Raw genomic sequence first — 56,204 nt, 5'->3', positions numbered from 1 at the left:
CCCTCGCCCGCTTCGCCGAGGCGGCGCGCCTGCGCCCCGACGACGCCGCGCCGCTCCTCGCGCTGGCGCGGGCGCAGGCCTTCCGGGCCGAGGCGGCCCCGCGGTCGGCGCGCGAGGCGTGGGGCGAGGTGGCGCGCGCCGCCGAGCGGGCGCTGCGGCTCGCCGCGCCCGGCTTCGGCGAGGTGGTGGACGGCGGCGGGGAGCCCCGCGCCGCGGCCGCCAAGGTGGACGCGCGCGGCGCCGAGGCGCTCTACTGGCTCGCCCTCGGCGCCATGGGCGGCGCCCGGGCGCGGGGGATGGCGGCCGTGCTGGCGGTGAAGGACGAGGCGCGCGCGCTCATGGAGCGCGCGGCGGAGCTCGACGAGCGGGTGGACGGCGGCGGCCCGCGGCGCGCGCTCGGCGCCTGGCTCGCCACGCTGCCCTCGGCCGCCGGGGGCGGGGCCGCCGCGGCGCGCGCCCAGCTCGAGCGCGCCCGCGGGCTCGGCCCGGACGACCAGCGGACCAAGGTGGTGGAGGCGGAGACGCTGGCCGTGCTGCTCCAGGACCGGGCCCGCTTCGAGGCGCTGCTCGGCGAGGTGGTCGCCTTCGACCCGGCCCGGGCGCCGGCGCTGGCGGCGGAGAACCAGCTCGCCCGCCGGCGCGCCGAGGAGCTCCTGGCGCGCAAGGAGCGGCTGTTTTGACGACGAGGGCCCTCGCCGCCGCGCTGCTCGCGCTCCTCGCCGCCTGCGCGCGCGTGCCGCCGCCGACGCTGGCGCGCGATCCCTCCGCGCTGCTGGACCAGGTGCGGGTGGCGCAGGCGCGGGTGCAGCGCGTGCGCGGGGCCGCCGCCCTCCGGATCGCATCGCCCTCGTTCTCCGGCACCGTGACCGAGTTCATCGCGGCCGAGAAGCCGGACCGGGTCCACCTCGAGACGCTCGACTTCTTCGGCACGCCGGTGGCGGTGCTGGTGGCCGGGGGCGGGCGGTTCGCCTTCTACGACGCGCGCGCCAAGGTCTTCTACCGGGGCGAGGCCACCCCGCGGAACATCTCGCGCCTGCTCCCCTTCGAGCTGCCGGTCGAGGAGCTCGTCACCATCCTCTGCGGCTCGGCCCCGCTCCTGCCGGGCGCGCCGCTCGAGGTGGGGCAGGACGACGGGTTCCTCCTGCTCACGCTCGGGCTGGGCGACGTCGGCCAGCGGGTGGCGGTCGGGGAAGAGGCATCGGTCGGCTGGTCGCGCGTCCGCAAGGCCGGCCCCCCGGGCGCCCGCCCGGAGGACCTGAACCCCGGCTACGACCTCGAGTTCCGCGCCTTCGCCGACCGCGGCGGGGCGCGCTTCCCCCGCGAGGTGAAGCTCGACGCCCCCGCCAGCGGCGCGCGGCTGCAGCTCTCCTGGCACGACGACGTCGAGGTGAACGGGGCGCTCGAGCGCGAGCTCTTCCAGCTCGCCCCCCCGCCGGGCGTCCGCGTCGAGGAGCTCCCCGCCTCCGGCGCCGGGCCGGCGGCCGTGCCCCCGCCCGGCCGCCGGGAATGAGCCGCGCGGGTGAGGGGTTTCCCGACGTGAAGCGCTTCTCCTTGGACGCCGGCGTCCGACGGCGTATCTCTCGCCCGTGAACCTCGAGCTCTTCTCCCTCGTCAAGTCGAGCGTGGCCATGTGGCTCATCGTGGCCTGCTCGGTGGCCGCGGTCGCCGTCGCGGTCGAGCGCACGCTCGCGCTGTGGCGCTTCGGCGAGCAGGCGCGCACCCTCGCCGACGCCGTCACGCGCGCGCTCTTCCGGGGCGACCTGGAGGACGCGCGGGCGCAGTGCGAGCGCTCCGGCTCGCCCGCCGCCGACGTGTTCCTGGCGGGCCTCGTGGCGAGCGCGCCCGCGGCCGGCCTGGCCGGCCGTCCCCCGCGCGCGCAGAGCGCGGAGCAGCTGGCGGCCGCGGTCGAGCGGCAGCGGCAGCAGCTCAACCTCCGCCTCCGCGCCCGCCTGTGGATCCTCGGCACCATCGGCGCCACCGCCCCCTTCATCGGCCTCTTCGGCACCGTGGTCGGCATCATGCAGGCCTTCCACCAGATGGGCCTCTCGGGGCAGGGCGGCTTCAGCGTGGTGGCGGCCGGGATCTCCGAGGCGCTCGTCACCACCGCCGGCGGCATCGCGGTCGCGATCGAGGCGGTCATCCTCTACAACTTCCTCAACACCCACGTGCAGCGGCTGGCGCTGCAGTTCAGGCTGCTCGCCGAGGAGTACCTGGAGATCGTGAAGGAGACCCTCCCTCCTCCCGCCGCCCCGGCGCGCGCCGCGCGCGAGGAGAGCGCGTAGATGGCGGTGGGCGGGCCCAGCGGCGGCGGCGACGAGGACGTCGAGGGTGGCGGCGGCATCTTCGCCGACATCAACATCACGCCGCTCACCGACATCTTCCTGGTGCTGCTCATCATCTTCATGGTGACCACCACCGCCATCGCCGAGCAGGGCGGGCAGAACGGCGGCCTCAAGGTGAGCCTGCCCCGCGCCGGCAAGAGCGCCCCGTCCGCCGAGATGCACGATCTGGCGGTCGCGGTCCTGGAGGACGGGCGGACGGTCGTCGGCGGCAAGGTGGTCGACGAGGAGGAGCTGTCCCGGCTGCTCGAGCGGGCCCACGGCGATAACCCCGACACCCTGGTGCTCGTGCAGGCGGATCAGGGCGTGGCGCACGGCAAGGTGGTGGCGGTGATGGATCTCGCCCGGCGGCACGGGCTGTCGCGCCTCGCCATCGCCACCCGCGAGGATCCGGCCGCGCGCTGAGTGAGGGCGCGCTGAGGGGTGCGCGTCTGTGCCGCAGGGTCGCGGGTTCAGTCCCGCGCTCGCGCGTCGCCGGGGCATGGCCGCCCCCTGTCCTCGACCGGGGTGTACGGCCTCATTAGGATCCCGCGAAGCGGGGTCCTCGGAGGCGACATGCAGCCCAAGAAACGCCTCGGCGAGATGCTGATCGAGGCCGGCGCCATCGACGCCACCCAGCTCCAGTCGGCGCTCGGCCACCAGCGCAAGTGGGGCGGGAAGCTCGGCCAGGCGCTCGTCGACCTGAAGCTCGCGACCGAGGCGCAGATCGTGACCGCGCTCTCGCGCAAGTTCGGCTACGAGGTGGCGAACGTCGGCGCGCTGGCGCCGTCCCTGCTGCTCGAGAAGGCGCTCGCGCTGGTGCCGCGCGAGGTGGCGCTCCGGCAGACGCTCATCCCCATCGCCTCGGACACCGGCTCCATCACGGTGGCGATGGCCGACCCGTCCAACATCACGGTGGTCGACGAGATCGCGTTCCGCACCGGCCGGCGGGTGAAGGTGGCGCTGGCGGGCGATCGCGAGATCGCGGCGGCGGTCCGCCGCCTCTACTTCGCCGACGAGGGCCCGCGCACCGCCCCCCTCCCGCTGGACGTGCCGCCGCCGCTCCCCGGGCGGCCGGGCGCGAGCGCCGCGTTCGCCCCGCCTCCGCCGGACGAGCCCGACCCGCTCGGCGAGCCCATCCTGGCCACCGACCTCGCGCCCGAGGAGGAGGAGGGCCCGTTCGAGGGGCCGGTGGCGCCCCGCCCCGAGTCGCCGGCCAGCGCCGGGCTGGCCGAGGCGGTCGCCCGCGCCGCCGGAGGCGAGGAGATGGGGATCCGCCCGGCGAAGCTCCTGGCGGCGCTGGTGAAGGTGCTGATCCGCCGCGGGCTCGTCACGCCGGCCGAGCTGGTCGAGGAGCTGGAGCGCGCCGGGAAGTAGCGGCGCGCACGGCCGCGAGCCGGGCGCGCGCCGTCAGTGGAGCGCCCCGGGCGTCACCAGCGCGAACGGGGCGATCTCCGCGTCGAACCAGGTCCCGTCGTCCCGCTTCATGCGGTAGGTGCCGTGCATCGAGCCGTGCGGCGTGCGGAGGATGCAGAAGCTCGAGTAGTCGAAGTGCGCCCCCGCCTCGAGCCGCGGCTGCTGGCCCACCACGCCCTCGCCCACCACCTCCTCGTGCTCCCCCTGCGCGTCGGTGATGATCCAGTGGCGCGAGACGAGCTGGGCGGGCTCGTCGCCCTCGTTGGCGATGCGGACGGCGTAGCTGAAGAGCCAGCGGCCGGGGGCGGAGCGCTCCGGCCGGAACTCGCTCTGGACGTGCACGCGGATGCCGGACGTGAGGGCGGTCGACACGCCCGTCGTTATAACGTGCGGCGCAGGGCGCGCATCCGGGCGCGCCCCGGAGGCGGCTCGGATGGAGGAGCGGCTGCAGGAGATCCTGGGCGAGGTGCGGCGCGCCGGGGGGCGGGTGGTGGCGCTCACCGGCGCCGGCATCTCGGCCGAGAGCGGCATCCCCACCTTCCGCGGCGCGGAGGGGTACTGGGTCGTCGGCTCGCGGAACTACATGCCGCAGGAGATGGCGACCCACGCCATGTTCCAGCGGCGGCCCGACGAGGTGTGGCGCTGGTACCTCTACCGGTTCGGCGTCTGCCACCTGGCGCAGCCCAACGCCGGCCACCGGGCGCTGGTGGCGCTCGACCGCGCGCTCGGCGATCGCTTCCACCTCGTGACGCAGAACATCGACGGGCTGCACCTGCGGGCCGGCGCGACCCCGCAGCGCACGAGCTGCATCCACGGCGAGGCGGCCTGGGTGCGCTGCGCCGACGGCTGCGGCGCCGGCAGGCTGCCGCTCCCCGACCTCGGCCCGCGCGACGCGCGGACGCCGTTCAGCGCCGAGGATCGGCGCGCGCTCACCTGTCCCGGCTGCGGCGGCTGGCTCCGGCCGCACGTGCTCTGGTTCGACGAGTGCTACGACGAGGAGAACTACCGGATGGACACGGCGCTGCGCGCCGCCGGCCGCGCCGACCTCCTGCTGGTGGTCGGGACGAGCGGCGCCACGAACCTCCCCATGCAGATCGGCGAGCTGGCCTGGCGCCGCGGCATCGCGCTGGTGGACGTGAACCCGGAGGAGAACCCGTTCTCGGAGCTCTGCGCCCGCGCGCCGCGCGGCTTCTTCGCCCGCGGCGCCGCCTGCGCGCGGCTGCCGGAGATCGTCGCCGCGCTGACGGGCGCTCCGTAGACGGGGGTGCTGCTGCGAGGTGGCCGTTCACGGCGCCGGTCATCCGTAAGGCGGGGCTCGTCCTCCGCCGGCGCACCGCTGCGGACGTCAGGTGGTGAGGACGAGCTTCGTCACCTCGGCCGGCGCGCCGAGCCGCATGGGCGGGCCCCAGTAGCCGGTGCCGCAGGAGACGTAGATCTGGGTGGCCTTGCCGTCGCGCTCGAGCCGGTAGAGCCCCTTGTAGAAGGGGTAGACGGCCGCCACCACCAGGTTCCAGGGGAAGAGCTGCCCGCCGTGGGTGTGGCCGGAGAGCTGCAGGCCCACCCCGGCCGCGGCCGCCTCGGCCACCCCGCGCGGCTGGTGGGCGAGCAGCACCAGGGCGCGCTCCGGGTCGCGATCCTCGAGCGCCTGCTCCAGCGCCGGCCAGCGGCCGTCGTAACCGGGCGCGGCGCTCCAGTCGTTCACGCCGGCGAGGTCGAACGAGGCGCCGCCCGGGCCGCGATCCCCCAGCGTGAGGCGGGCGTTCTCGAGCGGCGTGACGCCGTAGCGGCGGAGCTCGGCCAGCCAGGCGCGCGCGCCGGAGTAGTACTCGTGGTTGCCGGTGACGAAGTAGACGCCGTGCCGGGCGCGGAGGCGCGCCAGGTGCTCGGTCGCGGCGCGCAGCTCGGCCACGCTCCCGTCGACGAGGTCGCCGGTGATGACCACCGCGTCCGGGCGGAGCGCGTTCGTCATGTCCACCACCCGCTTCACGTGCTTCTCGCGGATGGTGGGGCCGACGTGGAGGTCGGAGATCTGGGCCAGCGTGAAGCCGGAGAGCGCCCGCGGCAGCCGCTCGAGCGGCACCGCCAGCTCGACCACGCGCGGCTCGCCGGTGGCGCTCCGCACCGCGCCCGCCGCAGCGGCCCCGGCGGCCAGCACCGCGCCGCCGGCGAGCGTGCGCGCCACGAAGAGGCGCCGGCCCGGGTCGGTCGGCGCGAGCTCCGGCCCGGACGCCGCCGCCAGGCCGCGCAGCCCCGACCAGAGGAGCCGCGCGAGATCGGTGGCGACGAGCGCGACGAAGAGCAGGAAGGCGGCGCCCAGCCAGGTGAAGAGCACCGTCAGGCTGCCGCGGGTGGCCCGGAACGAGAGGCGCCGCGCCAGCGCCATGCCGAGCGGCACCGCCACCGCCGCGAGCGCGAAGACGACGAGCAACGCGCGGCGGCCGGGCAGGCCCGTGTCGCGCACCAGCCGCGCCCACAGGTAGTAGTGCATGCCGCCCAGCACGGCGAACAGGACGGCGAAGAAGAGGAGGAAGGTCGGGGTGCGGGTCAAGGTGGGCTCGCCAGCGGATCTACCGCGGGCGGAGGGGCGGCGCCACGACATGGGCGGCGCGAGGCCCTCTCCGGCGAGCGCGGACGGGGTTGCAAGGCCCCTCTCCCCGGCCCTCTCCCCGCTGCGCGGGGAGAGGGGGTCGGACCTCACCAGCGGCCGCGGTCGCGCCAGCGCTCCAGGTCGGCCCAGCGGCGGTCGAGCTCGGCGCAGCGGGCGCCGTACCAGGCCTCGAAGCGGTCGCGCTGCCAGTCGTCCCCGCGCCAGGTGGCGTAGAAGCGGTCGCGCGCGTGGTCGAGGCGGGCCTGCGCCTCGCGCAGCTCGCGGAACCGGCCGCCCTCGAAGCGCGCCACGCGCCAGGGGCGGGCGGGGGCGGGGGCGGGCGGGACGTAGGCGGGCGCGGGGGCCGGCCAGGCGCGGTCGCGCCGGTCGTGGTCGCGCCAGCCGTCGTCGTGATCGGCGCGGGCGGGGCCGGCCACCGCGGCCAGGGCGACGGCGGCGGCGAGGGTGAGGGCGGTGCGGTTCATGGCTTCCTCCGTTCGGTTCCTTCGCTGGGAAGGACGGCGGAGGAGGCCGCGCATTCAACGCCCCTCGGGCGGGGCCTCGCGGGGGAGCCGGTCGATCTTGCCAGCCAGGATGAAGTCGTTCTCGGAGAGCCCGCCGATGGCGTGGGTGGAGGTGGTCACGTCGAGCAGGTTCCAGTCGTGGAGGGCGAAGTCGGGGTGGTGGCCCTCCTGCTCGGCCAGCGCCGCCAGGGCGTTCACGAACCTCATGGCGCCCGCGAAGTCGCGGAAGCGGAAGTGGCGGTGGAGCTTCTCGCCCTGGAGATCCCACCCGTCGAGCGTCGCCAGGAGCTCCTCCGCCCGGGCGCGCGCGAGCTTCGGCACTCCCCCCTCGCACGGCACGCAGCGCTTCTTCGTCCAGTCCATGCTCGCTTCGGTAACGGCCCGGCCGTTCCCGCGCTAGACTCGCCGGATGGACCGCCTCTTCCTGGCGCTCGGCGCGCTCTCGGCGCTGGTCTCGGTGGCCGCGGGCGCGTTCGGGGCGCACGCGCTCAAGGCGCGGCTCGAGCCCGACCTGCTCGCCATCTTCGAGACCGGGGCGCGCTACGAGATGTACCACGCGCTCGGGCTGGTCGCGGTCGCCTGGGCGGCGCAGCGCTGGCCCGGCCCGGCCACCAGCGGCGCGGGCTGGCTCTTCGTGGCCGGCACGCTCCTCTTCTCGGGCAGCCTCTACGCGCTGGCGCTCTCCGGCGTTCGCGCGCTCGGCGCGGTGACGCCCGTGGGCGGCCTGTGCTTCCTCCTGGGCTGGGCGCTCCTCGCCTACGCCGCCGTCCGCGGCACCTAGGCGCGCATGCCCAAGGCCGAGCAGGATCGCTTCCCCCGCCAGATCAAGTACCTCGCCTGGAACGAGGGGTGCGAGCGCTTCTCGTACTACGGGATGACCTCGGTGCTCACCATCTACATGGTGCAGCGCCTGTTCCTGTCCGACGGCGAGGCGGAGTCGCGCTACCACCTCTTCGTCTTCGCCGTGTACCTGACGCCGCTCCTCGGGGCGTGGCTCGCCGATCGCTTCGTCGGCCGGTTCCGCGTCATCCTGTGGCTGTCGCTCGGCTACGTGCTCGGCCACGGGGTCATCGCCGCCTTCGAGAGCCGGGAGGGGCTCTACACCGGCATGGCGCTCATCGCGCTCGGGGCGGGCGGCATCAAGCCCTGCGCGGCGGCCTTCGTCGGGGACCAGTTCACCGACGAGAAGCGCCACCTGCTGAAGAAGGTCTACGACCTCTACTACTGGATGATCAACCTCGGGTCGACCGCCTCGACCCTGCTCATCCCGGTGCTGCTCGACCGCATGGGTCCGCGCGTGGCGTTCGCCATCCCGGGCCTGCTCATGGCGGGCGCGCTCGCCATCTTCTGGGCCGGGCGGCGCTCCTACGTGGAGGCGCCGCCCACCGGCCCCAACCCGCACGGCTTCTTCCGCGTGGTGGCGCACGCGATCCGGCGGCTCGGGACCGGGCGCCCGGGCGAGCCGTGGCTCGACGCGGCGCGCGACCGCTTCCCCGCCGAGGCGGTGGACGGCGCCCGGGCGGTGTTCCGGATCGTGGCGGTGTTCGCCCCCACCGCCGTGTTCTGGGCGCTCTTCTTCCAGTACGGGTCGTCGTGGGTGCTGCAGGCGGAGCGGATGGACCGGCGGCTCTTCGGCGTGCAGGTGCTCTCCTCGCAGGTGCCGACGCTCGACCCGGTCCTGGTGCTGGCGCTCATCCCGGTCTTCGCCGGGCTGGTCTACCCGCGGCTGGAGCGGCGCGGGGTGCGCGTCCACGCGCTCGGCAAGATGACGGTGGGGATGTTCGTGACGGTGCTGTCGTTCGCCTGCGCCGGGGGCGTGCAGGTGGCGCTCGACCTGGGCGCCCAGCCCGGCATCGCCTGGCAGGTGCCGCAGTACGTCTTCCTCGCCACCGGCGAGGTGCTGGTGTCGGTGACCGCGCTCGAGTTCGCCTACACCCAGGCGCCCGCCTCGATGAAGAGCGCCATCATGAGCCTCTGGTACGTCACCATCGCGGCGGGCTCCCTGCTCACCGCCTGGGTGGCGAGCCTCAACCGCTTCCACGGCGCCGGCTACTACTTCTTCTTCGCGGCGCTCATGCTGGCCGCGGCCTTCGCGTTCAAGGCGGTGGCGCGCCGCTACCGCCCGGTCGCGACGGTCGTCGCCGTCTCCCCCGCCGAGGTCCCATGAGCGCCGGCCCCGACCGCTACCCGCCGCAGATCAAGTTCATCGTCGGCAACGAGGGGTGCGAGCGCTTCTCGTTCTACGGGATGCGCTCGATCCTGACCGTCTACATGGCGCAGTGGCTCGCCCTGCCGGAGCACGAGGCCGAGGCGAACTACCACCTGTTCGTGATGGCCTGCTACCTCACGCCGCTCGCCGGCGGCTGGCTGGCCGACCGGCTGTGGGGGCGGTACCGGGTCATCCTGTGGCTGTCGCTCGGGTACGTGGCGGGCCACGCCACCATCGCCGCCTTCGAGACGCGCTGGGGGCTCCTGGCCGGGCTCACCCTCATCGCGCTCGGCTCGGGCGGCATCAAGCCGTGCGTGTCGGCCTTCGTCGGCGACCAGTTCCACCCGGAGCAGAAGAAGCTGCTCGAGCGCGTGTACGGGCTCTTCTACTGGATGGTGAACCTGGGCTCGTTCGGCTCGACCTTGCTCATCCCGGTGCTGCTCGCGAGCTTCGGCCCGCGCGTCGCGTTCGCGGTGCCGGGCCTCCTCATGGTGGCCGCGCTGGCCCTGTTCGTCGTGGGGCGGCGCCGGTACGTCCAGGTGCCCCCCACCGGCCCGAACCCGCACGCGTTCACGAAGGTGGTGGCGAGCGCGCTGCGCCGGCGCGCGAAGGCGCCGGCGGCGGGGAGCTGGCTCGACGCCGCCCGCGCCGACCACCCAGCCGAGGCGGTGGAGGGCGCGCAGGCGGTGTTCCGCATCATGGGCGTGTTCGCGGCGGTGACCGCGTTCTGGGCGCTCTTCGACCAGCACGGCGCGTCCTGGGTGCTGCAGGCGCGCCGCATGGACCTGGTGGTGTTCGGGCACGCGTTCCAGGCCTCGCAGCTGGCGGCGCTGAACCCGCTCATGGTGCTGCTCCTCATCCCGCTGCTGCAGCGGGTGGTCTTCCCGCTCCTCGAGCGCGCCGGCGTCCGCGTCACGCCGCTCGGGAAGATGACGCTCGGGATGTTCCTCACCGTGCTGTCGTTCGCCGCCGCCGCGCTGGTCGAGGTGGCGCTCGCCGGCGGCGCGCGGCCGAGCGCGCTCTGGCAGGTGCCCCAGTACGTGTTCCTCACCAGCGGCGAGGTGCTCGTGTCGGTGACCGGCCTCGAGTTCAGCTACACGCAGGCGCCGCGCACGATGAAGAGCACCATCATGAGCATCTGGATGGTGACGGTGGCGCTCGGGAACTTCCTCACCGCCGCCGTGTCCGCCGTGAACCGCTTCCAGGGGCCGAGCTACTTCTGGTTCTTCACCGCGCTCATGCTGGCGGGGGCGGTCGGGTTCGCGGTGGTGGCGCGGAGGTACCGGGCGGTGGGGGTGGCGGTCGAGCCGAGCCCGTAGGGCGGGGGCTCGACCCCCGCCGCCAGCCCGCCGGCCGGGCTCCCCGAAGGGCTCAGGCGGAGCAGCTACCTGGCGTCGTTCGCCTGCCCACCGATCGACTTCGGCTTCGCAGCCTCGTCCGCCTTCGCGCCGGCCGCCTTCGCCTTCGCCTTGGTCTTCGCCGCGTTCTCCTTCGCGGGCTTGCGGTGTTTCTTGACCGGCGTGGTGGCCTTCGCGGCAGCCTGGTCCCCCGCCTCCTTCGAGGTCGCCCCGACCTGCTCCGCCTTCGGCGCAGTCTTCTCTGCGGCCGCACCGGCATCCTTCGCCTGCTCGCTGGCGTCGCCCGCGGCGGGGGCCTCGCCGCGGAGGCCGGCGACGTACGCCGCCACCGCATCGGCGTCGTCGATCCTGACCGGCTTCATCGTCCCCGAGCCTTCGGTGATGGCGCTCTTCACCTGCGCCGCGGGGAGGCCGGCGATGGGCTTCTTCACCATCTTCGATCCCGCGCCCTCCGGGCCGTGGCACATCTTGCACTTCGCGTTGTAGGTCGCAGCACCGTCCGCCGAGGCGACGGTGGAGACCGCAACGGCGAGCCATGCGATGAGAGTTCTCACGTCGATGGTCCTTTCCTGGTGGGGCTTCGGTCCGACGGCCGCCATGGACACGTATTCAATGGGCGCGAAGATCTACCGCGCCTTGCCACGTCCCGCTCGTGAAGTGCCCGGCCGACCGTAGCTTCGCCGTGGCCGAGGCCGAGCGTGCTACCCCGGCGCGCCGGCCCTGCGGAACCAGGTGCGGACGAGCCCCTCGCCCTCGGCGGCGCTGTAGCTCTCGAAGCCCTTGGCGCGCGCCAGGTCGAGGAGCGGCGCCGGCACGAACGGCGTGACGAGCTCGTAGGCCTCGCCGGGCGCGAGGGCGGCCAGGTCGGCCATCACGCGCTGCATGGGGTGCTCCCCGGCCTGGATGGCCGCGCGCGCGTCGTGGGTGCGCGCCGGGGTGGCGCCCGCGAGCCACGCCGGCGGGGATGCGGCCGGCGCGTCGCCGGCGGCGGCGACGGCGAGGGGCGGGAGCCCCGCCGCGGCGCGGAGCCGGTCGATGAGGGTGGCGAGCGGGACGCCGCTCACGCTCGCCACCTGGCGCAGCGTCGCGACCTTCGCCACGGTGCGGCGGAGCACCGGGTTCCGGAGCGCCTGGAAATGCGGCGAGATCTCGAGCAGCGCGACCTCGAGCCCCGGCCAGCGCTCCAGGAGCGCGCCCAGCTTCGAGTCCGGGGTGATGTCGGCGGCGGCGCAGCCCTCAGCCATCGGCCTGCTCCTCCTTCCACGACAGGAGCCGCTGCTCGCCCGTGAGCGCGCGCTTCTCGGTGAGGTCCTGCGTCACCTCCAGGCACCCGAGGTAGGCGCCGGCCGCGTCGCGCAGGGCCACGTACTCGATGTGGACGAAGCGGCCGCGCTTCTCGATCCAGAAGGCGGCGCGGTCGTGCCGCCCGGAGCGGAGCCCGGCGAGGATGCGATCGACCGTGTCCACGCTCGAGGGCGGGTGGCAGTACTGCACCTTGCGCCCCAGCACCGCCCGGCTCCGGGCAAAGACCCGCTCCTTGCCGTGCGTGAAGTAGCGGACCCGGTCGTCGGCGTCCACGAAGGTGGCATCGAGGGGCAGGGCGTCGAGGAGGGCGGTGAGCTCCCTGGGCGAGAAGCTGCCGGTGGCGAAGCGCAGCCGGTGGCCGGCGGCGGACGGCTCCGGCTCGGTCGGCGCCGGCGGGGCCGAGGCGGGCCGCCAGCCCTCGCCGGGCTCGACCAGGCAGTAGCCGTACTCGTCGCTCTGCCGCGCGATCTCCCACCACTCCAGCTCCTGGAGCGTGTCGAGCGACATGGGGAGCAGGATCTGCTCCTCGCGCTCGGCCATGTCGCGGATCGCCTGAGCGGCGGGCGCGGCGGCGAGGTCGAAGACCGCGCGCGCCTCCTCGGCGGTGGTGCCGGCCGGCGCGGCGGCGAGCGCCTCGAGCGCGCCGCGCAGCAGCGCGCGCGCCTCGTCGTGCTTCGCCCACATCACCTTGGGCGGCCCGGTGACCCCGTGCTTCTCGAGGTAAGGGAAGAGGAGGTGCTCCTTGCGCAGGTAGTGCTTCTCCACGTCGGTGAGCGCGTTCAGGTGCTCGCGGGCCGCGAGCAGCACCTCGGCGGCCGGCTCCGCGCCGCCGAGCGCGTCGAGCGCGGCCCTCACCCGCGCCAGGGCGTCGAGCTCGCGCCGGAGCGCGGCGTTCTCCTGCCGGAAGGTGTGGGCCGGGTGCCCCGGGGGCGCGGTCGGCGCGGCCACGAGGTCGATGGCGCCCTCCAGCGCGGCGCCGTGCAGGTGGCAGAGGCGCGTCACCTCCTCGGGCGGGAGGCCCTCCGCCATCAGCTCCTGCTCGACCTCCACCACCAGGCCGTAGGGGACGAGGCCCATGAGGCGCACGAGCTGGCGCTGCACCTGCTGCGGCGCGGCGCCCTCGTGCAGCTGCAGGATGAGGTGCTTCAGCAGGTCCTTGCGAGGCCGGCTCGCGTGGTCGAGGAGCTCGCTCACGGCCGCACCCGCAGGTCGGCGGAGGTCGGCGCGATGACGTCGGTAGGCATGCCCCAGCGCTGTTGCGAAGGGCTTGCCAGCCGATGACCGCTGGGATTCCGGTGTCTTGCGCGCCGGACCGGCGCCGGCTCACCCGGATTTCGGTGCGCCGCCACCCATTAGGCGTTGCGAGCGGACCCGCCCGACCGGGCGAGCGCTCGGGGCCGGGAGCTCCGCCCGCCCGGCTCCGAGGGGCTACGCGTGGCCGTTCTTCGCCCGCGCCACCTCGACGCAGAGCGCCTGGTTGAGGGCGGCGATCGCCTTCCGGTAGTGGGCGCGGTCGATCACGAACTGCATGTTGATCTGCCGGAGCGACTGCGAGAACGCGTTCACGTTGATGCCGTTGTCGGCCAGCACCTGCGCCGCCCGCGCCAGCACGCCGGGGATGGCGATGTTCGAGCCGATGACGCACACCACCGCCGACGGCAGGATGGTCACCTTCTCGTAGGAGTTCTCGAGCTCCTCGATGAACGACGGGCGCGCCGACTTCTCCCAGATGACGTGGGTGATGGAGTTCGCGTTGGTGGCCTTGAGGATGTACGAGACGCCGTGGCGCTTGAAGATCTCCATCACGCCGAGGTCGAAGCCCACCGTGCCGACCATGCCCGGGTCGTGGATCTCGACCGCGGTCACCTTGGGCGTGCCGGCGATGACCTCGATGCGCGCCTCCTTGCCCACGTACTCCTTGGTGATGAGGGTGCCGGGGTGCTCGGGCTCGAAGGTGTTCTTGAGGCGGATGGGGATGCCGGCGAGCTCCATCGGCTTCGCCGCCTTGGGGTGGATGGCCTCCATCCCGACGTCGGCCAGCTGGTCGGCGACGTCGTAGTTGGTGTTGCCCACCGGGACGATGTTGTCCGCGCCCACGATCTCCGGGTCGGCCGAGGAGAGGTGGAACTCCTTGTGGATGATGGCCTCGCTGGCGCGCAGCTCGACCGCCACCTTGCTGAAGGTGACCTCGGAGTAGCCGCGGTCGAACTCCCGCATGATGCCCTCGACGCCCTTCGTGTACCCGGTCACCACCACCACCTGCTTGGCCGGGTTCACGCCGCGGAAGGCCTGGTGGATGCGCTCGTCGATGGTGATGGGGTCGTCGTCGTCGAAGCCGGTCAGATCCATGAAGGAGGCCTCCACCCCCTTCGCCTTCAGGATCTCGGCGCTGTTGAAGGCGCTGTGCGCCTCGCCGATGGCGGCCAGCATCTCGCGGGCGGCGAGCAGCACGCTGTCGCGGCGCAGGTAGCCGCTCGCCAGCACGTGCCGCATCGAGTGCAGGTAGGCCTTGAGCGCCGCCATGCGCTGGTCGATGAAGCGGTCGGCGACCGCGAGCGGCAGGCCGAGCGGGGCGAGGCCGGCGTTGAGCGCCTTGAGCTTCGTGGTCAGCGCGTCGAGCGCCCCCCCGAAGTCCTCGCCGGCGGCGAAGCGGGCGTAGATGCCCGGCTCGCCCGTCTTCTTGTGCTCGAGGAGCTGGTTCGTCACGCCCGCGTAGGCCGAGACGACGTAGACCCGCCCGTACACGCGGGAGGGCTCGCGCAGGATGATGTTCGCGAGCACGTCCTGGAAGGCGGACATCGACGTGCCGCCGATCTTCTCGACCGTGATCATAGGTCCCGCTAGGGTAGCCGGAACCGCACACCGGTCGTCAAGATCTGCCGCCGCTCACCCGTCCGCGGGAGGGGCGGGTGGGAGCCCGGGGGCGGGGGTCGGTGCAGGCGCCGGACGAGGGAGCGAGCGCCGCCCCGTGCGACCTGAGCAGCTCGAGCGCCCCCTCGAACGTCAGCTGGGCGGCCCGGCGGTGCGCGGTGGCCGGGAGGGCGGCGGCCCAGCTCCGCACCACCACCGACTGGCGCCCGCGCTCGGCGGCCCCCGTGGAGAGGTGGGCCAGGAGGCCCGCCTCGAGCTCCTTGGCGGCGCGGGCCAGATCGCGCTCCGGCGGCCAGGAGTTCTGCCGGCCCAGCTGGTCGAGGTGCGCCTCGCCGGCGCGCTCCACCTCCTCGAGCAGCCGCACCGCGGCCGGCGAGAGCCCGGCGCGCACCCGCTCCAGCCGGCGCGCGTCGTGCGCGATCCGCAGCAGCGCGGGCCACAGCGCGGCGTGGAGGAAGGTCACCTTGCCGCCGACGAGCTTCAGCGTCAGCACCTCGGGCGAGGCCTCGAGCGCCGCGGACAGCTCGACGATGCGCGCGCTCGCCGGGTGGTCGCACCAGCTCCCCTGGACGCGGCCGCCGGCCACCTGCTCGGCCAGCGAGTCGGAGCCCCCGACCGGCGTGAGCGGCAGCGCCCCGCGCTCGCGGACGAGCGCGAGCGCCTCCGCCGGGGTTTCGAGGTGTCCAGGCACCCTCATGGAATGTCGGCGGATGAACTGCTTGTCAACTCCCAGCCGTGGCGCTCCCCGGAGGACGGCGGCGGGACGGGCACGCCGTCGAGGTAGGCGACGCGGCGCGCGAGCTGCGCCGGGACGCGCGGCCCGGGCGTGAGGATCCCGACCAGGTTGAGCGGATCGGCGGCGGAGAGCTCGACCCGCTCGCCCGCGGGGCGGACGCGCCGGACGGCGCGCAGGGCCTCCACCGCCTCCGGCAGCGCGAACTGCTCGCCGGAGAAGCCCGTGACGAAGCGGCCGCCGCGGATCCGGCCGCTCGCCTCGGCGCGCCGGAGGTACCGGACGAGCTCGCGCCAGGGCGGCGCGTCCGGCTCGCGCGCGAGGAGGTCGCGGAACACCACGCCCCAGCGCCGCAGGAGCTGCTCGGCCCGGCGCTCGAGGAGCTCGTCGGCGGGCACCTCGGGCCGCGCGAGGAGCACCCACCGGCCACCCGCGGCGCCGGGCCTGCGCTGCAGCCGCGGCCGCGGCGTCTCGACCAGCGCGCGCAGCCCGGCGAACGCGTCGCAGGTGACCGCGCCGGCGCTGACGAGCTCCCACAGCGCGGCGTCCACCTCGACCGGTGGCTTGCGGGTGAGGACCGCCAGCTCCGACACGAACGACGCGCCCGCGCTCCGGAGCGCGCCCACCAGCGCCTGGGCGCCCGGGCCGAGCGGCGCGCCCGGGCCGGCCGCTGCCGCGAGCCAGCCCAGGTCGGCGCGGAGCGCCAGCGTGACCGGCGCGTTGCGCGTGGGGGCGAGCCGGCGCGCCGGCGCGGCGAGGTCGCCCGCCACCGCGAGCCGGCCCCAGGCCACCTCGCCGTGCAGGCACAGCTCGTCGAGCAGGGCGGGCGCGTAGCCCCCGACCCGCGCCGGCAAGAGCTCCGCCTCCCAGGCGCCGGCCGGCGCGTGGAAGCCCTGGAGCTGCGCCACGACCTCCGCCACCCCCCGCGCGCCGTGCAGGCGCTGCCCGGGCAGGGCGTGCTGCCAGCGCACGAGGAAGCGCAGCAGGTCCGGGGTGCCGACCGGCTCGATCTCGCGCCGCAGCCGGTGCAGGGTGAGGCGCTGGATGCGGGCGAGCAGGTTCCGCTCGCACCAGTGCGGCGCTTCGGCGGCGTGCGGGACGCCAGCGAGGAACTGGCCGCGCAGCACGAGCCCCTCGAGCTCGAGCGCGAGCAGCGCGTCCCGGACGAGCGGCGGCGGCAGCGCCAGGCGCTCGGCGAGCGCGGCCTCGGTGGTCGGGCCCAGGCGCGGCATCCACCCGCGCAGCACGGCCGCCGCCGCCTCCTCGCGCGAGGCAGGGGCGGGCTCGCCCGGAAGCGGCGCGAGCGGCGGGTCGAGCCGGAGGGACGGGTCGAGCGCCCGGGCGAGCGCGGCGCGCTCGGCCGCCACCCAGGCGACGCCGCCCTCGCGACGGCCGCGGGCCGCGCGGCCGTCCGCGACCAGGGCGTCGAGCCACCGCTCCCAGCCGGCCCCGTCGCGCGCCGGGAGGACGCCCAGCTCGAGGAGGAGGTCGTGCAGCTCCTCGGCGTCGCGGACGTCCGGCCAGACCTGGTCGGCGATCTCCTTCACCGCCGCCGGGTCGAGCGCGCCGAGCTCGGCGGCCTCCGCCGGCGGGAGCGCCCGGCGCAGCATGACGGCGCGGGCGCGCCGCTCCTCCAGCGGCGCGTCGTCGAGGTAGGCCCAGGGCCGCGCGCCCACGATCTCGTGCGCCAGCGGCGAGGGCTCGGCGGTGTCGCGCGCGAGGAGCCGCACCTCGCCGCGCTCGACGCGGCCGAGGAGCGCCGCCAGCCCCGGGTAGTCCATCGCCTCGTGGAGGCAGTCGTGCAGCGCCTCCTTCACGAGCGGGTGGTCGGGCGCCTCGATGGGCCCGTGCTGGTCGGCGTTGTCCTGGCACGCCACCGCCAGCGGGAAGACGGCGGCGAGGAGGTCGTCCGACCGCATCCGCGCGATGGGCGGCGGGGTGCGCTTGCCGCCGAGCATGCGCGGGATGGCGAGCGCGCGGGTCGCGTCCCAGCGCCAGCGCACCGGGAACATGGGCGACTGGAGCGCCGCAGCCACGAGGACGTCCTCGGCGGTGCGCGCGTCGACGAGCTCGAAGATCCCCTCCAGCGGGAAGCTGTGCTGCGGGCCCAGCGAGAGGAGCACCCCCTCGTCGGTGGCGGCCGCCTGCAGCTCGAAGTCGAAGCTGCGGCAGAAGCGCTTCCGCAGCGCGAGGCCGAGCGCGCGGTTCACGCGCGCGCCGAAGGGCGCGTGCACCACCACCTGCATGCCGCCGCCCTCGTCGAAGAACCGCTCCGCCACGAGCGTGTCCTGGGTCGGCACGGCGCCGAGCACGGCGCGGCTCGCCGCCAGGTATTCCACCGCCTGGCGCGCCCCCGCCTCGGGGAGCGCGCCCTCCGCGGCGAGCCAGGCCACCGCCGCCTCCCGGTCCGCGAGGCGCCGCTCCACCTCCTGCCGCAGCGCGGACACCTCCTCCGAGAGCCGGGCGCTCCGGCCGGGCGCCTCGGCGTTCCAGAACGGCACCCCCGGCGGCGCGCCGTGCGCGTCCTCGACCCGCACCACCCCCGCCTCCACGCGCCGGATGCGCCAGGAGGTGTTGCCGAGCAGGAACACGTCGCCGGCCAGGCTCTCGACCGCGAAGTCCTCGTCGAGCTGCCCCACCACGACGCCCTCGGGCTCGGCCACCACCTGGTACTGCGAGGTGTCGGGGATGGCGCCGCCGCCGGTCAGCGCCGCCAGCCGCGCGCCGCGCCGGGCGCGCAGGCGGCCGTGCACCGCGTCGCGGTGGAGGAGCGCCGCCGCGCGGCCGCGGCGGGTGGCGACGCCGTCCGCCAGCATGGCGACGACGGCGTCGAACTCCGCCCGCGGCAGCGCGCGGTAGGGCCAGGCGCGCCGGACGCGCGCGAAGAGCGCCTCCTCCGGGACCGCCTCGCCCGCCGCGGCGCTCGCCACCTCGGCCACGAGCTGCTGGGCGAGGATGTCGCGCGGGTGGCGCGGCACCGCCGTGACCTCGATGCGCCCCGCGCGCGCCGCGCGGACGAAGGCGGCGCACTCGACCAGCTCGTCCCGGCTCATGGGGAAGAGCCGGCCCCGGGGCGTCGCCCCGCGCCAGTGGCCGGCCCGGCCGACGCGCTGCAGGCCGGTCGAGACCGCGCCGGGCGAGCCGAGCTGCACCACCAGCTCCACCGCCCCCACGTCGATGCCGAGCTCGAGCGAGGCGGTGGCGACGAGGCAGCGCAGCCGCCCCTCCTTGAGGCGCTGCTCGGCGTCGAGCCGCCGGGCGCGCGAGAGGCTGCCGTGGTGCGCGCCCACCGCGTCGGCCCCGAGCCGCTCGCCGAGGGCGTGGGCGGCGCGCTCGGTCAGGCGGCGGGTGTTCGCGAAGACGAGCGTGGTGCGGTGCGCGCGCACGAGCTCGGCCACCCGGTCGTAGGTCTCGGCCCACAGCTCGTTCGAGGCGATGGAGGAGAGCTCGTCGCGGGGGATCTCGATCCCGAGGTCGAGCGGGCGGCGCCGCCCCACCTCGACGATGGCGCAGTCGGGCCGGCCCTCCGGGTCGACGCGCGCGGCGCCGACGAGGAACCGCGCCACCTCCTCCACCGGGTGCTGGGTGGCGGAGAGGCCGATGCGCTGCGGCCGGCGGCCGGTGAGCGCCTCGAGGCGCTCGAGCGAGAGCGCCAGGTGCGCGCCGCGCTTGTCGCGGGCGACGGCGTGGATCTCGTCGCAGACCACCGTCCGGACCGGGGTGAGGAGCCGCCGGCCGCGCTCGCTGGTGAGGAGGAGGTAGAGCGACTCGGGGGTGGTGACGAGGACGTGCGGCGGCCGCCGCAGCATCGCCTGGCGCCGCGCGGGGGAGGTGTCGCCGGAGCGCACCAGCACGCGGATGGGCGGGAGCGGGTGGCCCTCCGCCCGCGCCAGCTCCGCGATCTCCGCCAGCGGCGCCTGGAGGTTCTTCTCGACGTCGTTGCCGAGCGCCTTGAGCGGCGAGACGTAGAGCACCTCGGTCGCGTCGCGCAGCTCGCCCGCCAGCGCCTGCCGCACCAGCCGGTCGAGGCAGGCGAGGAAGGCGGCGAGCGTCTTGCCGGAGCCGGTGGGCGCGGAGAGGAGCGCGTCGCGCCCGGCCTGGATGGCGGGCCAGCCCGCCGCCTGGGGCTCGGTGGGCGTGGCGAAGCGCGCCTCGAACCAGCGCGCCACCAGCGGATGGAAGCCGTCGAGGACCACCGCCTCGACTTAGCGCCACCCGCCCCGCTTTTCCGCGCGACGCGCCGCGTCGCGGACTTATCGTCGCCGCGTGCTCCTCAAGGAAACGGCGCTCGTCCGCCTGCTCGGCCTGAAGATCCCGGTGCTGCTCTTCCTCGGGCCGCGGGTCCTCGAGCTCGACGACGCGGGCTGCGCGGTGGAGATCCCGCTCGGCTACCGCTCGAAGAACCACCTCGGGTCGATGTACTTCGCGGCGCTCCACGCCGGGGCGGACGTCGCTGCCGGGCTCAACGCCACCCGGCTCATCCTCGCCCGGCACCGGAAGGTGAAGCTCATCTTCAAGGACGCCCACGCCGACTTCCTGAAGCGCGCCGACGGCGACGTCGTGTTCCGCTGCCGCGACGGCGCGCGGATCCGCGACGCGGTGGAGGAGGCCGACCGCACCGGCGAGCGCGTGACGCTGCCGGTCGAGGTCGTGGCCACCGTGCCGAAGAAGTACGGCGACGAGCCGGTGGCGCGCTTCACGCTCGGGCTCAGCATGAAGCGCAAGGAGTGAGCGGGTGCGGCGGACGCCGCGCGGGCGTGCTAGGACATGGGGGTGCGCCGCCTGCTCGCCGCTCTCGCCCTCGCGCTGGCCGTGCCCGCGGCCGCCGCGGCGCCGGTGGTGATCGAGGACGACTGGCCGCGCGCGCTCGCCCTGGCCAAGGCGAAGGACCGGCTGGTCTTCGTCGACGCCTGGGCGCCCTGGTGACACACCTGCCGCTTCATGCGGGCGAGCGTCCTCCCGGACGCGCGCCAGCGGCGGCCCGCCGGGCGGTTCGTCTGGCTCAGCGTCGACACCGAGGACCCGCGGAACGCCGCCTTCCTGGAGCGCTTCCCCATCTCCTCCTATCCCACCTTCCTCGTCATCGACCCGCGCGAGGAGCGCGCGGTGCTGAAGTGGCTGGGCAGCGCCAGCGCCCCGCAGCTGGCGAAGCTGCTCGGGGACGCGGAGCGGCGCCGGCCGCGCGGCGCGGACGCGGTCCTGGCGCGGGCCGATCGCGCCCAGGCCGAGGGCCGGCTCGGGGACGCGGAGCGCGACTACCTCGCGGCGCTGGCGCAGGGCGGGCGGCGCTGGGGGCACCGGCCGCGGGCGGTGGAGTCGCTCGTGCTGGCGCTCTCCGGCGGCGGTCTGCTCGAGGGCTGCGCCGAGACCGCGCTGCGCGAGGCGCCGGCGCTCCCGCGCGGCCCCTCCTTCGCGAACGCGGTCGCGACCGGGCTCGGCTGCGCCGTCGCGGCGGAGCCCGACCAGCTCTGGCGCGGGGCCGCGCTGAAGGGGCTGACGCCGCTCGCCCGCGAGGCGCTCCAGCTGCGGGGGCTGCTCGCCGACGACCGCTCCGGGCTCTACGAGGCGCTGACCGAGGCGCGCGCGGCCGAGGGCGCCCGCGCCGAGGCCAAGGCGATCGCCGAGGCGTGGTGGCGCTTCCTCGAGGACGAGCGGCGCCGCGCCGGCACGGCCGAGCAGCGCACCGCGCTCGACGGCCCGCGGGTGGCCGCGGCGCTGGCGCTCGAGGATCCCGCCCGGGCGCTGCCGGCGCTGGCCGCCTCCGAGGCGGCGCTGCCGGCCGACTTCAACCCGCCCTACCGCGCGGCGCGGCTCCTGCTCGAGCTGGGCCGCCGCGCCGAGGCGCGCGCGGCCATCCAGCGCGCGCTGGCCCACGCCTATGGCGGCCGGAAGCTCGGGGTCTACCGGCTGGCGGCGCGCATCGAGCGGGAGGACGGCGACCGCGCCGCGGCGGCGCGCGCCCTCGACGAGGCGCTCGCGTACGCGGAGCAGCTGCCGCCGCCCCAGCGCAAGCCCGACCTCGTCGCGTCGCTCCGGGCGCAGCGCAGCGCGCTCGAGGACGCCGCGGCCGCGCCCTAGGGAGGAGGACGCCATGGGATCGCCCCTGGTGAAGGGCTTCGGTCAGGGCGACCCGGCGCTGGCGCGCTGGGCCGAGGAGGTCTTCGCGCCGGAGGACGCGGTGCTGCGCGAGATCCGCGAGCGCTCCGCGCGCGCCGGGCTGCCCCCCATCGCGGTCGGCCCGATGGACGGGCTGCACCTGGAGGTGCTGGCCCGGGCGGCGGGCGCGCGGCGCGCGGTCGAGATCGGGACCCTGGGCGGCTACAGCGGCGTGTGCCTCGCGCGCGGCATGGGGCCGGAGGGCGTCCTCCACACCTTCGAGCTCGACCCGGCCCGCGCCGCGCTGGCGCGCGCCTCGTTCGAGCGGGCCGGCGTGGCCGGCCAGGTGCGCGTGCACGTGGGCCCGGCGCTGGAGCGGCTGCGCGAGGTGGAGGGGGAGGGACCGTTCGACCTCGTCTTCGTCGACGCCGACAAGCAGGGCTACCCGGCCTACCTGGCCTGGGCCGAGGAGCACCTGCGCGTGGGCGGGATCGTCCTCGGCGACAACGCCTTCGCCTTCGGCCACGTCCACGAGCGCGCGCCGGCGGGTGAGGACGCCGCGGCGGTGGCGCCGCTGCGCGCCTTCGCCGAGCGGCTGGCGCGCGGCGGGCGCTTCCGCGCCACGATGCTGCCCACCGCCGAGGGGCTGGCGATGGGGGTCAAGGTCGCGTAGGGCGGGGGCTCGCCCCCGGCGCGGAGCTCACCGCAGGCGATAGCGGAGCAGCCGGACCTCGAGCGGCCCATTCCAGAGCCGGTGCCGCACCTCGGCCCGGCCCATGGCGGCGTCGAGGTGCGGGTTGCCGGACAGGAGCACCGCGCTCCAGCCGTGGAAGCGGCCCAGCGCCTCGGCCATCCCGCGGTAGAGCCCCTCCAGCTTGAGCTGCGAGACGTGCGCGGCGCGGCGGTCGAAGGCGGGCGGCTCCTCGCGGCCCCCGCGCCGGCCGGCGCCCGGGCGTGCGCCGCGCGGCGCGCCGCCCGCTCTCCCGCGCTCCTCGTCGCCCGGCTTCCCCATGAGCCGCTCGCCGTAGGGCGGGTTCATGCACAGCGTCCCCGGCGCCATCCCCGGCTCGGGCGCGAGGTCGCGCACGTCGCCGCGCTCGAAGCGCAGGTCGGCCAGCACGCCGGCGGCGGCGGCGTTCTTCCGGGCGGCGTCGAGCGCCTTGGTGAAGAGGTCGCGGGCGACGATGGGCGCCGGCGCGGCGGGCAGCGCGGCGCGGCGCGCCTCCTCCTTCATGCGGTCCCAGGTGGACTGGAGCGCGCCGCGGTAGGCGGGCCAGCGCTGGAAGCCGAACGGGCGGCCCAGCCCGGGGGCGATGCGGCGCGCCGCGAGCGCGTGCTCGATGGCGAGCGTGCCGGAGCCGCACATGGGGTCGATGAACGGCCGCTCGCGGTCGACGCCCCCCAGGGCCAGCACGGCGGCGGCCAGGGTCTCCTTGAGCGGCGCCGGGGTCATGCCGGAGCGGTAGCCACGGCGGTGGAGCGGCTCGCCGGCCAGATCGAGCGACAGCGTGGCCTCGTCGCCGGCGACGTGGAGCACGATCCGGACGTCGGGGTCCTTCGGATCGACGTCGGGCCGCGCCCCCAGCTTGTCGCGCAGCGCGTCCACCACCGCGTCCTTCACCTTGAGGGCGGCGTAGCCGGAGTGGGTGAGGCCGGAGTCGCGCAGCGTGGACTCGACCGCGAGCGTGGTGCGGGTGGTGAGCCAGGCGCTCCAGTCCACCGCCCGCGCGCCGTCGTAGAGGGAGGCCGCGTCGCCGGCGGGGAAGCGCGCCAGCTCGAGCAGCACGCGCATGGCCACGCGGCTGTGCAGGCAGGCGGCGAGGCCGGCCTCGAGCTTCCCCTCGAACGAGACGCCGCCTTGCTCGCCGCGGACCGCGTGCAGCCGCAGCGCCGAGAGCTCCCGGCGGAGCGCGCCCTCGGTGCCCTTGGCGCAGGTGGCGAAGTATTTCATCGCGGCACTCTAGCCCATCGTGCCGGAGCCTGCCTCAGCCCGCCTTCTCCAGCGGCAGCGAGAGCTGGGTGCCGATGACCTGGAACCGCGCCGCGTCCTTGCCCGACCGCTTCGCCTCGTACATGAGGCGATCCGCGTGGCCGAGCATGTCGTCCACCGAGAGGGGCGGCGCCAGGAAGGTGACCGCGCCGATGCTGAAGGTGACGATCCAGCCGTAGCCGGCCATCGTCTCCTGCAGCGCCGTCCGGAGCCGCGTCGTGAGCGCCTCGGCGGTGACCCCGTCCGTGTCCACCCAGAGGAGGCCGAACTCGTCGCCGCCCAGGCGCGCCACCGTGTCCACCGCCCGGGTGCCGTGGCGGAGGGTGCTCGCCACGGCCACCAGGAGCAGGTCGCCCTGGGCGTGGCCGAACCGGTCGTTGATGACCTTGAAGTCGTCGCAGTCGAGGTAGGCGACGGTGATGGGGCGGCCGGTGCGGCGCGCCCGCTCCAGCTCCACCCCCGCCTGCTCGACGAAGTCGCGCCGGTTCGACACGTGGGTGAGGGGGTCGGTGCGGGCGAGCTGCTGCTCGACCTCGAGCCGGTTCTTGAGCGCGCCGAAGAGGAGCGTGAGCGCGAGGAAGACCCCGAGCTGCACCGCCAGGTTCCAGGCCACCACCCCGAGCGGCAGCGGCTCGCGGCGGGTCATGAGGTCCACCGCGGAGGAGATGAGCGCGCTCTGGGTCGAGACCAGCACGCCGGCGCGGAGGGAGACGAACCAGGTGGCGAGCCCGATGGGGCCGAGGTAGAGGAGCGTGAACGAGACGTCGGCGCCGGTGAGGTGGTCGCCGAGCGCCACGCAGCCCATCAGCACGAGCGCCAGCGCCAGCGCGGCGCGCCGCGGCAGGCGGGCTGTCCAGGCCTCCGCGCGCGCGAGCAGCACCCCCGCCGCATGGGTGAGGCGGTGGCCGCGGCGCGGCGCGCGCCCGGGCATGGAAAGTCCTGGAGACGTGCCTCGCTCCGGAGGTACGGCGGGATGACCCAGCTGAGCCTACCCTGGGGATCCACGTCAACCGAGCGTCTGTGGGGTCAGGTAAGTGGACGCAAGCGGTCGGATGGGGCGCTCCCCGCGCGAAATCACCGGGTCGTCGCCGGGTCGCCACGTTCCCGACACGGCGCGCCTTAGAATCGCGGCGTGCCCGCCATCCTCATCGTGGACGACGAGCGAGACCTGCTCTCGGTGCTCGACTTCAACCTCCGGCAGGCCGGCTTCGAGACGCTGCTCGCCGCGAGCGGCGCCGAGGCGCTGGCCCAGCTGCGCCGCCGCGTCCCCGACCTCGTCCTGCTCGACCTCATGCTGCCCGACCTGTCCGGCACCGAGGTGTGCCGGACGCTCAAGAGCGACCCGCGCACCCGCGGCGTCCCGGTGATGATGCTCACCGCCAAGGGCGAGGAGGTGGACAAGGTCGTCGGGTTCGAGCTGGGCGCCGAGGACTACGTCACGAAGCCCTTCAGCGTCCGCGAGCTGGTGCTGCGGGTGAAGGCGCTCCTGCGCCGCGTCCACGGCGCCCCCGCGCCGGCCGAGGCGGGGCGCGGCCCCGAGCCGGTCGGCGCCATCCGCGTCGACGTCGAGGCCCACCGCGCCTTCGTCGCCGGCGAGGAGGTGACGCTCACGCCGCTCGAGTTCCGCCTGCTCGTCACCCTCATGTCCCGGGCCGGGCGCGTGCAGTCGCGCGAGCAGCTGCTCCAGGACGTCTGGGAGATGTCGAGCGAGCTCGAGACCCGCACCGTCGACACCCACGTGAAGCGGCTGCGCGAGAAGCTCGGCCCGGCCCGCGATCTGCTCGAGACGGTGCGCGGGGTGGGCTACCGGCTGGTCCCCCCCTCCGAGCGCGACTGAGCCGCCGCCGTGGCGCTCTTCAAGACGCGGCTGGCGCAGGCGATCCGGGCGCTGCAGGACGAGCTCGCCGGCGGGCCGCGCGCCGAGCTGCCGGCCGAGCTCGAGCTGCTGGGCGGGCTCGTCCACACCCGCGAGGAGCGGGCCCGCACCAAGGAGGAGCCGGAGCGGGAGATCCTCGCCGCGCTGCCCGACGCGGCGGCGGTGGTCGGGAAGGACGGCCTCATCCGCGCCGCCAACGCCGCCTTCGAGGCGCTGGCGCCGAGCGGGCGCGCCACCGGGCTCTCCCCCATCGAGATCACCCGCTCCGCCGAGCTGGACGAGGCGGTGCGGCGCGCGCTGGAGGGCACCGGCCGCGCGATCGAGCTCGAGCTGCCGGCGCGGCGGCGATCGTTCCAGGCGCAGGTGGCGCCGCTCCTGCGGGGCGAGGTGCTGGTGCTCCTGCGCGACGTCACGGAGGCGCGCCGGGCCGCGGCGACGCGGCGCGACTTCGTCGCCAACGCGAGCCACGAGCTCCGCACCCCGATCGCCGCCATCCGCGGCGCCGCCGACACGCTGCTCGGCGGCGCCCTGGAGGACCCCGGCGCGGCGCGGCAGTTCGCGGAGATGATCGCCCGCCAGGCGGAGCGGCTCTCCCGGCTGACCGCGGACCTGCTCGACCTGTCGCGGGTCGAGTCCGGCCAGTGGGTGATGCAGCTCGAGCGGGTGGAGCTGCAGCCGCTCGTGCAGACCGTGCTCGAGCTGCACGCGGGCCGGGCGGCGGAGAAGCGCCTCGCGCTCACCGGCGCCGTCGAGCAGCCGCTCGCGGTGCGCGCCGACGGGCGGGCCCTCGAGCACGTGCTCGTGAACCTGGTGGACAACGCCGTGAAGTACACGCCCGCCGGCGGCCGGATCGAGGTGTCGGCCGCGCGCGGCGAGCGCGAGGTGCTCCTCACGGTCGCCGACAGCGGCCCGGGGATCGCCGCCCACCACCTCCCGCGGCTCTTCGAGCGCTTCTACCGGGCCGATCCCGGCCGGGGGCGCGAGCAGGGAGGCACGGGCCTCGGCCTCGCCATCGTCAAGCACCTGGTGCAGGCCCAGGGAGGCGAGGTGGGCGTGGTGAGCGGCGCGTCGGGGAGCCGCTTCTGGGTGAAGCTGCCCGGGGCGTGACGACGCGCCCCGGCCGCGGGCGGCGAAGACGCTAGAACCAGCGGGCGGGAGCGGGCTTCCCGCAACCTTCACCCCGCCGTCACCGAACCGCCACGCGCCGGGCCTAAACCCTCCGCGACCGATTTCAAGGCTCAAGGAGACCACATGATGAAGACGCTGCGCCTCGCCGCGCTCCTCGCCCTCGCGGCGCTCGGCTCCGCCCGCGCCGACTCGCTGCTCATCACCGGCGCCGGGGCGACCTTCCCGTTCCCGCTCTATTCCAAGTGGTTCAGCGACTACAACAAGCTGAAGCCCGAGCTCCGGTTCAACTACCAGTCCATCGGCTCCGGCGGCGGCATCCAGCAGATCACGGCGCGCACCGTCGACTTCGGCGCCTCCGACGCCCCCCTGACCGACGAGGAGCTGGCCAAGGCCCCCGGCCTGCAGCACGTCCCGACCGTCCTCGGCGCCGTCGTCGTCACCTACCAGGCCCCGGTGGCCGACCTCCGCCTCACCCCCGAGACGCTGGCGGCGCTCTTCCTGGGCGAGATCACCCGCTGGAACGACCCCCGCCTCGCGAAGGACAACCCGGGCGCGAAGCTCCCCGACGTCCCGGTCACCATCGTCCACCGCTCGGACGGCTCCGGCACGACCGCCATCTTCACCGACTACCTCGCCAAGGTCTCGCCGGCGTGGAAGTCGAAGGTGGGCGCCGGCAAGAGCGTCAAGTGGCCGGCCGGCCTCGGCGCCAAGGGCAACGAGGGCGTGACCGGGCTCGTGAAGCAGACCCCCGGCGCCCTCGGCTACGTCGAGCTCGCCTACGCCACCCAGAACAAGCTCGCCATGGCCTCGCTGAAGAACCACGACGGCCACTTCGTCCGGCCCTCGCTCGCGGCCACGTCCGCCGCCGCGGCCGGCGTGGACGTCCCGCCCGACTACCGCGTCTCCATCACCGACGCGCGGGGCGCGGACGCCTACCCGATCGCCTCCTTCACCTACTTGCTCGTGTACCGGGATCAGCAGGACAAGGCGAAGGGCGAGGCGCTGGTGCACTTCCTGTGGTGGGCCGTCCACGACGGGCAGCACACCGCGCCCGGCCTCGACTACGCCCCGCTCCCGAAGCCCGTGGTGGCGCAGCTCGAGAAGACCCTCGCCTCGATCACCGTCCAGGGGAAGCCGGTCTCCCTTGCCACCTCCCGCTGAGCTCGCGACCGCCGCGCGCGGTCCCTCGACCATGGCCCCGCCCCGCCCGCCGCGCGCCGCCGCCGGCGGCCACGCCGGCGACCGCCTGTTCGCGGCCGTGCTGACCGCGCTGGGCGGGGCGGTGCTGCTGGTGGTCGGGGTGGTGGTGCTGGAGCTCTACCGGGTCGCGCAGCCCGCCCTGGCCAAGGGCGGGCTGCGGTTCCTCCTCGACCGCGACTGGGACCCGGTGCTGGGCTCGTTCGGCGCGCTGCCGTTCGTCTACGGCACGCTCGTGACGAGCGGCGTCGCCCTGCTCGTGGCAGTGCCGGTCTCGGTCGGGCTGGCGCTGTTCCTCTCCGAGATGGGGCCGCCCCGGCTCCGGCCGATCGTGTCGTTCCTCATCGAGACCCTGGCGGCCATCCCCAGCGTCGTCTACGGGCTCTGGGGCCTGTTCGTGGTGGTGCCGCTCCTGCGCGACCACGTCGAGCCGGCGCTGGGGCGCGCCCTCGGCTTCCTGCCGTTGTTCCGGGGCGCGCCCATCGGGCTCGGCTACCTCGCGGCCGGCCTCCTGCTCGCCATCATGATCCTCCCCACCATCTCCTCGGTGACGAGCGAGGTGCTGAAGACCGTCCCCTCCTCGCTGCGCGAGGGCGCGCTCGCGCTCGGCGCCACGCGCTGGGAGGCGATCCGGCTCGCGGTCCTGCCGTACGCCCGCCCCGGCATCCTGGGCGCGGTGCTGCTCGGCCTCGGCCGGGCGCTCGGCGAGACGATGGCCGTCACCATGGTCATCGGGAACGCGCCCGAGATCTCCGCCTCGCTCTTCGCGCCGGGGTACTCGCTGCCGGCGGTCATCGCGAACGAGTTCGCCGAGGCGAGCGGCGCGCTGCACCTCGGGGCGCTGGCGGGGCTCGCGCTGGTGCTGTTCGGGCTGGCGCTGGTGATGAACTCCGCCGCGCGCCTGCTGGTGCGGCTCGTCGCGCGGGGCGGGAGGGCGGCGGCATGAGGTCGCTCGCGCTGCGCCGCACCGTCAACGTCGCCGTGACCATCCTGTGCGGGGCGATGGTCCTGGTGGCGGTGATCCCGCTCGGCTCGCTCCTGTGGCTCGTGGTCTCGCACGGGGCGGCCGGGCTCAACCTCTCGTTCTTCACCTCCCTCCCCACGCCGGTCGGCGAGCCGGGGGGCGGGGTGGGCAACGCCATCCTCGGCACGGCGATGCTGGTCGGGCTGGCGTGCCTCGTCGGCCTCCCGCTCGGCATCGGCGCGGGCGTGTTCCTGGCCGAGCGCGGCGACGGCCCGTTCGGCCGCGCGGTCCGGTTCACCGCCGAGGTCTTCTCGGGCGTCCCCTCGATCGTCATCGGCATCGTCGCCTACGGCCTGGTGGTCGTCACCATGCACCGGTTCTCGATGCTGGCCGGCGGGCTCGCCCTGGCGCTGCTCATGGTCCCCACCCTGGCCCGCTCCACGGAGGAGCTGGTGCGGCTCGTGCCGCAGTCGCTCCGGGAGGCGTCCCTGGCGCTCGGGGTGCCGGCCTGGAAGACCAGCCTCCGGGTCGTGCTGCGGACGGCGCTGGGGGGCGTCGTCACGGCCGTGCTCCTCGCCATCGCCCGCGCCGCGGGCGAGACGGCGCCCCTGCTCTTCACCTCGCTCAACAATCAGTACTGGAACGTGCGACCCGACCAGCCCACCGCCTCGCTCACCGTGCAGATCTTCAACTACGCCATCAGCCCCTACGAGGACTGGCACCAGAAGGCCTGGAGCGCCGCCCTGGTGCTGCTGCTCCTCGTGGGAGGCCTCAACCTCCTCGCGCGCTTCGCGCTCCGGCGCAGCGCGGCCGGCGGGGGGCACGCGTGAGCGCCGACCCCAAGCTGCGGGTCGAGCGGCTGCAGGCCTGGTTCGGCGACCGCCACGTGCTGCGCGATGTCTCCCTGGAGGTGCCGGCCAGCTCCGTGATGGCGGTCATCGGCCCGTCCGGCTGCGGCAAGTCCACCTTCCTGCGCTGCCTCAACCGCATGCACGAGCTCGTGCCGGGCGCGCGCTCCGACGGCGGCGTCTTCCTCGACGGCGAGGACCTCTACCGGCGCGGGGTGGACCCGGTGCTGCTGCGCCGGCGGGTGGGCATGGTCTTCCAGCGGCCGAACCCGTTCCCCACCATGTCCATCCGCGACAACGTCGCGGCCGGCCTCAAGCTCAACGGCTTCCGCGGCACGCTCGACGAGATCGTCGAGCGGTGCCTGCGGCAGGCGGCGCTGTGGGACGAGGTGAAGGACCGCCTCAAGGCGCCCGCCACCTCGCTCTCGGGCGGGCAGCAGCAGCGGCTCTGCATCGCCCGCGCGCTGGCGGTGGAGCCGGAGGTCCTGCTCATGGACGAGCCGGCGAGCGCCCTCGACCCGGTCGCCACGGCCAAGATCGAGGAGCTCATGCACGAGCTCAAGGAGCGCTACACCATCGTCATCGTCACCCACAACATGCAGCAGGCGGCGCGGGTCTCCGACTACACCGCCTTCTTCTACATGGGCGAGCTGGTCGAGACCGGCGCCACCGAGCGCATCTTCACGAACCCGGGCGAGCAGCGGACGGAGGACTATGTCACGGGGAAGTTCGGGTAACGTCGGCGCCACCATGCCCACCACCCACACCGACAAGGCCTACGACCGCGAGCTGCAGGAGCTCCGCGACAAGCTGCTCGCCATGGGCGGCAAGGTCGAGGCCGCCATCGCCGGCAGCGTGCGCGCGGTGGTCGAGCGCGACGCCGAGCTGGCCCGGAGCATCAAGACGAGCGACGCCGAGGTGAACCGGCTCGAGGTGGAGATCGACGACGCCTGCCGGCGGCTGCTGGCGCTCCGCCAGCCCGCGGCGAGCGATCTGCGCTTCATCACCACCGCGCTCAAGATCGTCACCGACCTGGAGCGGATGGGCGACCTCGCGGTCAACGTCGCCGACCGCGCGCTCGAGCTGCACCAGGCCCCGCCGCTCGGGCCGCAGCACGACCTCACCTCGCTGGCCGAGGCGGCCGAGGCGCAGCTCGCCAAGGCGCTCGACGCCTTCGTGCAGCGCGACGCCGTGCGGGCCGAGGAGGTCATGCGCGGGGACGGGCTGCTCGACGCGCTCTACCTCAAGATCTTCAACGAGCTGCTGGCGCTCATGATGGAGGACTCGCGCGCCATCCGGCGCGCCACCGCCCTCATGTTCGCCGCCAAGCACCTGGAGCGGTTCGGCGACCACGCCATCAACCTGGCCGAGATGGTCATCTACATGGTGCGCGGCACCGACGTGCGGCACCCGCGCAGCCGGCTCGCGCGCTGAGCGCGCCAGCGGCGGAGGGCGCGCCGCTCCGTCCCCCCGACGAGGGAGGAGGCGGCGGCGTGCCGGGCTCCCGCCCGATCGTCCCCAGCCTGGGCTAACATGCGGCCCTCATGGACGCGGTCGCGCTCGACCTCCGGTTGCCGCCCGCGTGGGACGCGATCCTCGCCGCGTGGGAGCCGTGCCACGAGACGCTGGGTCGGGCCGGGCTCTCCCCCGAGGAGATCGAGCCGCTCTGCATGGTGGCGCGCGAGCTGCTCGAGAACGCCGTGAAGTACGGGTCGTACGCCGCGGGCGAGGCGATCGAGCTCCGGGTCAGGATCAGCCCCGGCGACGTCACCATCGAGGTGAAGAACCCGGTGGGCGGCACGCCGGAGCAGCTGCGTCGCGTCCGCGAGGCGCTGCGGTCGCTGCGCGGCGAGGACCCCATGCAGGCCTACGTGGAGCGGCTCAAGGCGCTCGCCGCCCTGCCGGCCGAGGCGAGCGGCGGGCTCGGCCTCGCCCGCATCGCCTGCGAGGGGCGCGGGCTGCTCGACTTCCACCTCGACGGCCAGAGCCGCCTGGCCGTGTCGGCGGTCTGGCTGCGCACCCGGGACCCCATCTGATGGACGCTCCGGCGCTGCCCGTCGCCGCGGCTGGCGCCGAGCCCGGGCGCCGCGACTTCGACGCCTACGTCGAGGAGCTCGTCCAGGCGTGGAGCGCCACCACGGCCCTGGTCGGGATCGTCCTCGTCCCGCTGTTCCTGGTGCTCGACTGGCGGGTGCTCCCCCCGGCGCTCTTCGCGCGCTGCGCGCTCTACCGGGCGGTGGTGGTGGCGGGCCTCGCCCTGCAGGTCGTGGTGGTGAAGACCACGCGCCCGGGCCGGTGGAGCTACCTGCACGGCTACGGCGCCTCGCTCCTCGTCGGCGGGGCCATCACCTGGATGACGGTCGACCAGGGCGGCTTCGACTCGAGCTACTACGCCGGCCTGAACCTCGTCATCGTGGCGGTGAACCTGTTCCTTCCCTGGCGCGCCGTCCACTCCGCGCTGAACTCGCTCCTCACCATCGCCGTGTACGTGGCGGCGAACCTCCGCTGGGGCGGGCCGTACGAGCCGGGCCGGCTCCTCGACCACCTGTACTTCCTGGGCGGGACCGCCGTGATCGGCGTGGTGCTCGGGCACGTGAAGCACCGGCTCGTCGAGCGCGAGTTCAGCGCCCGCGCCGCGCTCACCGACGCCAACGCGCGGCTCGTCCGCGCGCGCCGCGACCTGCAGGCCGCCCGCGACGCGCTCTGGGGCGAGATGGAGGTGGCGACCCGGATCCAGACGGCGCTGCTCCCGCCGGACCGGGCGCTCGGCCCGTACCGGGTGGCCGCGCTCATGCTGCCGGCCGCCGAGGTGGGCGGCGACTACTACGACATCGTGGAGAGCGACGCCGGGGCGCGCTGGGTGGCGATCGGCGACGCCTCGGGCCACGGCGTCGAGGCGGGCCTCGTCATGATGATGGCGCAGACCGCCGTCCAGACGGTGGTGCACCACCACCCGACGTTCGGCCCCGCGAGCGTGTTCCGCACCGTGAACCGGGTGCTCTTCGAGGACGTCTCGCGGCTCGGCGGTGGCCGCTACATGACGGTGAACCTGGTGCGCCTGGAGCCGGACCGGCTCGTCTTGGCCGGCAAGCACCAGGACCTCCTCGTCTGGAGGGCGGCGGAGCGGCGCGTCGAGACCGTCGTGAACGAGGGCGCCTGGTTGGGCCTGGTGCGGGAGGTGGAGGGGGAGGTGCCGGAGCAGGTGGTGCCCATGGCGCCCGGCGACGCCGCGCTCTTCTACACCGACGGCGCGGTGGAGGCGGTCGGGCGCGAGGGCGCCATGTTCGGCGAGGCGCGCCTGGCGGAGGCGCTGGGGCGCGCGGCGGCGCTCGGCCCGGCCGAGGCGCTGCGCGCCATCCTGGGCGAGGTGACGCGGTTCCAGGTGCGGCAGGCCGACGACGTGACGCTCATGCTGGTGCGGCGGGAGGCTTGACCGTCCGCCGCCCGGCCGGAGAGCGCGGCCGCCGCTACCCGTCGTCCGCCGCGAACACCACCATGGGCGCGGTCCCTTGCGGCGGGCGCAGCGCGCGCTTCAGGGCGTCGAAGGAGAGCGCCTGCCACTTCTGCGCGGCGTCGTAGCGCACGGTGAGCGGCACGCCGCGGTCCTGCGCCGCCCGGATGAACTGCACCAGCGCGGCGATGGTGGACGAGTTGAAGTACTCGAGCCGCTCGAAGTGGAGGGTCACGGCGAGCTGCTCGGCGCGCGCCGCGGCGAGCGCGCGGTCGAACAGCGGCGCGAGCTCCTTGCCGGCGTCGCGGCTCGTGCTCTTCCCCCGGAGCTGGACGTGCAGCTCGCCCGCGGCGCCGCGGTCGAACGCGGCCTCCAGCTCACCGATGGTGATGTTCTCCACCTGGCTCCCTCCTGCCCCCCGGCCGCCCGGGAACATAGCAGGGGCGTCCCCCGGCGACCACGCCGCACCCGCGCCGCGGCTCGAGGGCCCCTGCGCCGAGGAGCGGCCCACGCTGCTTCGCCCACTCTCTCTCCCCGCTGCGCCTCATGATTCGCCACAAGTCGCCCTAGGCACGTCCCAGCGGGCCGAGAGGTGCGTGGCCGTCCAGCGGTCGCCGCCTCGTCGAGCCAGGCGGCACCGTCCGGCGAGCGCCGCCGGCCAGGCGCCGCCCCCACGTCCGCGGCGCCGTCCGCGAGATCGGCTCACGATCCGGTACCGCGTCGTCGCTGCGTCCGCGTCGAGCCAGCGGCCTCAGCGCCCTCTCCGCACGCCCCAGAAGTGCTTCCGCCAGCGGCGGTGGATGGAGCGCTTCGGTCCGCGTCCTTCCGGAACTGGTCCATGTGCTCCCTGCCGAAGACTTGCACAGCGTGCAGGGAGTTGTGATCCCAGCAAGCCACTCTCAGGTTGTCGGCGGTGCTGCGCCCACCGAGCGCCACCGGGCGGATGTGGTCGAGCTCGAGCCGCTTCGTCGAGCCGCAGACGCTCCCGTCCGGCAGGCGGAAGGCACACCGGCCGCCGTCCCGCTTCCACACCTCCCGAGCCACCGCCGCCGGGACGTGGCGCGGGTCAGCGGAGGGCTTCTGAGGCGCCGGCCGGGGCTTCTTCACGAGGCCGCGCCGGCGGTCGGTCTTCTCGAGGAGGAGGTCGAGCGCGGCGGTGAGCACCGCCTCGGTGTCGCCGTCGGGAATGGCGTGGGAGAGCGCGTCCTTGGCGGCGTCGAGCTTGGCGAGGAACGCCTTCGAGACGGTGACGTGGTAGCGGCGGAGCTCGGCGTCGAGGGGCACCACCTCGTCGCGCGGGCGAGCCGGCGCGGAGAAGAGGTCTGCGTCTGGCTGTACCCTTTCGGACTTCGCCGGCGAAGTCCGTTCGGGTGCAGGCGCGGCGGTCAGCGCCTCCGCGGGCGCGCTCGCGCGCAGTGGCGGGGCGGAGCGCGCGAGGGCCGTGACCACCTCGCGCCGCGGCGGGTTCGCGAACGGCCTGAGCTCGGCGACGAGCGCCTCCGCCGCGCGCTTCGAGAGGCCGTAGAAGCGCGGCAGCACCTCGCCCGCGTTCTCAGGGGTGAGCGCCTTCGAGAGCTCGTAGACGACCGACATGCACACGCGGCCGTCGCGGAGAGGCTCCACCACGGCGGGGAACCGCTGGACGAGCGCAGCCGCGGTCATCCGACGAGCGGCGGCGCTGCTCGTGAGCCGGAGCTCGCGCTCGGGGTATTGGAAGAGCGAGGCGTAGCCGAGCGTGCCCCACCCGCGCTGGCGGTCGAAGTCCGCCAGGGCGACGAGAAACTCGGCGAGTCGGCTCCGCTCCTCGGCGAGGAGCGAGGCGATGCGGCGGGAGAGCGCGCGGGCGTCGGTCATACGGAGAGTGTCTCATGCGTTTCGCGGGCCTCCTGGGACGCGCGAGGCTCGCGCTGGGACCGCTCGGCGGCCACACCCGGCGAGAAAGGGCTCGGCCGATCGTAAAGGCTTCCAGTCGCCCGGGGCGGCCGCGGGAGAGGCCTCCTCGCGCCTTCGCGTCCGCCGAAGCGCGATCCGCGCGGGAACGCGTCAAGCTCCCTTGCGGGGCGATCGTGACGAGCCGTGAACGCAGGTCTGCCCGGTACCCCTCCGCCGCTGGTCACACGCGTTTACTGTCAGCAACCGCTGTGAGCCGGACCACGCCCGGCCGCCTCGAACGTGCGGCCCCGCCTCGCGCGCGACGCCCCAACGTCCAGGAGCGCCCGCGGCCGCGGTGACCCCCGCCCACCTGCCGCGCCCCTCCCTGCCGAACCCCGCCCGCTCGCGCGAAACCGCTCCGAGCTGCGGGCGGGGCGAGGAGGAAGTGGGGACTCGCGGGATCCCGGACCGTCACGGGACGAGGAGGCGCGTGCCGGCGCCCGCCGCCGCGCCGAGGAGCGTGCCCACCGCCACGTCGAGCGGGTAGTGGGCGCCGAGGTAGATCCGCGAGAGCGCGATGCCGGTGGCGAGGAGCAGCGCCGGGGGGCCCGCGAAGTACGGCTCGCCCGCCACGGCGACCGCGACCGCGAACGCCGCGGCGGTGTGCCCGGAGGGGAAGGAGAACGCGTCCGGGTTCTCCGCCAGCGCCTCGAACCCTTCGATGGCGGTGGTGGGCCGCGCGCGGTTCAGGCTGCGCTTCAGGGCCTGCGCCGCGAGCGCGCCGGCGAGCGCGCCGAGGCCCACCCGCAGCCCGAGGTGGACGGTGGGGCGGCGCCCGGTGGCGAGGAGGGCGAGCGCCGCGGCCGTCCAGGAGCGCGCGTCGCCGGCGGCGGTCAGCAGCCGCGCCAGGCGCGTGCGCCAGGGGCCGTGGTACCGGCGGAAGTGGAGGAGCAGCCGCTCGTCGTACCCCAGCAGCCTGGCGAGGCGCGCCAGCCGCTCCGGCTCGACCGACGCCCCGGCGAGCGCCCCCTCGACCACCTGGAGCTCGAGCTCACGGCTCTCCATGTCGCCATCCTGCCGGGCGCCCGCGACGCGAGCGTGGCCGGTCTGCAACATCTCCACGGCGGCGGCGCCCCGGGAGACTCCCTGTGGCGCGGCTCGTCACCGCGCCGCCCCCGCGCGCGATTCCTCGAGCAAGGAGAGGTCCACCAGCCCGGTCAGGTCCCCGGGCGGCGCGTAGGCGAGCTCCTGCGCGTGCCGGGCTCCCTCCAGGAGCTGCGGCGCGAGGGGATCCGCCACCGGCTCGAGCCGCGAGAAGGCGTCCTGCAGGATGGGCTCGGAGAGCGGATGGCCGGTCAGGCGCCCGTACTGCGCGTTGGCGGCGCGGGCGAAGGCGGCCGGGTCGGCCTTCCAGCGCTCGGTGAGGGCGAGGTGGACGCGCAGGGCGGCCACCACGTCGCGGCGCCGCGAGGCCAGCGCGGCCCGGCTCGCCACGATCACGGTGGTGGGGAAGCGGTGCCCCTCCCAGAGGTCGCGCTCGTCCACGAGGAGGTGCGCGCCGGCCTCGGCCAGGAGCCGCGCGCCCCAGGGCTCGGGCACCCAGGCAGCCTCCAGCTCGCCGCGCCCGAAGAGCCCCAGGATGTCCGGGTTGGAGAGCGGCTGGACCTGCACCGCCGCCGGGCCCTCGCCGATGCGGAGGCCCTGCTGCTTGAGCCACACGCGCAGCGCGATGTCCTGGGTGTTCCCGAGCTGGGGGGTGGCGACGCGCTTGCCGAGGAGCTCGCGCGGGGTGCGGGCGGTCCTCGCGACCAGCACCGCGCCGCCGGAGGCCGCGCCCGCCACCACCCGCAGCGCCTCGCCGTGCGAGCGCAGGTACGCGATCGCCGCCGGGCCGGGGCCCACGTAGGCGACGTCCACGTCCCCGGCGAGCAGCGCCTCCATCGCGGCCGGCCCCGCGTTGAACTGGCGCAAGGTGATGGCGCCGCCCAGCTCGCGGGCGAAGAGCCCCTCGCTGGTCCCGACGAGCGCCTGGGCGTGGGTGAGGTTCGGGAAGAACCCGAGCCGCAGGGGACCGCTGGGCGCGGCGCCCCGCCGGCAGCCGGCGAGCGCCGTCGCGGCCGCGAGGACCAGGGCCGCGGCCCGCGCGCGCCGGCTCATACCGCCTCCGTGAGGCCCCAGCGCCGGCGGATCTTCACCTCGACCAGGCGGAACAGCACCTGGTCCACCACCGAGCCGACCGCCACGATCGCGATCATGACCGCCATGACCTGCGGCACGTCGAGCAGCTCGCGGCCGGCCTGCAGGAGCTGGCCGAGCCCGCCGGCGACGAAGAGGAGCTCCCCGGCCATGAGGGCGCGCCAGGCGAAGCTCCACCCGAGCTTGAGCCCGGTGACGATGCCCGGCAGCGCGCCCGGGAGCAGCACGCCGAGGTAGAAGCGCGGCCCGCGGACGCCCAGCACGCCGGAGGCGCGCAGGAGCAGCGGATCGATGGCGGCGACGCCGTCCTCGGTCGAGATGGCGATGGCGAGCAGCGAGCCCATGACCACCACGAACACGATCGCCTGCTCGGAGAGCCCGAACCACAGGAGCGCCAGCGGGAGCCAGCAGATGGACGGGAGCGCCTGCAGGCCGAGCACGAGCGGCTTCACGGTGGAGCGCATCCAGCGCAGGCGCGCGTTGGCGATGCCGAGCGGCACGCCCACCAGCGCCGAGAGCACGTAACCCTGCCCGAGCCGCCCGAGCGAGCGCACCACCGCCGCGCCGAGCCGGCCGTCGGCGATCATCGTGCCCAGGCTCCGCGCCACCGCCACCGGGCCCGGAAAGAGGTAGTGAGGCCAGGGCCCGATCCTAGAGGCCAGCTCCCACAGGAGGAGGAGCGCCGCCAGAGACGCGGCCCTCTCCAGGAGCGGTCCCTTCATCCGCGACCTCCTTCCGTCCGCCGATGGGCGGCGGCGTATCGGTGATGAGCTCGGCGCGCCCGAGCATGGCGCGGATGCGGCGCGACATCTCGACCAGCGCCTCGTCGTCCGGGTCGCGCGGGCGGGGCAGCCGCACCTCGAGATCCTGCAGCACGCGGCCGGGGCGGCCGGCCATCACCACCACCCGGTCGCCCAGCACCAGCGCCTCGCGGATGTTGTGGGTGACGAAGACCACCGTCTTGCGGTCGCGCATCCAGATCTGCTGCAGGAGGTCGTGCATGCTGGCGCGCGTCTGCGCGTCGAGCGCGCCGAACGGCTCGTCCATGAGCAGGACCGCCGGGTCCATCGCGAGCGCCCGCGCCAGCGCCACCCGCATGCGCATCCCGCCGGACAGCTCGTGCGGGAGCGCGCCCTCGAAGCCGTGCAGGCCCACCCGCTCGATGAAGGCGGCCGCCCGCGCCTCCGCGTCGGCCTTCGCCAGGCGGCGGCCCCGCAGGACGAAGACCAGGTTCTGCCGCACGGTCAGCCACGGGAAGAGCGCCGGCTCCTGGAACATGAGCACCCGGTCCGGCCCGGGGCCGGTCACGTCGCGCCCGTCGAGCGAGATGTGGCCGCCGGAGGGCTTCACCAGGCCGGCCAGCGCGTAGAGCAGGGTGGACTTCCCGCACCCGGAGGGGCCGAGCAGGCAGACGAACTCGCCGGAGTGCACGTCGATGTCGACGTTCCGGAGCGCCACCACCTCGTTGCGGAAGGTGTGCCCGACCCGGCGCACCGCGAGCTTCGCCACGCCCTGGCGCGCGCGCGAGGGGACGAGGAGGTTCTTCGCGGACAGGCGCTGACGGAGGCGTCTCAGCACGCGGTAGATGATGGGCTGGCCGCAGCGCCTTGGCTCGGCAGGGCGACGGCTCTCTTGGGGAGCGGCCGAGCGGGTCAGGTGCCCGGCGGGGGCTCGTGCGCGCCGCCGCGCGGCGGCGCGGCGCCGTACAGCAGGAGGCGGCAGGGCAGGCCGCCGTTGCGGACGCGGAGCACGCGCGCGGGCGTCCCGGGGAGCGCGCGCTCGAGCGGGCGATCGGGGGCGAGCACGGCGGCGCGCCACCCGACCGCGCGCGCCAGCAGCGCGGCCAGCGCGCGCCAGGCCGCCTCGACCTCCTCCGCCAGGCGCAGGCCGTACGGTGGGTTGACCGCGAGGAGGCCCGGCGCGGGCGGGAGCTCCGCCTCGGCCGCGTCCCGCCGATCGAAGTGGATGGCGCCGGCGAGGCCGGCCGCGGCCGCGTTCTTCTGCGCCAGCCGGAGCGCCCCCATGTTGCGGTCGGAGGCGTGGATGGGCGCCGGCGCCTCGCGCGCCAGCGCCGCCAGGCGCGCCCGGACCGCCTCCGTGGCCGCGCGGTCGTGCCCCGGCCAGCGCTCGAAGGCGAAGGACCGCCCGAGGCCGGGCGCGCGGCGGGTGGCGATCGCCGCGGCCTCCAGGGCGAGCGTGCCGGAGCCGCACATCGGGTCGAGGAAGGCCTGCGAGCCGTCGAACCCGGCCGCGAGGAGGACGCCCGCCGCGAGCGACTCGCGCAGCGGCGCTGCCCCGACCCGCGCCCGCCAGCCGCGCTTGAAGAGCGGCGCGCCGGCGGCGTCGAGCGAGAGGGTGGCCGTCCCCCGATCCCGCCGGACGGCGAGCGGTGCGCCCGCGCCGAACCGGGCGCGCGCGGCGGCGAGGGCGCCCGCGAGGCCGCGCTCGGGCCCCTCGAACACCCGGAGCGCGACCGCGTCGGCCACGCGCGAGCCCAGGCAGGCGAGCGCCAGCGCGGAGGGACCGCTCGCCTCGGCGCCGCCCGGGACGGCGCGCGCCTCGAGGCCCAGGCCGGACAGCTCCGCGGCCAGGACCTGCTCCAGCCCGGGCGCACAGGCCGCGAAGAGGCGCTCGCGCTCGCTCACGGGGAAGCCTCTACCATCCCACCTCGCCAACCGTCCCGATTTCGGTTAAGAAACCGCCGGGCCGCGCCTCGCGCCCGCGCGCAGTCCTCACCACCGGCGCGCGCGGCCTCTCCACATGATCTCAGTTCAGAACGTCAGCAAGGCCTTCGGGCCGAAGAAGCTCTTCGAGGACGTGAACGTCGCGTTCCCGCCCGGGCGGCGCTACGGCCTCACCGGTCCCAACGGCGCCGGCAAGACCACCTTCATGAAGATCCTCGCCGGCGACGAGGAGCCCGACTCCGGCGACATCCTGAAGCCGAAGCGGCTCGGGATCCTGCGCCAGGACCAGTTCCGGTACGAGGACGACCGCGTCCTCGACGTGGTGCTCATGGGCAACCCCGCGCTCTGGTCGGCGATGCAGGAGAAGGACCGGCTCCTCGCCAAGGCGGACATCTCGGAGGCGGACGGGCACCGACTGGGCGAGCTGGAGGGCATCATCGGCGAGGAGGACGGCTACACGGCCGAGGCGACCGCCTCCGAGCTGCTGGAAGGCCTCGGCATCCCGCAGGAGGCGCACGAGCAGCCCATGCGCGCCCTCGCCGGTGGGTACAAGCTGCGCGTGCTGCTGGCGCAGGCGCTGTTCGGCCGCCCGCAGGCGCTGCTCCTCGACGAGCCCACCAACAACCTCGACATCGAGTCGATCCGGTGGCTGGAGAAGTTCCTCCACGCCTACGAGGGCGTGCTCGTCACCATCTCGCACGATCGGCACTTCCTGAACGCGATCTGCACCCACATCGCCGACATCGACTACCAGACGATCATCACCTACACCGGCGGCTACGACGACATGGTCCGGCAGAAGGGCCAGGTGCGCTCGCGCGTCGAGGCGGAGAACTCCGAGAAGCAGAAGAAGATCGCCCAGCTGCAGGACTTCGTGGCGCGCTTCCACGCCGGCACCCGCGCCTCCCAGGTGCAGAGCCGCATCCGCGCCATGGAGAAGCTCAAGCTCGAGGATCTCAAGCGCTCCAACATCGCCGCCCCCTTCATCAAGTTCGAGCAGGCGAAGCCCTCCGGGAAGCAGACGCTCACCGTCGAGGACCTGGCGAAGAGCTACGGCCGCCGCGAGATCATCCGCCCCTTCAGCGCCCTCGTCACCCGCGGCGAGAAGGTGGCCATCATCGGCAAGAACGGCGTCGGCAAGACCACGCTGGTGCAGATGCTCGTCGACCAGCTGAAGCCGGACGGGGGCACCGTGACCTGGGGTCACCAGGCGTCGGTGGGCTACCTGCCGCAGGACCACGCCGGGCTCATCCGGCCCGGCACCACCGCCTTCGGCTGGCTGCGCGAGCTCGAGGACAAGCTCTCGAACGAGGAGATCTCGGGCCTGCTCGGCCGGATGCTCTTCTCCGGCGAGGAGCGCATGAAGCCCACCGACACGCTCTCCGGCGGCGAGATCGTGCGGCTGCTCATGTCGAACCTGATGCGCACCAAGGACAACGTGCTGGTGCTGGACGAGCCGACCAACCACCTCGACCTGCAGGCCATCGCGGCGCTCAGCGAGGGGCTCGGTCGCTACGAGGGCACCGTGCTCATGGTGACCCACGACCAGCAGCTCATCGGCGAGGTCGCGACCCGCATCTGGGCGCTGCGCGACGACGAGCCGGTGCTCGACTTCAACGGGACCTTCGACGAGTTCCTAGAGAAGCACCCGGATCTCGCGGCGCACCACCGCTAGCGGGGCGCGCGCCCCGCGGGTCCGTACGCTCGGCGGTTCCGAGCGGGGGCGGCGGGGTGGCCCTCCGGCGGTGCTCGGCAACGACCTGGCGGGCTGGTACGGCGGGCGGTGCAGAAACGCTCGGCGGCTTGCACCGCAACGTGCCGCGCCGGCGTGGGGCGCGGGGTACGCGCGCCGGCGCGGCACCGGCGGTGCAGCGCCCGTCGGTCGAACGTAGTCTTCCGCAAGTCGGCCTGCGCTCCGGCGGAGGGCCACCCCGCCGCCCCCAGGGCGGGCGCTGCCGGCCGCGCGGGCGGGAGAGGGTTGCGAGCCAGGAGCTGGAGCCTGACCCCCGATGGCACGCGAGGCGGTCGCCGCAGGTCAATGGAGCTCCTTCTCCATCAGCGCCCGACTGCCCATGCGAAGAAGATCAGATCACCGAATTCTCGCTCGCGCGGTCAGCACCGCTCGCGATGGGGGGCGGCGGGGTGGCCCTCCGCCGGAGCGCAGGCGACCTGCGGAAGATCTCCGCCCACCGCACGGCGCGCTGCACCGCCGGTGCCGCGCCGGCGCCCGTGCCCCGCGCCCCAGGCCGGCGCGGCACGTTGCGGTGCAAGCCGCTGAGCGTTTCTGCACCGGCCGCCGGATCAGCCCGGCAGGTCGTCCCGAGCACCGCCGGAGGGCCACCCCGCCGCCCCTGCTCGGAACCGATCTGCGGACGGAACAGACGGACCGACCAGACGGGCCGAACAGACCCAACCCCGAGGCCCCGCTATGATGCAAGACCGCATGCGCCGACAGGTCAAAGCCCCCGCGGTCCCCCGCGAGCTCGTGCCCGGGCAATCCACCGCGCTCCTGCAGGAGCTCCACCTGCTGACGCGGACGGGCGACCTCAACGCCGACAGCCTGCGCAAGCTGAAGCAGGTGAACCACCTCGTCCGGCAGCTCCGGCCGGCGGTGGAGGACGTGCTGGCGCGCTTCGGCGATCCCGTCATCGTCGACTGCGGGGCGGGGAAGGGTTACCTGGGGTTCATCCTGTACGAGCTCTTCGTCGGCCCCGCCGGCAAGGGCACGGTCGTGTCCATCGAGTCGCGCCCCGAGCTGACCGCCGCCGCCGAGGCGCGGGCGCGGCGCCTCGGGTTCGAGCGGATGCGCTTCGTCACCGCCGAGCTGGAGGCCGCCGAGCTCCCGCCGCGGGTCCACCTCGTCACCGCGCTCCACGCCTGCGACACCGCCACCGACGACGCGCTGCTCGTGGCGCTGCGCCATGGCGCCGACCACGTGGCGGTGGTCCCCTGCTGCCAGGCCGAGGTGGCGCGGCAGCTCGAGCGCGCCGAGGCGCCCGCGCCGCTGCTCGCGCCGCTCTTCGAGCACGCCTGGCACCGCCGGGAGTTCGGCTCCCACCTCACCAATGTGCTGCGGGCGCTGGCCCTCCAGGCGCACGGGTACCGGGTCACCGTCACCGAGCTCGCCGGGTGGGAGCACTCGCTCAAGAACGAGCTCATCCTCGGCCAGAAGACGCGCGCCCGGGACGCCGCCGCGCAAACCCGGCTCGAGGCGCTCGCGGCCGGCGCCGGCGTCCGGCCGAAGCTCCTGCGGGCGCTGGCGCGCGAGGCGGCGGCCACGCCCTGAGCGCGGGAGCGCAGACACCCTCCCGCCGCCCGCCCGCGGTTGCCTTTTAGTTGCCGTGCGAATATTCCTGGCGGCCGTGCCGACGATCCGCCCCCCGCGCGGCCTCCGCGCCGCGGCCTGCCTCCTGCTGTGCCTCGCCGCCGCCTGCCAGCGGGGCCCGAAGGGCCCGCGCGTCCGGCCCGTCCCGGTGGTCGCCGCCGCCGCCGTCGCCGTGCGCGACGTGCCGGTGGAGGTGCGCGCCGCCGTCGACCTGCGGCCGCTCTTCGCCGCCGACGTGGGATCGAAGGTGGTGGGCTACCTCGACGCGGTGCTGGTCGACCGCGGCGACCGCGTCCGGCGCGGCCAGCTCCTCGCGCTGGTGCGCCCGTCCGACCTGCCCGACCAGCTCTCGGCGGCGCGCCACCAGCTCGCCCAGGCGCAGGCCTCGGCCGCGCTGGCGCGCGCCAACCAGGAGCGCGCGGTCCGGCTCGCGCCGGCCGGCGTCGTCTCGCAGCAGGAGCTGCAGCAGAACGAGGCCGCGCTCGCCACCTCCGAGGCGGCCCTGCAGACCGCCCAGGCCAACGTGGCGGCGCTCGCGACCCGCCTCGGCGAGACGCGCATCGAGTCGCCCCTCGAGGGCGCCGTCTCGGCGCGGCGCCTCGACCCCGGCGCGCTGGTCGGGCCCACCGCCGGCACCGGCTCCATCCTCACCGTCGAGCGCGACGACGTCCTGCGCGCGTTCGTCCCCGTCAACGAGGCGGACGCCGGCCAGGTGCGCGTCGGCCAGGACGCGCGGCTCGCGCTCGACGCGTTCCCCGGCCGCGAGTGGACGGGCAAGGTGGTGCGGCTCGCCCCCGGGCTCGACCCGCTCACCCGCACGCTCGACGCCGAGGTCCAGATCAAGAACGCCGCCGGCGAGCTGCGGAGCGGGATGTACGGCCGCTGCGCCATCGTCACCGCCGTCCACCCGGCGGCGGTGGTGGTGCCGGCGGTGGCGGTCCAGATCTCCGACGAGCGGCAGTACGTGTACGTGCTGCAGGGCGAGAAGGTGAAGCGGACCGAGGTGAAGACCGGCGTGGACGGCGGCACCTGGCTCGAGGTGGTGTCCGGCCTCGCCAGCGGTGACGTCGTCGTCATCGCCGGGATCGACGGGCTCGCCGACGGCGCCGCCGTCCAGGCGCAGCGCGACGTCGATCCGTACACCGGGCAGAAGACGGCCTCGGCCGCCGACGCCCGCTAGCCCCCGCGCGACAGGAGACAGGCGATGTGGCTCACGCGGATGGCGCTCCGGAATCCGGTCTTCATCCTCATGCTGTCGCTCATGACCCTGGCGCTGGGGTGGATCTCGCTCCAGCACCTCGCGGTCGACCTCTTCCCCAACATCGACATCCCGGTGGTGCGGGTGGCGACGTTCTACACGGGCGCCGCGCCGGAGGACGTCGAGAAGTCCATCACCGTCCCCATCGAGCGGGCGGTCTCGGCCTCCCCGGGCGTGGACCGGGTGGAGAGCACCTCCAAGCAGGGGTTCTCCGCGGTGTCGGTGTGGTTCCAGTACGGGACGAACCTCGACAACGCCCAGTTCGACGTGTCGCAGCGCATCTCGCAGATCCTGAACACGCTGCCGCCCGGCATCCAGCAGCCGTTCGTGCTCAAGTTCGACGTCACCAACATCCCGGTGCTGGCGGTGGCGATGACTGCCGACGGGCTCGACGAGAAGCAGCTCTACGACCTCGCCTACAACGTGGTCGAGCCGCAGCTGGAGCGGCTCCCGGGCGTGGCGAGCGCCACCGTCGCCGGCGGCAAGACGCGCGAGATCGAGGTCATGGTGCACCGCGACGCGCTCCGGGCGCGCGGGCTCGGCATCCTCGACGTCGTGAACGCGGTGCGGAGCTCGAACCTGCTGCTCCCCTCGGGCGACCTCAAGGCCGGGGTGCGCGACTACAACGTCTTCTCCAACACCCAGTTCGGCGAGGCGAAGCCGCTGCGCGACGTGGTGGTGCAGGCGCCGCCGGCGCGCACCGGCGCCTCGAGCGCCGCCCCGGTGCGGGTGCGCGACGTGGCCCGGGTGGTGGACGGCGCGGCCGACCAGTCGGAGATCGTCCGCGTCAACGGCTCGCGCGGCGTCTTCTTCCGCGTGCTGAAGCAGCCGGGGGCGAACACGGTGGCGGTGGTGGACGCCGTGAAGGCGGCCATGCCCAGGCTGCGCGACGTCCCGCCCAACGTGAAGCTCGCCATCTCCTTCGACCAGTCGCAGTACATCCGCGCCGCCATCGGCGCGCTGCAGCACGAGGCGCTGCAGGGTGGCGCCCTGGCGGTCCTCGTCATCCTCGTCTTTTTGGTGAGCTTCTCCGCCACCGGCATCATCGCGGTCGCCATCCCGCTCTCGATCGTGGCGACCTTCGTGCTGCTCTACTTCAGCGGCCAGACGCTCAACGTCTTCACCCTGGGCGGCCTCGCGCTCGGGGTGGGGCGGCTCGTCGACGACTCGATCGTCGAGCTGGAGAACATCCACCGCCACCTGGCGCTCGGGCAGGACCGCCGCACCGCCGTCCTCAACGCCGCGCAGGAGGTGGCCGGGCCCATCTTCGTCTCCACCATCACCACCATCGTCGTCTTCTTCCCGGTGGTGTTCCTGGGCGGCGTGGCGAAGAACCTGTTCCTGCCGCTCGCGCTCACCATCGCCTTCGCGCTCATCATGAGCTTCTTCGTGTCGCGCACGGTGACGCCGCTGCTCTGCCTCAAGTACCTGCGCGCCGAGCACCCGGGCCGGGGGCGCGGGTACGCCGCCTGGATCACCGCCCGCTTCGACGCGCTCGACGAGGCCTACGCCCGCGCCCTGCGCTGGGTGCTCCGGCGGCGCGGCCTCGTCATCGGCGGCATCGCGCTCACCTTCGTGGGCTCGCTCTTCCTCGGCCGCTTCATCGGGACCGAGTTCTTCCCGCAGAGCGACGAGAGCCAGTTCCAGGTCATCTACAAGACGCCCATCGGCACCCGCGTCGAGCTCACCGAGCAGGTGACGAAGCGCATCGAGGCGACGGTGCTGCGGGAGCTCGGCGCCTACAAGAGCGCGAGCGGCGGTCCGGTCACCACCACGCTCCTCTCCGACACCGGCCTGCCGCTCGGCCGCAGCGCCCTCTTCTCCGCCAACACCGGCCCGCACTCGGGCAACCTGTCGGTGAACCTGGTGCCGCACGCGCAGCGCGCCCTCACCGACGACGAGGCCACCGACGTGGTGCGCAAGGTGCTCCGCAAGGAGGTGCCGGGCACGCAGGTCTACTACTTCACCGGCGGCATCGTGAAGCGCATCCTCAACTTCGGCACCTCGGCCCCCATCGACGTCGAGATCTCCGGCTACGACCTCGAGGCGGGCAGCGCCTACGCCAAGCGGCTCAAGGAGCGGCTCCAGGCGGAGCTCGGCCGCGACGGCCGGGCGCTCCTCGCCGACCTGCAGATCTCGCGCGAGGAGAACTACCCCGAGCTCGACGTGGAGGTGGACCGCGAGAAGGCGGGCATGCTCGGCGTGACCGAGCAGCAGGTGGCCCAGTCGGTGCTGACGAGCCTGGTCGGCTCGAACCAGTTCAGCCCCATCCCCTTCACCGACGCCAAGACCGGCAACCAGTACTACATCAACGTCCGGCTGGACGACGCCTACCGCTCCAAGGTCTCCGACCTGGGCGACGTCTACCTGCGCGCGCCGAGCGGCAAGGTAGTGGCGCTCGCCAACCTGGCCAAGGTGAAGCGCTCCTCCGGCCCGGTCACCATCGACCGCAAGTACCTGCAGCGCATCGTGGACGTCACCGCCAACCTGCCGCCGGGCGTCGACCTGGGCTCGGCCAGCGCGGCGGTGGAGCGCGCGATCCACGACGTGCCGCCGCCCGACGGCTTCACCGCGCGCCTGGGCGGCCAGACCGCCGCCCAGCGGGAGGCGTTCAGCGGGCTCATCTTCGCCGCGCTGCTGGCGGTGGCGCTCGTCTACATGATCCTGGCGAGTCAGTTCCGGTCGCTGGTCGACCCGCTCGTCATCATGTTCTCGGTGCCCATGGGGATCACCGGCGTCATCGTGATGCTGCTCCTCACCGGCACCTCGCTCAGCGTGAACAGCTTCATGGGCGTCATCATGATGGTCGGCATCGTGGTGTCGAACGGCGTCCTGCTGGTGGACTTCGCCCGCGTGCTCCAGTCCCGCGGCCAGCCGCTCCTGGAGGCCACCGTCCAGGCCGGCAAGACGCGGCTCCGGCCCATCCTCATGACCACCATCGCCACCATCGTGGGCCTCGTCCCCATGGCGCTCGGCATCGGCGAGGGGAGCGAGACGAACCTGCCGCTCGCCCGCGCCGTCATCGGGGGGCTCACCGTGTCGACGTTCTTCACCCTGTTCCTCATCCCGGCCCTGTACACGCTGCTCGAGCGCTTCTCGAAGCCGCAGCACGAGGAGCCGGAGCCGGCGGCCGAGGTGACGCCGTGATCGCCGCGGCGCTGATCCTGGCGGGGAGCGTCGCGGCGTCGGACCCCACTCCGACCTCGACCTCGACCTCGGCCGCGACCTCGACCGCGACCTCGACCGCGGCGCCGACCTCGACCGCGACCGAAACCGCGACCTCGACCGCCTACCCGGCGGAGCCGGTCACCTTCGACGACGCGGTCCGGCGGGCGGGGGCGCGGTCGCCGCAGGCGCTCATCGCCGCGCAGGAGCTCCGGCGCGCCGGCGCGCTCCTCACCCAGACGCGCGCCGCGGCGCTGCCGTTCCTGGGCGCCAACGCCAGCTACACCCGGCTCGACGCCGCGCGCCGCACGGCGGGATCGACCGCGCCGCTCGTGGCGCGGGACTCCCTCAACGCGAACCTCTCCCTGCAGCTCCCGCTCCTCGCGCCCTCGCGCTGGAGCGTGTGGGCGCACGCGGCCGAGCAGGTCGAGGTGGCGCGGGCGAGCGAGGCGGACGTCCGCCGGCAGGTCGTGCTCGCCACCGCGCGCGCCTACCTCTCGGCGCTGGCGCAGAAGCGGGTGGTCGAGGTGAGCCGGTCGGCGCGCGACATCGCCCGGGCGCGCTTCGACTTCGCGCGCGCCCGGCGGGTGGGCGGCATCGGCAACGCGGTGGACGAGCTCCGCGCCGAGCAGCAGCTCGCCGCGAGCGAGGTGCAGCTCGCGAACGGCGAGGTGGGAGTGGTGCGGGCCCAGGAGGCGCTGGGCGTGCTCACCGGCTCGCCAGGGCCGCTCGACGCGGCCCAGGAGCCGGACTTCCACGCCGACCCGGCGCAGGCGCGCGACGCCGAGGCGCGGCGGCTCGACGCCCGGGCGGCCGAGGCGCGCCGCGCGGCCGCCGAGCACGTACGGCGTGACAGCTGGCTCGACTGGCTGCCGACGCTCACCGCGACCGCGCAGCCCTTCTACAACGACCCCGCCACCGTGACCGCCCCGCGCACCGGCTGGCAGGTGCAGTTCCTGCTCTCCCTGCCGCTCTTCGAGGGCGGGCTGCGGGTGGGCCAGCTCCGCGAGCGCGAGGCGCTCGAGCGCGAGGCTCAGGTCTCGCTCGAGGGTACGCTGCTGCAGGTGAGGTCGGACGTGCGGGTGGCCCTGGCCGAGGTGGCTCGCCAGGAGGCGGCGCTCGAGAGCGCCCGGCGCGCCGCCGACCGCGCCCGCTCGGTGCTCCAGCTCACCACCGAGGCGTACCGCGCCGGGGCCAGCAACGATCTCGACGTGACGACCGCGCAGCAGCAGTCTCGCGACGCCGATCTGCAGGCCGTCATCGCCGAGGACGCCGTCCGGCAGGCGCGCCTCGATCTGCTGGCGGGGTCCGGGCAGTTCCCGTGAGCGGGCCGGCCCGGCGCCTGCGCGCGCTCGCCCTGCCCATCCTGCTCGCGCTCGCCTTCCGCGGCGCCTGCTACGCGCTCATGACCGCCGCGGCCGTCTGGGCCGAGCGGCGGCCGGCGCCGGGCGCGCTCCCCGACCTCGTCCTCGGCGCGCTGCCCTACCTGGGCTGGGTGGCCCGGGCGAACTACCTGCTGTGGCTCGCGCTCTACCTGCCCCTCGCGCTGGCGCTCCTCGCCACCGACCCCGACCGGTGGGTGCGTTACATGGTGACCGGGGGCCTCGTCTCCCTGGCGCGGGGCGTCACCCTCGCGCTCACCGGGCTCGGCCCGCCCGATCCGGCGCACGCCGGCCCGGGCCTGGCGGACCGCGGCGCGTGGCAGGCCTGGCTGGAGCTCGTCTCGCCCTGGGGCGTGTTCGCCCACGGGAGCGCGCAGGCCTACCTCACGAAGGACCTCTTCTTCTCGGGCCACACCGCCACCACGTTCCTCCTCCTGCTCTACGCCTGGCGCGACCGCCGGCTGCGCTGGCTGGCGCTCGCGGCGCACGTGCTGGTGGTGGCGAGCGTGCTCCTCGCCCGCATCCACTACGCCATCGACGTGGCCGGCGCGTGGGCGTTCACGTTCGCGCTCTACGCCGCGCGCGAGTGGCGCCCGCGGCGCGCTTGACGGTATCGCCCCTGCCGTGTGAACTGACCGCCCCGTGCCCGCCCCCACCGTCACGCTCGTCATCCCCGCCTACCGCGAGGGTGCCCGGCTCCCGCCGCTGCTCACGGCGCTGGTGGCGGAGGCGCCGGCCGCGCCCTCGCCCGCGGTCGAGCTCCTGGTGGTGGACGACGGGAGCGGTCCGGCCGAGCGCGCGCGCGAGGAGGAGGCGGTGCGCGCGGCCCAGGAGGCGCTGGCGCGGTCCGGCGCGCCGCACCGGGCTCGCTTCGTGGCCGCGCCCGCCAACCGCGGCAAGGGGGCGGCCATCCGGCTCGGCTGGGCGAGCGCGGACCCGGGCGCGCAGTGGCTCGGCTTCCTCGACGCCGACGGGGCGGTGAGCGCGCGCGAGGCGTGGCGCCTGGTGCGGCTCCTGCCGGCCCTGGCCGAGGTGGACGTGCTCGCCGGCACGCGCATCCTCATGGCCGGGCGGTCGATCCGGCGCAGCGCGCTCCGCCACCTCCAGGGGCGGGTGTTCGCGACGATGGTCGAGCACGCCTTCCGCCTCGGCTTCTACGACACGCAGTGCGGGCTGAAGCTCATCCGCGCCGCGGCGCTGCGGCCGCTCCTGCCGCGCCTGGCGGAGGATCGCTGGCTGCTCGACGTCGAGGTGCTGGTGCTGCTGGCGCGCGGCGGCGCGCGCCTCCGCGAGGAGCCCATCGACTGGGCCGACCCGGGCGGCTCCAAGCTGGTGCCCGGCCTCGACGCGCTGCGGATGGCGGCGGGGCTGCGGCGCCTGCGGCGGCGGCTCGACGGGGCATGACGCGCCTCCGCGCCGCGCTCGGCCGGCGGGCCCCCGAGCTCCTCGCCGCGGCCTTCGGCCTCGCCTGGTTCGCCGCGGCCGGCGGCTGGCGAGCGCTCTCCCCCACCGCCTTCGACTGGGTGGGCGGCGACCTCGGTCAGCACGTCATGGGGTGGCTCTTCTTCCGCGGCTCGCGCTGGGGCCTGCCGCTCGGCCGGATCGACGGGTTCGTCTGGCCGGCGGGCACGACGGTCGGCTTCACCGACTCGAACCCGCTCCTCGCCCTCGCCGGGAAGCTCGCCTCGCCGCTGCTCCCGCGCGACTTCCAGTACGTCGGGCCGTGGCTGGGCGCCTGCTTCGCGCTGCAGGGGTACTTCGGCGCGCGCCTGGCCGCGCTCGCCTCCGGGCGCGCGGCCCACCGCTTCCTCGCGGGCGCCCTCTTCGCGCTCTCGCCGCCGCTCCTGCAGCGCGTCGGCCACGACACCCTCTGCGCCCACTTCGCGCTCCTGGCGCTGCTCGGGCTCCACCTCGCGCCCGCGGAGGACGAGGCGGCGGCGCGGCGCGCCCTCCGGGCGGCGCTGGCGGTGACGCTCGCGCTCTCCTTCGTGCACCCCTACCTGGCGCTGATGGCGATCGCGCTCGGCCTGGCGCTGGTGGTCCGCCTCGGCCGGGTCGAGCGCGTCCTGCCCGGGCCCGCCGCGCGGCGGGCGGCCGCGGCGCTCGTGCTCGGCCCGGCCGCCGCCTTCGCGCTCCTCGGCTACTTCACGAGCGCCCCCTCGCACGGCTCCGGGTTCGGCCTCTTCTCGACCGACCTGGCCGCCTTCGCGAGCTCGTTCGGCGCCTCCGCGCTGCTCCCCGCCCTGCCGGCGCACGACGGGCAGTGGGAAGGGAACGCCTATCTCGGCGCCGGCGGGCTCGCGCTCCTCGCCGCGGGGCTCGCGCTGGCGGCGGCGCGCTGGCGCCCCTCGCGGCGCAGGCTGGCCGCGCTCGCCCCGCTCGCCGTGGCCTGCGCGGCGCTCTTCGTCTACGCGCTCTCCAGCCGGATCCGGTTCGCCGGCCACGAGGTGCTGGACCTGCGGCGGGCGTACCGCCCCATCGTCGGGGCGCTCGGGCCCTTCCGCAGCTCCGGGCGCTTCGCGTGGCCCCTCTACTACCTCGCGCTGTCCGCCGCGGTGATGCTCCCGCTGGCGGTGCTGCGCGGTCGGCCGCGGCTCGCGACCGCGCTCCTCGCGGTGGCGCTCGCCCTCCAGCTGGCGGACCTCGCGCCGCGCGCCGCGGGCAGCCTGTTCCGCTCGCGCGGCTGGCGCCCGGCCGACCCGCGCTGGGAGCTCGCCCGCGGCGCCTACCGGCACCTGGCCCTCGTCCCGGCCCAGGTGATCGGCGTCGGCGGCGCCTGTCGGGGGCTCGTCTACGGGGACGACGACCGCTGGGCGCCGCTCGCCTACGAGGCCTACGCGCTGGGGCTCACGGTGAACAGCGGCTACGTCGCCCGCGGCGCCAGCGAGCGCATCGAGCCGCCCTGCGCCGCGCTGGTCCGCGAGGTCCTGGCCGGGGTCCTGCGCGAGGACACGGTCTACGTCCCGCACCCGGACTACCGGCCCGCGCTGGAGCGCGCCGGCGCCCGCTGCGGGCGGCTCGACGGCTACGAGGTGTGCGTGGCGCGCCCGGCGGGCGCCTTCGCCGCGGCGCTGGCCGCGGCCCGGTGACTAGGGCCCGGGGGCAGGCGGCGCCGCCGGCGCCGTCGCGGCGGCGCCCTCGCGCGCCCGCGTCACCGCCCCCACCACGCCGGTGGTGATGGCGGGCAGGTAGGTGATGAGCAGGACGCCCACCGCCATGATGACCAGGAACGGCAGGGCGCGCCGGTAGAGGTACGGCAGGGGCTTCCCGAAGCGCGAGGCGGCCAGGAAGAGGTTCAGGCCCATGGGCGGGAAGAGGAAGCCCAGCTCAAGGTTCGCCAGGAAGACCACGCCGAGGTGGATGGGCTCGATGCCGTAGGCGACGCCGAGCGGGGCCACGAGCGGCGCCAGCACGATGATGGCGGAGTAGATCTCGAGCACGCTCCCCAGCACCAGGAGCGCCACGTTGAGCGCCAGCAGGAACAGCGCCGGGCTGTGGACGTGGGTGGTCATCCAGTCGACGAGCCGGGTCGGCACCTCGGCGTCCACGAGCCAGTTGGTGAGCCCGAGCGCCACCCCGAGCAGGATCACCACCGCCCCCACCAGCGTGGCGGCGTGCCCGAGGACGCGCGGCAGGTCGCGGGCGGAGAGATCCCGGAAGACCGCCATCTCGACCAGCATGGCGTAGGCGACGCCGAGCGCAGAGGCCTCGACGATGGTGGCGTAGCCGCTGGCGATGGCGACGATGACGAGGGTGGGGAGGCCGAGGTCCCACTTCGCCTCCCAGAGCGCGCGCGCCGCCTCGCGGGGGCGGACCGCCTGGCGCGGCGCGCCGGCGCGCACGCCGACGTAGATGCCGTAGGCCGCCACGAGCAGGATCATGAGCAGCCCGGGCACCAGGCCGCCGATGAAGAGGTGGTCGATGGGGACCTGCGCCACCACGCCGTAGAGGATCACCGGCAGCGAAGGCGGGAAGAGCAGCCCCAGCGAGCCGGAGGCGGTGACCAGGCCGACCGAGAAGCCCTCCGGGTACCGCTCCTCCAGCAGGGTGGGCAGCACCAGGCCGCCCAGGGCGAGGATGGTGACGCCCGAGGCGCCGGTGAAGGTGGTGAAGATGGCGCAGACGAAGGCGGCCATCACCGCCACGCCGCCCGGCATCCAGCCGAAGACGCCCTTGTAGGCGCGCACCAGCCGCCGCGCCGCGCCGCCCTCGGCGAGCACGTACCCGGCCACCGTGAGGAGCGGGATGGCGGGGAGGGTGGCGCTGGTGACGAGCCCGAAGGTGTTGGTGGGCACCGCCGCGATGGGGGTGCCGTCGCGCCAGAAGAGCGCCATCGCGACGCCGGCCATCACGACGAACACCGGCGTGCCGAGCAGGAACCCGACCGCCAGCACCGCCAGGAGGGCCTGCACCAGCGCCGGGTGCGGCGCCGCCGCGCCGAGCGCAAACGCGGCCGCCGCCGCCAGGAGCGCGAGGCCGCGGTCGGCCCAGCGCCGGGGCCCCGCGGCGCCGCTCCAGGCGAAGCGGAGCGCCATCAGCCCGGAGGCCACCGGCATGATGAGCTCGCTCCACCAGAACGGGATCCCGAGCGGAAGCGTCCGGTCGGAGGCGCGCTCGGCCCACACGAGCTCCCACGCGGCGTAGGCGAGCAGGCCGCACACCGCGGTCGAGATCATCCGCTGGAGGAGGCCGGCGGCGCGCCGCGGCCAGCCGGCCGGGATCGCCTCGGCGGTGGAGAGCGCGAGGTGCTTCCCGGCGCCGGTGGCGAGCAGCGCGCCCAGGAACCCGACCCACAGCGTGAGGTGCTGGACGAGGATCGCCGAGCCGGGCAGGCCGCGCCCGAGGAAGCGCCGCCACAGCGTCTCGCCGGCCGGGATGGCCACCATGGCGAGCAGGAGCACCCCCACCGCGGCGCCCTCGAGGCGCGCCAGGCGGCCCTCGGCGGGCGGGGCCGGAGCGGGTTCGCCCGTCGCGGGCAGGTCGGGGAGGGAGGGGTTCACCGTTGACTTTCGCGGTCGCGCGTCTATCACTAAGCACGAACTTTTTCCACGGGACCGTGTTGAAGAAGAGCCTCCTCGTCACCTTCGCGACGTTCGCGTTCGCCGCCGCCGGGTGCGGCGCGGCGGCCTCCAAGGTCGTCGCCGACGCGCTCTCCAGCGGCTCCTCCCGGACGTACGCGGAGGACGACGACCCGGAGCTCGTCCGACAGGCCGTGCCGTTCGGCCTGAAGACGATGGAGGGCCTGCTGGAGCGCCACCCGGATCACGAGGGGCTGCTCACCGCCCTCGCCGGCGGCTTCACCCAGTACGCCTACGCCTTCGTACAGGCCGACGCGGACGAGGCCGAGGCGGCCGGCAAGGCGGCGGCCGCGCGCGCTTCGATCGACCGCGCGCGCCACCTCTTCCTCCGCGCGCGCGACTACGGGCTGCGCGGCCTCGAGCTGCGCCACCGCGGCATGGCCGCGAAGCTGGAGGGGGCGCGCGACCTGGACGGCGCGGTCGCCGCGTTGAACAGGGACGACGTCCCGCTCGTCTACTGGACGGCGGCGAGCTGGGCGCTCGCCATCGCCGACGGGAAGGAGGACATGGCGCTCGTGGCTCAGCTCCCCGCACCGGGCGCCCTGATGCGCCGCGCGCTCGCGCTCGACGAGTCCTTCGACGAGGGCGCGCTGCACGAGTTCTTCATCAGCTGGGAGCCGGCGCAGGGGGGTGGCGAGGCGGCCTTCCAGCGGGCCCGGGAGCACTTCGACCGGGCGCTGGTGCTCTCCCGCGGGCGCAAGCTCGGCGCGTACGTGGCCTACGCCGAGGCGGTCGCGGTGCCGCGCCAGGACCGCGCCGAGTTCAACCGCCTCCTGCAGCACGTCCTCTCGGCGGACGTCGAGGCGGACCGGCTCCACCGGCTCGCCAACGTCCTGGCGCAGCGCCGCGCGCGCCTCCTGCTCGCCCGCGCCGACGACCTCTTCTCGTGAAACGCTCGACGTAGGGCGGGGGCTCGTCCCCCGCCAGGAGAAACCATGCGTAAGCTCCTCCTCGCCGTGGCGCTCGCCGCGCTCGCCTCCACCGCCTCCGCCCAGGAGGTGGTGGTGAAGCTCGGCACGCTCGCCCCCAACGGCTCCACCTGGCACAACCTGCTCAAGGAGATGGGGGAGCGCTGGGCCCAGGCGTCCGGCGGGCGCGTGAAGCTGCGCATCTACGCCGGCGGGACCCAGGGCAGCGAGGGCGACATGGTGCGCAAGATGGCGGTGGGCCAGCTCCAGGCCGCCGCCATCACCAACGTCGGCATGCACGACATCGTGAAGGAGCCGCAGGCGCTCTCGGCGCCGGGGATGATCCAGAGCGAGGCCGAGTTCAACGCCGTCTTCCCCAAGGTCGCGCCGCAGCTCGACGCCATGCTCGATCAGCGCGGGTACGTGGCCCTGCACTGGTCCCAGATCGGCTTCATCCGGATCTTCTGCACCAAGCCGTACCGGACGCCGGCCGAGATGAGCGACGCCAAGATGTTCGCCTGGGACGGGGACCCCGCCAGCGTCGAGGCGTGGAAGGCGGCCGGCTTCCGCCCGGTGGTGCTGTCGTCCACCGACGTCGTGCCGTCGCTGCAGACCGGGATGATCAACTGCGTCGCCAACGTGCCGCTCTACTTCCTCACCGCGCGCCTGTTCGAGCGCGCGAGCCACATGGTGGACGTGCGCTGGGGCTACCTCATCGGCGCGACGCTGGTGAAGAAGGACGCCTGGAACAAGATCCCGGCCGACCTGCGCCCGAAGCTGCTCGCCATCGCCCAGGAGATCGGGGCGCGCGTCGACGCGGACGTGAAGAAGCTCAACGACGACGCCATCGTGGCCATGAAGAAGCAGGGGCTGGACGTGGTCCAGGTGGACCCGAAGCCCTGGCTCGCCGCCGCCGAGAAGGCGTGGCCGGTCGTGCGCGGCAAGGTCGTCCCGGCGCCGTTCTTCGACGAGGTGGTGAAGGCGCGCGACGCCTACCGCGCCAAGGCGCGCTGAGGGGGCGCGGCGCCGGCGCAGCGGTGGATGGCCTCGAGCAGCGCCGAGATCGCGAACGGCTTCGAGAACCAGCCCGCCACCGACATCCCGACGACCTTCTCGCGCAGCGGGTCGTCGGCCGAGAGGACGATGACCGGGATCTGCGACAGGGCCGGGTCCCTGCGTTGCGCCTCGCGGAACTCCCAGCCGTTCATCACCGGCATCATGAGGTCGAGCAGGATGAGCCGCGGCCGCTGCCCGGCGCGCAGGCCGGCGCGGAGCTGCTTCAGCGCGTCGAGGCCGTGCTCGGCCCACTGGACGCGATAGCCCTCGTCCTCGAGCAGCTCGCGGAGGGTATCGCGGATTGCCCGGTCGTCCTCGACGAGGAGCACTTCACCCGATGTCATTGCGACCGCCATGTGACACAACATGGGTCGTGCCGGGCGTGGCGTCATCCGGGCGGGCGCTCGCA

General features: G+C 74.9%; 53 protein-coding genes (1 of these 53 cut by a window edge). 32 read left to right on the top strand and 21 right to left on the bottom strand.

Going from position 1 to position 56,204, the window contains the following annotated elements; all coding sequences use genetic code 11:
* The 5 genes from HWY08_RS03015 to HWY08_RS02995 form a co-directional block, all read left to right on the top strand.
* Nucleotides 1-680: the 3' portion of a TRAP transporter TatT component family protein gene (locus tag HWY08_RS03015; protein ID WP_176062741.1), read on the top strand. It extends 157 nt beyond the left edge of the window; only the last 680 of its 837 coding nucleotides appear in the window; the start codon falls outside the window, past its left edge; its stop codon occupies nt 678-680.
* Nucleotides 677-1,510: a DUF4292 domain-containing protein gene (locus HWY08_RS03010; protein WP_176062738.1), complete on the top strand. Its 834-nt coding sequence runs from the start codon at nt 677-679 to the stop codon at nt 1,508-1,510. The genes HWY08_RS03015 and HWY08_RS03010 overlap by 4 nt, the downstream gene beginning before the upstream one ends.
* 76 nt (nt 1,511-1,586) lie before the next feature.
* Complete coding sequence (locus tag HWY08_RS03005; protein ID WP_308469059.1) at nt 1,587-2,282, top strand: MotA/TolQ/ExbB proton channel family protein; 696 nt, start codon at nt 1,587-1,589, stop codon at nt 2,280-2,282.
* Nucleotides 2,283-2,744 (top strand): ExbD/TolR family protein, encoded by a 462-nt coding sequence (locus HWY08_RS03000; protein ID WP_176062736.1) that lies wholly within the window; start codon nt 2,283-2,285, stop codon nt 2,742-2,744.
* 150 nt (nt 2,745-2,894) lie between these two features.
* Nucleotides 2,895-3,695 carry a GspE/PulE/PilB domain-containing protein gene (locus HWY08_RS02995; RefSeq protein WP_176062734.1) on the top strand — a complete coding sequence of 267 codons (801 nt, stop codon included), beginning with the start codon at nt 2,895-2,897 and terminating at the stop codon, nt 3,693-3,695.
* Between the two features lie 33 nt (nt 3,696-3,728).
* Here the strand turns inward: HWY08_RS02995 and apaG are convergent, their stop codons facing one another.
* On the bottom strand, nt 3,729-4,106 hold the full coding sequence (gene apaG, locus HWY08_RS02990; RefSeq protein WP_176062732.1) for a Co2+/Mg2+ efflux facilitator ApaG/CorD: 378 nt from the start codon (nt 4,104-4,106) through the stop codon (nt 3,729-3,731).
* 61 nt (nt 4,107-4,167) lie between these two features.
* On the opposite strand from apaG, the gene HWY08_RS02985 reads away from it, so the two are divergent.
* Nucleotides 4,168-4,992, top strand: a complete 825-nt coding sequence (locus tag HWY08_RS02985) for an SIR2 family NAD-dependent protein deacylase (protein ID WP_176062730.1) — start codon at nt 4,168-4,170, stop codon at nt 4,990-4,992.
* An 87-nt stretch (nt 4,993-5,079) separates the two neighbouring features.
* Here HWY08_RS02985 and HWY08_RS02980 read toward each other — a convergent pair whose 3' ends face one another.
* From HWY08_RS02980 to HWY08_RS02970, 3 genes are all read right to left on the bottom strand, one after another.
* On the bottom strand, nt 5,080-6,282 hold the full coding sequence (locus HWY08_RS02980; protein WP_176062729.1) for a metallophosphoesterase: 1,203 nt from the start codon (nt 6,280-6,282) through the stop codon (nt 5,080-5,082).
* A gap of 146 nt (nt 6,283-6,428) precedes the next feature.
* Nucleotides 6,429-6,806, bottom strand: a complete 378-nt coding sequence (locus HWY08_RS02975; protein ID WP_176062727.1) for a hypothetical protein — start codon at nt 6,804-6,806, stop codon at nt 6,429-6,431.
* 54 nt (nt 6,807-6,860) lie between these two features.
* On the bottom strand, nt 6,861-7,208 hold the full coding sequence (locus tag HWY08_RS02970; protein ID WP_176062725.1) for a 4a-hydroxytetrahydrobiopterin dehydratase: 348 nt from the start codon (nt 7,206-7,208) through the stop codon (nt 6,861-6,863).
* Between the two features lie 46 nt (nt 7,209-7,254).
* On the opposite strand from HWY08_RS02970, the gene HWY08_RS02965 reads away from it, so the two are divergent.
* Genes HWY08_RS02965 through HWY08_RS02955 form a run of 3 tightly spaced genes read left to right on the top strand, consistent with a single transcriptional unit; the run spans nt 7,255 to nt 10,373 of the window.
* Nucleotides 7,255-7,626: a DUF423 domain-containing protein gene (locus HWY08_RS02965; protein ID WP_176062723.1), complete on the top strand. Its 372-nt coding sequence runs from the start codon at nt 7,255-7,257 to the stop codon at nt 7,624-7,626.
* 6 nt (nt 7,627-7,632) lie between these two features.
* Entirely contained in the window at nt 7,633-9,012 is a 1,380-nt protein-coding gene (locus HWY08_RS02960; protein WP_176062721.1) for a POT family MFS transporter, read from the top strand.
* Complete coding sequence (locus HWY08_RS02955) at nt 9,009-10,373, top strand: POT family MFS transporter (RefSeq protein WP_176062719.1); 1,365 nt, start codon at nt 9,009-9,011, stop codon at nt 10,371-10,373. The genes HWY08_RS02960 and HWY08_RS02955 overlap by 4 nt, the downstream gene beginning before the upstream one ends.
* 65 nt (nt 10,374-10,438) lie before the next feature.
* On the opposite strand, the gene HWY08_RS02950 is transcribed toward HWY08_RS02955, so the two are convergent.
* The 6 genes from HWY08_RS02950 to HWY08_RS02925 form a co-directional block, all read right to left on the bottom strand.
* On the bottom strand, nt 10,439-10,966 hold the full coding sequence (locus HWY08_RS02950) for a c-type cytochrome (protein ID WP_176062717.1): 528 nt from the start codon (nt 10,964-10,966) through the stop codon (nt 10,439-10,441).
* Nucleotides 10,967-11,113: 147 nt separating this feature from the next.
* Nucleotides 11,114-11,656: a DUF1858 domain-containing protein gene (locus tag HWY08_RS02945; RefSeq protein WP_176062716.1), complete on the bottom strand. Its 543-nt coding sequence runs from the start codon at nt 11,654-11,656 to the stop codon at nt 11,114-11,116.
* On the bottom strand, nt 11,649-12,911 hold the full coding sequence (locus HWY08_RS02940) for a DUF438 domain-containing protein (RefSeq protein ID WP_176062714.1): 1,263 nt from the start codon (nt 12,909-12,911) through the stop codon (nt 11,649-11,651). The genes HWY08_RS02945 and HWY08_RS02940 overlap by 8 nt, the downstream gene beginning before the upstream one ends.
* Nucleotides 12,912-13,145: 234 nt before the next feature.
* A complete protein-coding gene (locus HWY08_RS02935) occupies nt 13,146-14,549 on the bottom strand; it encodes an aspartate kinase (RefSeq protein WP_176062712.1) in 1,404 nt (467 codons plus the stop codon).
* Nucleotides 14,550-14,586: 37 nt separating this feature from the next.
* On the bottom strand, nt 14,587-15,279 hold the full coding sequence (locus tag HWY08_RS02930; RefSeq protein ID WP_176062710.1) for a hypothetical protein: 693 nt from the start codon (nt 15,277-15,279) through the stop codon (nt 14,587-14,589).
* A gap of 2 nt (nt 15,280-15,281) precedes the next feature.
* Nucleotides 15,282-19,517, bottom strand: a complete 4,236-nt coding sequence (locus tag HWY08_RS02925; protein ID WP_176062708.1) for a DEAD/DEAH box helicase — start codon at nt 19,515-19,517, stop codon at nt 15,282-15,284.
* Between the two features lie 70 nt (nt 19,518-19,587).
* Between HWY08_RS02925 and HWY08_RS02920 the strand changes: the two genes are divergently transcribed.
* From HWY08_RS02920 to HWY08_RS02905, 4 genes are read left to right on the top strand one after another with little or no spacing between them, the layout of a single operon-like run.
* Nucleotides 19,588-20,052 carry a DUF4442 domain-containing protein gene (locus tag HWY08_RS02920; RefSeq protein ID WP_176062706.1) on the top strand — a complete coding sequence of 155 codons (465 nt, stop codon included), beginning with the start codon at nt 19,588-19,590 and terminating at the stop codon, nt 20,050-20,052.
* A gap of 42 nt (nt 20,053-20,094) precedes the next feature.
* Nucleotides 20,095-20,247, top strand: coding sequence for a hypothetical protein (locus tag HWY08_RS02915; protein WP_176062704.1), 153 nt, complete (start codon nt 20,095-20,097; stop codon nt 20,245-20,247).
* A 15-nt stretch (nt 20,248-20,262) separates the two neighbouring features.
* Nucleotides 20,263-21,399, top strand: a complete 1,137-nt coding sequence (locus HWY08_RS02910; RefSeq protein ID WP_176062702.1) for a thioredoxin domain-containing protein — start codon at nt 20,263-20,265, stop codon at nt 21,397-21,399.
* Between the two features lie 13 nt (nt 21,400-21,412).
* Entirely contained in the window at nt 21,413-22,090 is a 678-nt protein-coding gene (locus HWY08_RS02905) for an O-methyltransferase (RefSeq protein ID WP_176062701.1), read from the top strand.
* Nucleotides 22,091-22,117: 27 nt separating this feature from the next.
* On the opposite strand, the gene HWY08_RS02900 is transcribed toward HWY08_RS02905, so the two are convergent.
* Both HWY08_RS02900 and HWY08_RS02895 read right to left on the bottom strand, forming a co-directional pair.
* The gene (locus tag HWY08_RS02900; RefSeq protein ID WP_176062699.1) at nt 22,118-23,368 is read right to left on the bottom strand and encodes a THUMP domain-containing class I SAM-dependent RNA methyltransferase; all 1,251 of its coding nucleotides are present in this window, start codon (nt 23,366-23,368) and stop codon (nt 22,118-22,120) included.
* 34 nt (nt 23,369-23,402) lie between these two features.
* Nucleotides 23,403-24,338: a GGDEF domain-containing protein gene (locus HWY08_RS02895; protein WP_176062697.1), complete on the bottom strand. Its 936-nt coding sequence runs from the start codon at nt 24,336-24,338 to the stop codon at nt 23,403-23,405.
* A gap of 201 nt (nt 24,339-24,539) precedes the next feature.
* Here HWY08_RS02895 and HWY08_RS02890 point away from each other — a divergent pair, with 201 nt between their 5' ends.
* From HWY08_RS02890 to HWY08_RS02850, 9 genes are all read left to right on the top strand, one after another.
* The gene (locus HWY08_RS02890) at nt 24,540-25,244 is read left to right on the top strand and encodes a response regulator (RefSeq protein WP_176062695.1); all 705 of its coding nucleotides are present in this window, start codon (nt 24,540-24,542) and stop codon (nt 25,242-25,244) included.
* Between the two features lie 9 nt (nt 25,245-25,253).
* On the top strand, nt 25,254-26,390 hold the full coding sequence (locus HWY08_RS02885) for a sensor histidine kinase (RefSeq protein WP_176062693.1): 1,137 nt from the start codon (nt 25,254-25,256) through the stop codon (nt 26,388-26,390).
* A 144-nt stretch (nt 26,391-26,534) separates the two neighbouring features.
* Nucleotides 26,535-27,572, top strand: a complete 1,038-nt coding sequence (gene pstS, locus HWY08_RS02880; RefSeq protein ID WP_176062692.1) for a phosphate ABC transporter substrate-binding protein PstS — start codon at nt 26,535-26,537, stop codon at nt 27,570-27,572.
* A gap of 31 nt (nt 27,573-27,603) precedes the next feature.
* Nucleotides 27,604-28,554: a phosphate ABC transporter permease subunit PstC gene (gene pstC, locus HWY08_RS02875; protein WP_176062690.1), complete on the top strand. Its 951-nt coding sequence runs from the start codon at nt 27,604-27,606 to the stop codon at nt 28,552-28,554.
* On the top strand, nt 28,551-29,402 hold the full coding sequence (gene pstA / locus HWY08_RS02870; RefSeq protein ID WP_176062688.1) for a phosphate ABC transporter permease PstA: 852 nt from the start codon (nt 28,551-28,553) through the stop codon (nt 29,400-29,402). The genes pstC and pstA overlap by 4 nt, the downstream gene beginning before the upstream one ends.
* 14 nt (nt 29,403-29,416) lie before the next feature.
* Nucleotides 29,417-30,157 (top strand): phosphate ABC transporter ATP-binding protein PstB, encoded by a 741-nt coding sequence (gene pstB, locus HWY08_RS02865; protein ID WP_371869292.1) that lies wholly within the window; start codon nt 29,417-29,419, stop codon nt 30,155-30,157.
* Nucleotides 30,158-30,170: 13 nt separating this feature from the next.
* Nucleotides 30,171-30,854: a phosphate signaling complex protein PhoU gene (gene phoU / locus HWY08_RS02860; protein WP_176062686.1), complete on the top strand. Its 684-nt coding sequence runs from the start codon at nt 30,171-30,173 to the stop codon at nt 30,852-30,854.
* A gap of 110 nt (nt 30,855-30,964) precedes the next feature.
* Nucleotides 30,965-31,456, top strand: coding sequence for an ATP-binding protein (locus HWY08_RS02855; RefSeq protein ID WP_176062684.1), 492 nt, complete (start codon nt 30,965-30,967; stop codon nt 31,454-31,456).
* A complete protein-coding gene (locus HWY08_RS02850) occupies nt 31,456-32,853 on the top strand; it encodes a PP2C family protein-serine/threonine phosphatase (protein ID WP_176062682.1) in 1,398 nt (465 codons plus the stop codon). The genes HWY08_RS02855 and HWY08_RS02850 overlap by 1 nt, the downstream gene beginning before the upstream one ends.
* Nucleotides 32,854-32,887: 34 nt before the next feature.
* Here the strand turns inward: HWY08_RS02850 and HWY08_RS02845 are convergent, their stop codons facing one another.
* From HWY08_RS02845 to HWY08_RS02815, 7 genes are all read right to left on the bottom strand, one after another.
* Nucleotides 32,888-33,271: a hypothetical protein gene (locus HWY08_RS02845; protein ID WP_176062679.1), complete on the bottom strand. Its 384-nt coding sequence runs from the start codon at nt 33,269-33,271 to the stop codon at nt 32,888-32,890.
* A 302-nt stretch (nt 33,272-33,573) separates the two neighbouring features.
* Nucleotides 33,574-34,725 carry an HNH endonuclease gene (locus HWY08_RS02840; protein WP_176062677.1) on the bottom strand — a complete coding sequence of 384 codons (1,152 nt, stop codon included), beginning with the start codon at nt 34,723-34,725 and terminating at the stop codon, nt 33,574-33,576.
* A gap of 489 nt (nt 34,726-35,214) precedes the next feature.
* Nucleotides 35,215-35,808 carry a phosphatase PAP2 family protein gene (locus HWY08_RS02835; RefSeq protein ID WP_176062675.1) on the bottom strand — a complete coding sequence of 198 codons (594 nt, stop codon included), beginning with the start codon at nt 35,806-35,808 and terminating at the stop codon, nt 35,215-35,217.
* Between the two features lie 96 nt (nt 35,809-35,904).
* Nucleotides 35,905-36,900, bottom strand: a complete 996-nt coding sequence (locus HWY08_RS02830; RefSeq protein WP_176062673.1) for an ABC transporter substrate-binding protein — start codon at nt 36,898-36,900, stop codon at nt 35,905-35,907.
* A complete protein-coding gene (locus HWY08_RS02825; protein ID WP_176062671.1) occupies nt 36,897-37,661 on the bottom strand; it encodes an ABC transporter permease in 765 nt (254 codons plus the stop codon). The genes HWY08_RS02830 and HWY08_RS02825 overlap by 4 nt, the downstream gene beginning before the upstream one ends.
* A complete protein-coding gene (locus HWY08_RS02820; RefSeq protein ID WP_176062669.1) occupies nt 37,591-38,517 on the bottom strand; it encodes an ABC transporter ATP-binding protein in 927 nt (308 codons plus the stop codon). The genes HWY08_RS02825 and HWY08_RS02820 overlap by 71 nt, the downstream gene beginning before the upstream one ends.
* A gap of 74 nt (nt 38,518-38,591) precedes the next feature.
* Complete coding sequence (locus HWY08_RS02815; protein ID WP_176062667.1) at nt 38,592-39,584, bottom strand: THUMP domain-containing class I SAM-dependent RNA methyltransferase; 993 nt, start codon at nt 39,582-39,584, stop codon at nt 38,592-38,594.
* Nucleotides 39,585-39,699: 115 nt separating this feature from the next.
* On the opposite strand from HWY08_RS02815, the gene HWY08_RS02810 reads away from it, so the two are divergent.
* The 8 genes from HWY08_RS02810 (at nt 39,700) to HWY08_RS02775 (ending at nt 51,842) form a co-directional block, all read left to right on the top strand.
* Nucleotides 39,700-41,298, top strand: coding sequence for an ABC-F family ATP-binding cassette domain-containing protein (locus HWY08_RS02810; RefSeq protein ID WP_176062665.1), 1,599 nt, complete (start codon nt 39,700-39,702; stop codon nt 41,296-41,298).
* Between the two features lie 768 nt (nt 41,299-42,066).
* The gene (locus HWY08_RS02805) at nt 42,067-42,909 is read left to right on the top strand and encodes a class I SAM-dependent methyltransferase (protein WP_176062663.1); all 843 of its coding nucleotides are present in this window, start codon (nt 42,067-42,069) and stop codon (nt 42,907-42,909) included.
* 76 nt (nt 42,910-42,985) lie between these two features.
* Nucleotides 42,986-44,128 (top strand): efflux RND transporter periplasmic adaptor subunit, encoded by a 1,143-nt coding sequence (locus tag HWY08_RS02800; RefSeq protein ID WP_176062661.1) that lies wholly within the window; start codon nt 42,986-42,988, stop codon nt 44,126-44,128.
* 24 nt (nt 44,129-44,152) lie between these two features.
* On the top strand, nt 44,153-47,353 hold the full coding sequence (locus HWY08_RS02795; protein ID WP_176062658.1) for an efflux RND transporter permease subunit: 3,201 nt from the start codon (nt 44,153-44,155) through the stop codon (nt 47,351-47,353).
* Complete coding sequence (locus tag HWY08_RS02790) at nt 47,350-48,696, top strand: TolC family protein (protein WP_176062656.1); 1,347 nt, start codon at nt 47,350-47,352, stop codon at nt 48,694-48,696. Before HWY08_RS02795 ends, HWY08_RS02790 begins: the two co-directional genes overlap by 4 nt.
* Nucleotides 48,693-49,361 carry a phosphatase PAP2-related protein gene (locus tag HWY08_RS02785; RefSeq protein ID WP_235969417.1) on the top strand — a complete coding sequence of 223 codons (669 nt, stop codon included), beginning with the start codon at nt 48,693-48,695 and terminating at the stop codon, nt 49,359-49,361. The genes HWY08_RS02790 and HWY08_RS02785 overlap by 4 nt, the downstream gene beginning before the upstream one ends.
* A gap of 34 nt (nt 49,362-49,395) precedes the next feature.
* Nucleotides 49,396-50,157 carry a glycosyltransferase gene (locus HWY08_RS02780; protein WP_176062655.1) on the top strand — a complete coding sequence of 254 codons (762 nt, stop codon included), beginning with the start codon at nt 49,396-49,398 and terminating at the stop codon, nt 50,155-50,157.
* Nucleotides 50,154-51,842 carry a DUF6311 domain-containing protein gene (locus HWY08_RS02775; protein ID WP_176062652.1) on the top strand — a complete coding sequence of 563 codons (1,689 nt, stop codon included), beginning with the start codon at nt 50,154-50,156 and terminating at the stop codon, nt 51,840-51,842. The genes HWY08_RS02780 and HWY08_RS02775 overlap by 4 nt, the downstream gene beginning before the upstream one ends.
* On the opposite strand, the gene HWY08_RS02770 is transcribed toward HWY08_RS02775, so the two are convergent.
* Complete coding sequence (locus HWY08_RS02770) at nt 51,843-53,753, bottom strand: TRAP transporter large permease (protein ID WP_235969416.1); 1,911 nt, start codon at nt 53,751-53,753, stop codon at nt 51,843-51,845.
* A 59-nt stretch (nt 53,754-53,812) separates the two neighbouring features.
* Here HWY08_RS02770 and HWY08_RS02765 point away from each other — a divergent pair, with 59 nt between their 5' ends.
* Together HWY08_RS02765 and HWY08_RS02760 are read left to right on the top strand one after the other, a co-directional pair.
* Nucleotides 53,813-54,721, top strand: a complete 909-nt coding sequence (locus tag HWY08_RS02765; protein WP_176062650.1) for a TRAP transporter TatT component family protein — start codon at nt 53,813-53,815, stop codon at nt 54,719-54,721.
* Between the two features lie 45 nt (nt 54,722-54,766).
* Nucleotides 54,767-55,753, top strand: coding sequence for a TRAP transporter substrate-binding protein (locus HWY08_RS02760; protein WP_176062649.1), 987 nt, complete (start codon nt 54,767-54,769; stop codon nt 55,751-55,753).
* On the opposite strand, the gene HWY08_RS02755 is transcribed toward HWY08_RS02760, so the two are convergent.
* Entirely contained in the window at nt 55,732-56,151 is a 420-nt protein-coding gene (locus tag HWY08_RS02755) for a response regulator (protein WP_235969415.1), read from the bottom strand. The two genes, HWY08_RS02760 and HWY08_RS02755, sit on opposite strands and share 22 nt — an antisense overlap.
* Nucleotides 56,152-56,204 lie beyond the last annotated feature (53 nt).

The organism is Anaeromyxobacter diazotrophicus, from assembly GCF_013340205.1.
GTDB classification, from domain to species: Bacteria; Myxococcota; Myxococcia; order Myxococcales; family Anaeromyxobacteraceae; genus Anaeromyxobacter_A; species Anaeromyxobacter_A diazotrophicus.
Note: the sequence above shows the minus strand (reverse complement) of the source record. Positions and strands in the feature narration are given on the sequence as shown.

Bases quoted from the DNA above. Each gene is read 5' to 3' on its own strand.
- HWY08_RS02830 (WP_176062673.1), bottom strand. From the start codon at position 36,900: ATGAGCCGGCGCGCGCGGGCCGCGGCCCTGGTCCTCGCGGCCGCGACG.
- HWY08_RS02935 (WP_176062712.1), bottom strand. From the start codon at position 14,549: ATGATCACGGTCGAGAAGATCGGCGGCACGTCGATGTCCGCCTTCCAG.
- pstS (WP_176062692.1), top strand. From the start codon at position 26,535: ATGATGAAGACGCTGCGCCTCGCCGCGCTCCTCGCCCTCGCGGCGCTC.
- HWY08_RS02975 (WP_176062727.1), bottom strand. From the start codon at position 6,806: ATGAACCGCACCGCCCTCACCCTCGCCGCCGCCGTCGCCCTGGCCGCG.
- phoU (WP_176062686.1), top strand. From the start codon at position 30,171: ATGCCCACCACCCACACCGACAAGGCCTACGACCGCGAGCTGCAGGAG.
- HWY08_RS02840 (WP_176062677.1), bottom strand. From the start codon at position 34,725: ATGACCGACGCCCGCGCGCTCTCCCGCCGCATCGCCTCGCTCCTCGCC.
- HWY08_RS02960 (WP_176062721.1), top strand. From the start codon at position 7,633: ATGCCCAAGGCCGAGCAGGATCGCTTCCCCCGCCAGATCAAGTACCTC.
- HWY08_RS02850 (WP_176062682.1), top strand. From the start codon at position 31,456: ATGGACGCTCCGGCGCTGCCCGTCGCCGCGGCTGGCGCCGAGCCCGGG.
- HWY08_RS02945 (WP_176062716.1), bottom strand. From the start codon at position 11,656: ATGGCTGAGGGCTGCGCCGCCGCCGACATCACCCCGGACTCGAAGCTG.
- HWY08_RS02755 (WP_235969415.1), bottom strand. From the start codon at position 56,151: ATGGCGGTCGCAATGACATCGGGTGAAGTGCTCCTCGTCGAGGACGAC.
- HWY08_RS02795 (WP_176062658.1), top strand. From the start codon at position 44,153: ATGTGGCTCACGCGGATGGCGCTCCGGAATCCGGTCTTCATCCTCATG.
- HWY08_RS02910 (WP_176062702.1), top strand. From the start codon at position 20,263: ATGCGGGCGAGCGTCCTCCCGGACGCGCGCCAGCGGCGGCCCGCCGGG.
- HWY08_RS02905 (WP_176062701.1), top strand. From the start codon at position 21,413: ATGGGATCGCCCCTGGTGAAGGGCTTCGGTCAGGGCGACCCGGCGCTG.
- HWY08_RS02805 (WP_176062663.1), top strand. From the start codon at position 42,067: ATGCGCCGACAGGTCAAAGCCCCCGCGGTCCCCCGCGAGCTCGTGCCC.
- HWY08_RS02900 (WP_176062699.1), bottom strand. From the start codon at position 23,368: ATGAAATACTTCGCCACCTGCGCCAAGGGCACCGAGGGCGCGCTCCGC.
- HWY08_RS02825 (WP_176062671.1), bottom strand. From the start codon at position 37,661: ATGAAGGGACCGCTCCTGGAGAGGGCCGCGTCTCTGGCGGCGCTCCTC.
- HWY08_RS02970 (WP_176062725.1), bottom strand. From the start codon at position 7,208: ATGGACTGGACGAAGAAGCGCTGCGTGCCGTGCGAGGGGGGAGTGCCG.
- HWY08_RS02965 (WP_176062723.1), top strand. From the start codon at position 7,255: ATGGACCGCCTCTTCCTGGCGCTCGGCGCGCTCTCGGCGCTGGTCTCG.
- HWY08_RS03000 (WP_176062736.1), top strand. From the start codon at position 2,283: ATGGCGGTGGGCGGGCCCAGCGGCGGCGGCGACGAGGACGTCGAGGGT.
- HWY08_RS02985 (WP_176062730.1), top strand. From the start codon at position 4,168: ATGGAGGAGCGGCTGCAGGAGATCCTGGGCGAGGTGCGGCGCGCCGGG.
- HWY08_RS02955 (WP_176062719.1), top strand. From the start codon at position 9,009: ATGAGCGCCGGCCCCGACCGCTACCCGCCGCAGATCAAGTTCATCGTC.
- pstA (WP_176062688.1), top strand. From the start codon at position 28,551: ATGAGGTCGCTCGCGCTGCGCCGCACCGTCAACGTCGCCGTGACCATC.
- HWY08_RS02775 (WP_176062652.1), top strand. From the start codon at position 50,154: ATGACGCGCCTCCGCGCCGCGCTCGGCCGGCGGGCCCCCGAGCTCCTC.
- HWY08_RS02835 (WP_176062675.1), bottom strand. From the start codon at position 35,808: ATGGAGAGCCGTGAGCTCGAGCTCCAGGTGGTCGAGGGGGCGCTCGCC.
- HWY08_RS02810 (WP_176062665.1), top strand. From the start codon at position 39,700: ATGATCTCAGTTCAGAACGTCAGCAAGGCCTTCGGGCCGAAGAAGCTC.
- pstC (WP_176062690.1), top strand. From the start codon at position 27,604: ATGGCCCCGCCCCGCCCGCCGCGCGCCGCCGCCGGCGGCCACGCCGGC.
- HWY08_RS02760 (WP_176062649.1), top strand. From the start codon at position 54,767: ATGCGTAAGCTCCTCCTCGCCGTGGCGCTCGCCGCGCTCGCCTCCACC.
- HWY08_RS02995 (WP_176062734.1), top strand. From the start codon at position 2,895: ATGCAGCCCAAGAAACGCCTCGGCGAGATGCTGATCGAGGCCGGCGCC.
- HWY08_RS02855 (WP_176062684.1), top strand. From the start codon at position 30,965: ATGGACGCGGTCGCGCTCGACCTCCGGTTGCCGCCCGCGTGGGACGCG.
- HWY08_RS02895 (WP_176062697.1), bottom strand. From the start codon at position 24,338: ATGCCCGGGCGCGCGCCGCGCCGCGGCCACCGCCTCACCCATGCGGCG.